A 56,985-nucleotide genomic window follows, 5' to 3' on the forward strand; every position below is an offset into this window, starting at 1 on the left:
TGGGGCACCCTGACCGAACAGCCGGACGGCACGCTCACCATCACCGCCACCCAGGCCAACAGCAGCCAGCTCTACTACACGCCCCCGTACTGGCTGGGGTGGCCGGTGCTGCCCGGCGTGCCGGTCTCGTTCACCACTCACCTGTCCCGCACCCTGGCGGGCGCGGTGTGCCGGTTGGAGTTCTGGGACGCGGGCGGGGTGTTCGTCGGCTCCGTCGAACCGGCCGCGCCGACCCTGACCGCCGTCCCGCCCGCCGGGGCGGCGTTCGTCCTGCCCAAGGTCGACCTGCCCGCCCTCACCACGACCACCCCGGTGGGCGGCGCCCTGCTGCGCCTCGGCGAACCCGTCACCGCCACCGAACCCATCCCGGTCGGCGACGGCTGCCCGGCCATGACCGTCACCGGCTACGCCGACCGCCCGCGGCTCCCGCACCGGGACCTGTCGCTGAACCTCGTGGAGGTGCGCCGTGCTGCAAGCTGACCCCGCACTGGTCGCCGCCCTCGGCGAAGCCGAACGGGTCCACACCAGCCTGACCCGCCTGGGCGGGCGGGACCTCACCGAGCAGGTAACCGCCTGGTCTTTGGACCGCGCCTACGACTCGGACCTGCCCGCCCCGATGCGCGCCACCAACGGCAGTGCCTCGGCAGAGCTGCGGATGACCCTGACCGGCACCGGGGAGCAGACCGCCGCCCAGCTCTACAGCCCCTACGCCGCGCACGCCACCGCCGACATCGCCCGACCCCGCCAATCGGTCCTGCACGGCTGGGGCCTGGCCGACGACGCACTACCGGCGTTCCGGGGCACGGTGCGCGACCGGGTAGCCGACTCCGCCACCGGACGGGTCGAGCTGTCGGCGCTGGACGGCGCGGAACGGCTGCGCGGCGCGGCACGCCTCCCGGCCGCCGTGTCGGTCAACACCGTGCCCATCGCCTCGGGCACCTGGGTGGTGGACAACCTGCTGCGCGACACGGGCATCCACACCGCCCCGCCGCCACGGGCGGAGTGCATCCTGTACGCCTCGATGCACGGCGGCATCGCCCCGGACATCGGGTTCTACCGCACCCACTCCGGCTCCATCGGCTACACCCGCACCCGCGCGCCGTGGGAAATGGCCGCGCTGCCCGGATCGACCACCACGAGCTTCAGCGTCCGCTGGGACCCGCGCACCCGCACCACCGTGCCCGGCCGGTCGCTGTTCGTGGAGCTGTGGGTGGACACCAGCAACATCGGCCCCGACACCGGGGCGGTTGCGCTGTCGTGCTTCTACCAGGCCAACGGCGCTACCAACGCCGTGGAGTTCGGCGTGGACTTCAAGGCCAACCCGCAGCGCGCGTCAGCCAGCTCGGACGGGTCGTTCGTCACCCAGTTGTTCCTCACGCCGCTGCCCGCCGGACGCTGGCACCTCGGGTGCTACTGGACGTTCAACGGCACTCAGCCCTCCGCGCGCATCTTCATGTCCGGGCCGGACGGCTACTACACCGAGTTCGACCCCGGCGCGTTGGGCGGGATGCCCGCCACCGGCACGCAGCTCAACTACATCGCCCTGACGTCCGGATTGCCGGTCGAAGCCGTGCAGGTCTCGCTGACCCTCACCCAGCCCACCCGCGCGGACTTCGAAGGACCGACCTGGCAGCGCGGCGCGGTGCTCGACAACATCACCAGCACCCTGACCGCGATCCCGCCCACCCAGGGCTCGGCGTGGGAGGTCATCAGCGCCGTGGCCAAGGCGGAGCAGGCCACCGCGAGCTTCGACGAACACGGCATCTTCCGCTACCGCAACAACACCCGCTTCACCTCGCCCGGAAGCCCGGTGCTCACCGCGACCAGCGCGCGGGAGATCGCGGGACTGCGGGTGTCGGAGGCGATCGACTCCATCCGCAACGTCATCGACGTGCCGTACTCCGTCTACACGATCGGCTCCACGCGGGAACGGTTCACCGAGACCACCCGACGCAGCATCCCGGCGTTCTCCACCTTGACCCTGACCTACGACTACGACGTCACCGAGTACGACTCCCCGCCCCCGATCGCTTACGTCGCCACCACCCCCGCCTCCACGTCGCGGGTGCGCTGGTCGACTTCCAGCGACGGCAGCGCGGGAATCCATGGGCGGGTGGAGTCCACCACCGAACGCGACGGCGCGACCCTGCGGGTGACCTTCCGCAACACCTCGGCGAGCACCGTCTACATGCTCACCTCGGCCAACGTCCCGTCGCTGTCGATCTACTCCGTCGAACTGGCCTCGAACGGCCCTTCGCGCCGACTGCTGCGGCGCACCGACACCACCAGCGTCACCCGCTACGGCGCGCAGGTCTACCAGGTGCCGCCCACTCCGTGGTTGCAGACCTCGGCTGCGGCCTCGTCGGTCGCGGCCTACCTGCTCGCCGTCGCCGCCTCCCCGCTGCCCGTGCTCGGCGACGTCGAGATCCTGCCCGACCCGCGCATCCAGCTCGGCGACCTCGTGCGCATCACCGACACCGTCGGCGCGGCCCTGACCACCCCCGCCTGGGTCGTCGGCATCCGCACCAGCGGCGACGACACCGGCCGCGTCCGCCAAGTCCTCACCCTGCGGGCCACGTTGAGCCCCGGACCGCCCACCGACGCCAGCCTGACTCCCGATCCGCCCCTGGACCCCGGCGCGCGTGCCGTCCTGCTGCGCGAAGGCATCCGCGTCCTGTAGCCGTTTGGGAACGGCGGGAATGCCACAGCATGTGGGATTAGGCGGACTTACGACCGTCGTCATCTCGCGTGAGCGAACGGCGGTTGTCTGCGACCAGCCATCCGACGGTTCCACCCTGGATCGCACGGATCATTTCCAAGTTATAGGCGTAGATTTGCGACCCGAGCGCCTCCAATTTTTGATCATTGATCCGTGGGCCAGGTGACCCCGTCCCACCGTCAAAACGCCTCCACATGGCCTCCACGTCCCGCCCCAACACGACGAAGATCGCCCCGATCCCGTTATCGAAACGCTGTCGGGCTGCGATGCCGAAGTACTGCTGGATGAGGGCGAGGTTTCGGTTGATGCTGTCGTTCCACTCACGCAGCACTTCCCGGTAGTCCTCCATCCGCTTCTCGGATTGTTCGGAGCGGGCGTCCTTGTCAGTGTTGAGGCTCCAGTAAAGGAGCCGAAGCCGGTACAGGCGTTTGTCAAGCAGTCTGCTGACTTCTTCGAACACCTGCACCGCGCGCTGCCACTCACGATCCCGGGTCTGGACGCGATGCTGATGCGCCCAAGTACGTCGTTGGAAGAAGAAGCCCAACAGACCACCCAGCACCGTGGTGAGCAGGAAACCAACCACAAGCGGAATCAGCTCTTTCACAAGACCTCTCCCTCGGTGTTCAGCGGAAACAACGCCCATAGACCCGCTTTCGGCACAGAGTGATCCATGCGAGCGGACCAGGACCAGGACCCCGAGGATCATGCTGTGCACGAGCCACGCCGCCAAGACGCCACTCCGGTGCCTTGATCGCGTCCAGCGCTCGGGAGACCTCGATCGCCGCAGACCCAAGACGTTGCTGGAGGTCGACAAGTGGACCTCTCCATGCTGCCCGGCCTCGGCGTCGCCGGCGCGCTCGTGGTGGTCGTGGGATATCTGCTCTCGGCCAACCACCGGCTGATGACGGCCAACCGGTCCGACCGCGCCGAGTACCTGGCGGCGTTGGCCGCGCGGGAGACCGCGCACGCCGCCGAGATCACCGCCATGCGCACCGCGCACACCGCCGAACTGGCCGCGATGCGCACCCGTATCTCCAAGCTCGAACGCCGCCTCGCCGGTCTTGAGAACGAGCTGGACGCCGAACGCGACCGCCGCCGCGCCGCCGAGGACGCAGCCGCCGCCGCACGACGCGGCGAACTCCCACCCGCCTGACCCACCCACCCGCGAGCCGACACCACCCCCCGGTGCTCGGCCGCTTCGCCATGCCCGAAAACCGGAAGGACCACGTGGACTACGGCATCGACATCAGCTCCTGGCAGGGCTCCGCGATCGACTGGAACGCCGTCAAGGGCAACAACATCTCGTTCGCCTCGGTGAAGGTCACCGAGGCCACCGGCTACGTCAACCCGCACGCCACCGCCCAGGTCGACGGCGCCCGAAGCGTCGGCATCCACGTCGGCGGCTACCACTACGCCCACCCCGGCGACGTCGCCGGACAGGTCGCGCACTTCGTCGCCCAGCTCAACGCCCGCGGGCTGCTCGGCTCCGGGTCGCTGTGGCCGATGCTCGACATGGAGCACCACACGTTCACCGGCGACCCCAACGGGTTCGTCGCGGAGTTCATCCGCGAGTACCGCGCCCGCTCCGGCCGCCGCGAACTCCTCGTCTACGCCAACCAGTACTGGTTCACCCGCCGCCTGCGCGCGGGCGAATGGGCCGACGACGGCGTGATCCTGTGGTGCGCCCAGTACAACGGCAACCCCGGCCACGTCGACTACAGCCACCCCCGGCTGGCGATCCACCAGCACAGCCAGGAAGGCATCGTTCCCGGCTTCACTGGGTTCGTGGACCGCAACGCCACCGTGGGCGGCTGGCGCGTGGGCTCGTTCGTCCTCGACGGCGCACCCGCCCCGGCACCGGCCCCGCAGCCCGCGCCCGCCCCGGCACCCTCGGGCTGGGTCTCCTACGTCATCCAGCCCGGCGACACCCTCTCCGGCATCGCCGCACGCACCGGCACCACCGTGGGCGAGCTGGCCTCCCGCAACGGCATCACCAACCCCAACCTCATCTACGCGGGCAACACCATCCAGGTCCCCGGCAGCGACGGGAGCGGCGGGGGCGAGCGCTACCAGATCCAGCCCGGCGACACCCTCTCGGCGCTGGCCGTGCGCTGGGGAACCACCGTCGCGGCCATCGCCGCGCGCAACGGCATCGCCGACCCGAACCGGATCTACGCCGGGAACTGGCTGATCCGCCCATGACCCACGAGTCGACCGCCGCCGGGCTCGAACCCGGCGACGGCTCGCTCGTGCTCTCCCTCGCCCTGCTGCTCTGGCTACTCGGCAAAGCCTCCTACCGCTTTGTCCGCTGGTTCGAGCGGCACGAGGGCAACCACCCCAACCCCACCCAGGAGGAACCCTTCGTGTCCGATCCCCGCCCCCGCCCGCTGCGCGTCGCGGGCTCCATCGTCGGCGGCCTCACCGCGCTGATCACCGGCCTAGTCGGCTCCGGCCTGCTCACCCCCGGCCAAGGCGACGGCATCACCGGCCTGATCACCGCCGTCCTCGTCCTGCTCGGCACCTTCGGTCTCGTCGTCACCACCGAGCACAAGGTGACCCCGCTGGTCGACCCACGCGACGCCGACGACTGCCCGCTCGTCCCCGCCGACACCGACTGACCGTCAGGAGCGCTCCACCACGACCACCAGGCGCAGGCCCGAACGGCTGATCACCCAGAACTCGGGCCTGCGCCGCTACGGCATCGACAACACCGAACTGACCCACGAGGCCCAAGCCGACAACGCCATCACCATGCCACCGCGCCATCACCGGTCAGGCACCCGCTCACATGGTGATCGCTAAAGTCGTCGTTCATGGACCCCAAGGAACTGATGTCGTCTTCCCAGCGCTGGATGAGGCAGGGACTGGCGGCGTTCACTCGCAACGACGGGTCCCAGGACTTTGCCGTCCATCACGTCGGCGTCGCCATGGAGCACCTGCTCAAGGCATACCTGGCTTCTCTTCACCCAGTCCACATCGTCGAAGAGAAGCACTGGGACTCGCTGCTGCACGCCACCGGTCATGCCGACCGCACGAAGACACCTCGTTCGCGGACCAAGACCATCGGCCTGAGTGTCGCCTTCGACCGGGTCAAACGACTGATCCCCAAGATCAGCGTCACGTCGCAGGAATTCGAACTGGTCCGGACCGCCCGCGACGGCGTTGCCCACGTTGGCTACCACGACCAAGGCGAAGTCCGGGCAGTGCTCACCACGGCCATCAGACTCGCCATCCCCGTCCTGGCCGAGATCGAACAACTGCACGACGTCGACAACTGGGCCTTGATCTACTGGAGCGACTACAGCCAACTCCGAGACGACCTCGTCAACGAGCACACGACGGAGCTGCGGCTCGCGGTCACAGCCAAGATCACTCGCGCGAGGAGCGCGTTCCGCGAACGCGTGGTCTGGACCGCAGCCGAACAGCGCAAAGCCATGATCGAAGCCATCGGCGCGCACAACCCCTACCCCTTCGCAGTGGAGCACGAGCAACGAGCCGACTCCTGTCCTGCGTGTGAGGGACGAGGATGGCTGCACGGGCCAGTCACTATCGACTGGCGGAACGATGATGGCGAAGGCGGCGGCCCCTTCGTCACCTTCTACCCCGACGGCTACGAGTGCGCGGTCTGCAGCCTTAGCCTCGGCTCCGAAGAGCTGGAAATCCTCCAACTCGACAGCCCTATAGAGCTGGTTGACGTGGACCCCACCGAATGGCTGGAGCCCGACGAGGACATCTACCGGGACCGCTGACTCAGCAACACCCGGCGGGCCGCTCACAACCGCGAATGGCAGGCGGCCCACACCGCCCGCACTCGCAACGCCTCGCGCACCACCGACCACCGCTGACCCATCCACCCGCCGGGAGCCCTCGCCCGGCAGGGCAAGGGCTCCCGGCGCGACACCTCGGGGGACGACCGTGAGCGCGACCGAACCGTGCACCGTCGCCTGGACCGTCGACCACATCGAGACCGAACCCCTGGCCGACGCCGACCGCGACGCGAGCGTGAACACTCTCGCAGCACTCATCAATTGCTGGAATGAAACACGACACAGCAAATAAAACCACACCCTTTCACCAGGTGCCGGAAATGGTAAATTGAAGGCATGTTGAAACCCATTTCCGGGCAGGGCAGAGCCTTGCCGCATTCCGCGTGCAATGAAGCTCGATTCAGCGACAACGGGGGAACATTCTCAATGGACGACGTCACACAGACCCGGCGAGGCGGCCTTGGGTAGACGATCGACGGCCGCGAAGGTCCGCAAGGCCGCGGCGCTGGAAGACCTCGACCTGGACACCGTGCGCGTGGGCGTGTACCTGCGGCGCAGCACCGACGACGAGAACCAGCCCTTCACCATCGAGGCCCAGGACGTCCGCCAGGAAGCCTACGTCGCCTCACAGCCGGGCTGGAAGATCGTCAAGAAGTTCACCGACGACGCGTCCGGCAAGGACACCAACCGGCCCGGTCTGAAGAAGGCCATGCACTGGGCCAAGTCCGGGCTGATCGACGTGCTGTTGGTGTACCGGGTCGACCGGTTCTCCCGGAACCTGCGCGACACGGTGACCCTGCTCGGCGAACTGGAGAAGGTGGGCGTGGCGTTCCGGTCGGCCACCGAGCCGTTCGACACCTCCACCCCGATGGGCCGGATGATGGTCCAACTCCTGGCGATGTTCGCCCAGTTCGAGCGGGACATGATCGTGGACCGCGTCACGGCGGGCATGGAACGCAAGGCCGAACGCGGACAGTGGAAGGGCGGCTACACACCACCCGGCTACAACAAGGACAAGGAGACCGAACACCTCTACGTCAACGAGGAGGAAGCCGCGATCGTCCGGTTGATCTTCGACCTCTACACCAAGGACCGGCTCGGGTCGCAGTCCATCGCCCACGAGTTGAACGAACGCGGGTACCGCACGCGCAAGGGCGGGCTGTGGGCGTTCAAGCGCATCCTGACCATCCTGGAGAACCGCGTCTACCTCGGGGAGATCCACTTCCGGGGCGTCGTCGCCGTGAACGCGCATCCGGGGATCATCGACCCGGAGCAGTTCGAGGAAGCCCAGCGCATCATGGACGAGCGGGGCGACAACCACTCCAACCGCGCCGCCAGCGGTTCGGACTACATCGCCACCGGCCGTCTGCCCTGCCCCAAGTGCGGAACGGCGATGCTGGGCACCAGGGCCACCGGCAAGACCAAGACCTACCGCTACTACACGTGCAACAAGCGGCTGAAGTACGGCACAGGCGTCTGCGACATGGACCGCATCAACGCAGACGCCCTCGACCAGGCGGTACTCGACGCCGTCGCCTCGTTCTACGGCAACCAGCACAGCCTCATCCGCGACGCGGTCGAGGCCGCCAAGAAGGTCTACGACTCCAGCCACGAGGCCGTGACCGCCGAACTCAAAGCCGTGCGCAGCCAGCTGACCCAGGTCACCGGGAAGATCGACCGATACCTCGACGCCTTCGAGGCCGACACCTTCGACGCCGACGACGACAACGTCAAAGCCCGACTACTCAAGCACCGGACCCAACAACGCCAACTCCGCGAACGGGAAGCCGACCTCCTCGAAGAACTGGAGAACGAGCCCACCATGCCCGACGCGGCCACACTGGACGAGGTCAACCAGCACATCACCGAAATCCTCCGCGCGGGCACCCAGAACCAACGCAAGGCGATCGTGGAGAACTTCGTCGTCAAGATCAAGTTAACCGGACCGGGCCGGATCGTGCCCGTCTTCCGAGTGCCCAACCTCACCGAGGCCACACACACCAAAGAGGCGGAAACCGACTTATCGGTTTCCGCCTCTGAAGGTGTTCGTGCACCTTGGTCTTTGGTGGAGCTGAGGGGACTCGAACCCCTGACCCTCACACTGCCAGTGTGATGCGCTACCAGCTGCGCCACAGCCCCGTGTCTGCACGTTTCCCGGCGGTTGGGGCGCCGTTCTCGTGTGGCAATACCGTACAACATCGGGCCCGTGTGGACGAAATCGGGGGGTGCCGCACGGCATCTGGGCTGCTTGGCGGGGGTGTGGGCCAGCTACTTGACCATGTTGGTCAGCCAGTCCTGGTCGTCCCACTCCACGATCTGGCCGTCCTTCATCACGGTGGGTGTGCCGGCGAAGTTGCCGGTGCCCTTGACCGCGTCCAGCTCGGCCTGCGCGTCCTTCTCGTGCGCACCGCTGTCCACGCACTGCTTGAACGTCTCACCGGTGATCCCGAGGTCCGTTCCCAGCTTCACCAACTCCTCCTTGGTGTACCCGGGACCGCCCTCCTCGGGCTGCTTGGCGAACAGCGTCTCGTGGTACTCCCAGAACTTGTTCTCGTCCGCCGCGCACAGGGCCGCGTTCGCGGAGTCCCGCGAGTAGCCCTCGGGCGTCGAGTACTTGATCAGGAACGGCAGGGCGTGGTACCTGACCTTGAGCGTGCCCGCCTCGATCTCCCGCTTGATCTGGTCGCCGTAGATCTTCTTGAAGTTGCCGCACGCCGGGCAGAGGAAGTCCTCGTAGAGGTCGATGGTGACCTTCGCGCTGTCCTTGCCCACCACGACCACACCGGCCTCGCGGACGATCGGCGCCGACACACCGGTGATGCCCTGCGGCACGGTCAGCGGTTCGTCCTCGCCGGACTTGGTCCAGATGACCCCGCCGATCACGACCAGCGCGAGCACCACGACGACCGCGATGCCGATGACGACCTTGGTCCGGTCGCCGGACGTCCCCCGTGCCGCGACCACCGCTTTGGCTGCCCGCTGCTCCTGCTTCTTCTTCCGAGCGTTGCGCTCCGCGCCACCCACGTCGCTCAATCCTTCCCGGTCAGCCTGGCCCGTCAGGCTACCGAGCGATGCTGAGTGGAAGCTGAGTGCTCACGCGTCAGGCTGACGCGGCCGTCCCGAGACGCGCTCGCCGAGGGGCACCTCGGGGCCCTCGTCCAGGCAACCGGACTCGCCGGCCACCTCGGACGCGACGTGCGTCTCCTCCGTCCGCGGCAGGGTTTCGGGCGCGAAGAGCCAGAACACCAGCGCCACCACGGACATCGCGCCCGTCAGGGTGAACGCGGCCTGGTACGAGAACTGGTCCACCAGCACGCCCGCGAGCAGTGGCCCGATGATGGCGCCGCAGTCGGCGACCATCTGGAACGCGGCCAGCACCGGCCCGCCCTTGGCCTTGGCGCCGATCACGTCGGCCACGACGGCGTTCTGCGGCGGGTTGAGCAGGCCGGCCCCGATGCCCGCCACCAGCGACGCCGCCATGAGCATCCACACGCCGCCGCTGAAGCCGAGCCAGACCGTGCCGATCGCGGACACCGCGAGACCGGCGATGGCCATGGGCTTGCGCCCGATGCTGTCGGACAGCTTCCCGGAGATCATCAGCACGGCGGCGTTGCCCGCCGCGAACACCGACAGCGAGATGCCCGCGATGGCGGGCGTGCTCTGCAGCGCCTCCACCACGAACAAGGGCACCAACGAGATCCGGATGCCGAACACCGCCCACCCGTTGGCGAACCCGGAGGCCAACGCCGCCCGGTACGCCGACAGCCGCACGGCCGCGCGCACCGGCATCGACGCCTGGTCGGTCGAGTTGTCCAGCGCGGCGAGCGTGGACCGCCGCAGGAACCACCAGACGAAGAACGCCGCCACCACCAGCATCACCGCGTAGGTGACGAACGGCACTTGGATGGAGATCTCCACGAGTGCCGCGCCGACGATCGGGCCGCCGATGTTGCCGAGCAGGAACCCGGTCGCCCACAGCCCGGACGCCCGGCCGCGCATGGGCGCGGGTGTGATCCGGATCAGCAGGCCGACCGCGGCCACGGTGAACATGGTGGAGCCGATGCCCGCGAACGACCGGAACACGATGAGCTGCCAGTACGCAGTGGCGAAGCCGCACGCGCCGGTGCCGAGCGCCACGATGAGGATGCCGACGAGGTAGACCCACGTCTCGCCGAACCGGTTCACCAGCCGCCCGCTCACCGGCGCGAACAGGAGCCTGACCAGGGCGAACGAGCTGACCACGGCGGACACGGCGAACGTGCCGACGTCGAAGCTCTTGGCGTACGCGGGCAGGACCGGCGCGACGAGGCCGAAGCCAAGGGCGATGATGAAACTCGCCACGACCAGGACCCACACCTCGCCGGGTAGCCGGGGCTTGGACTGCACGTCGGTCCCCAGCACTGTATGCCCCTTCCGATCTCTGTTAGCTATGCGAAGGATATGCGATACGGCAACTAATTTAGTCAATCGAGAAGCTCGTCAACTCTGCGCGCATAGGCCGTCACCGGATAGCCGACGTCGAACCCGCACGCCTCGACGAACCGCTCCCCGCCGCCGCCCTCGGCCACGTGCGAGGCCACCAGCAACGCACCTGCCTGCCGCAACGCCGTCACCACGCCGCCGACCAACGCCCCACCGAGCCCCCGACGACGCCGCGCCGGCCGCACAACCACGTGCTCGACCAGCCCGACCCGCCGCTCACCGAACCCGGACGCGAACCCGCCGAGCCGGTCACCGTCGTCCACCACGACGAACACGCACCGCGGGTCGTCCAGCCGCTGCCCGAGGTGCCGCAGCAGCCGCGTGCCACCGAGGCCCAAGTCGTCGGCCAGCAGTTCGGCGATGCCTTCGAGGTCCGTGTCACGCGCCGGCCGTACGAGCGGCGACGGCTTCACCTCACCGCGGTGCACCACGGCCAACGACTCCTCCACCGCGTGCCACCCGGTGTCGTCGGCGATGCCCTCGATCTCGGCCACCGTCGTCGGCGACGCGTACAGCACCGCCTCCGCACGCCCCACGTCGGCGAACGTCTGCTCCAACCGCATCAACGTGCCCGCGACCTCGGCCGACGACCCGTACACCGCGCATGCGTGGTTGCCGCCGGGCAGCGGGTTGTCCCGGTTCACCACGACCCGGGCCACCCCGACCCGGCCGACCTTGCCGTACCGGACCGCGCCGGAGGCCAGCCGGACGGCCTCCACCAGCCCGGCCAGGTCACGGGCCCGGTACGGGTCGAGCAGTTCGGGGTCGTCTGGGTCGCGCAGCGGGTCAACCACGATGTCAGCCTTGCATGTTCCGGTCCTCCCTCTTCGTGGTGCCGCACAGCGCCTGCCACACCGCCTCCGACGACAGCGCGCCGAATGTGGCATAGGCCACCGGCGCGAGCACGGCAGCGGACGTCGGCCGCCGGGTGTGCTTCAGGAAGCTCCGCTGGGCGACCGACTGGGCGAGCCACGCCACATCCCGAGCTTGAACTCGCGCAACGCCGTGACCACCGGCACGACCCGTACGCGGTGCGCGCGAGCCCCGTCGCCCCGAGCGAGAGGACCGCACCGGCCAGCCCGTTTCCATACATCGATATGCCCGGCGGACCTGGGTCTGCTCTGTTCAAGCAGCCGTCGCCTTGCGGTGGCGGCGTCGACCCGGCGCCGGGTGGGCCGCGTCTTCCGTAGCGGTACCCGCTGCCCTCGTAGTGCGGGTCTGACATGGGTTTCCACCGGGCTCGTTTCGTGTCGCCCCGCGACTCGGGGAGGACATGCCCTCCGCGACCTCGTCCACCACATGGGTGAGGTCGCAGGCGGCGTCGAGGTCGCGATCCGGCACCAGCGGGCACCGGTCGCAGCGGAAGGTCCGTTCGAATGGGCGCAGGTTGGTTTTCCCGGCGCCACAGGAGGAGCAGGGTTCGAGGACGGCTGCCGGCGGCCTTCGACGTGGACCACGATGATCCGCCGCCCGGCCGCGACGAGTGTGACTTCCAGTTGCTTGACATGGGCCAATTGTCGAACGAACGTTCGACAGAGGGCAAGATCACGTTCGAGTGAAAGCGATCAGCGTCCGGCCGTTCACGACCCGGACCCCGGACAGGACACACTGACCCCCGTGGAGCTGCCGAACCTGCCGATCCGACCGCTGCTCGGCGAGATCGCGGGCACGCTGGCCGCGCACGGCTCGGCGGTGCTCGTCGCGCCACCGGGCACGGGCAAGACGACATTGGTGCCGTTGGCGCTGGAAGGCCGCGTGGTGGTGGCCGAACCCCGCCGGCTCGCCGCCCGTGCCGCCGCCGCACGGATGGCCGGCCTGCTCGGCGAACCGGTCGGGCAGACCGTGGGCTATTCGGTGCGCGGCGACCGGAAGACGTCGAAGAACACCCGGATCGAAGTCGTCACCTCGGGCCTTCTGGTGCGGCGGCTGCAGCACGACCCGGAGCTGGCGGGCGTCGGCACGGTGCTGCTGGACGAGTGCCACGAACGGCACCTGGACGCCGACCTGCTGCTGGCGTTGCTGCTCGACGCACGCGCCGGGCTGCGGCCGGACCTCCGGCTGCTGGCCACGTCCGCGACCGTCGCGGCCGACCGGTTGGCGCAGCTCCTCGGTGACGCGCCGGTGATCCGGGTGGAGGCGCGGACGTTCCCGGTCGACCTGGTGCACACCCCGCCGGCACGCAATGAGCGGATCGAGACCACCGTCGCCCGTGCCACCCGCCAGGCCTTGTCCGAAGTGGACGGTGACGTGCTGGCGTTCCTGCCGGGCGTGGCGGAGATCCGGCGGTGCGCGGCGCTGCTCGGGAACGACGTGGACGTGCTGCCGTTGCACGGTCGGCTGGCGACGACCGCGCAGGACGACGCCTTGCGGCCCGGCACCAGGCGACGGGTCGTGCTGGCCACCGCGATCGCCGAGTCGAGCCTGACCGTGCCGGGCGTGCGCGCGGTGGTGGACTCGGGTTTGTCGCGCGTACCCCGCGTCGACCACCGGCGCGGGTTGTCCGGGCTCGCCACGGTCCGGGTCAGCGCGGCAGTCGCCGACCAGCGCGCGGGCCGGGCCGGACGCGAGGCGCCGGGCCGGGTCTACCGGTGCTGGCCCGCGCACGAGCACAGCACGCTGCCGCGTTACCCCGAGCCGGAGATCCGCACCGCCGACCTGACCCGGTTGGCGTTGGAACTGGCCTGCTGGGGCGTGCCGGACGGCGAGGGTCTCGGCTGGTGGGACCCGCCGCCGACGGGCGCGTTGGACGCGGGCCGGTCGGTGCTGCGGGCGTTGGGCGCGTTGGACGACCGCGGTGCCACCGACCGGGGGCGCCGGATGGCAGACCTCGGCCTGCACCCCCGGCTGGCACGGGCGTTGCTGGACGGCGCGGCGGCCGTCGGTGCGCGTAAAGCCGCATCGGTGGTGGCGCTGCTGGACGACGATCGCGCCAACCCCGGGGTCGAGTTGTCGACACGTGACGCCGACCCGCGCGAGGTGCGCCGACTGGCCGCGATGGTGCACGGCGACGGCGACGGCGACCCGGCGTTGGTAGTGGCCCTCGCGTACCCGGAACGGTTGGCGCGCAGGCGTTCCCCCGGTTCGCCGGTGTACCTGATGGCCGGCGGCACGGCGGTGGAGCTGCCACCCGGCAGCGGGTTGGCCGACGCCGAGTGGCTCGCGGTGGCGATCGCCGACCGGGAGCCGGGCCGCACGCACGGCCGGATCAGGTTGGCCGCGCGCGCGGACGAAGACCTGGCCGTGACAGCCGCTTCTTCCCTGCTCACCGACGAGGACGACGTCCGGTGGGACGGTGACGTGGTGGCGAACCGGCTGCGCAAGCTGGGCGCGATCACGTTGTCCAGCAAGCCGTTGCACGACCGCGAAGCGATCCGGCAGGCGTTGATGGACGGTCTGCGCACTGAGGGCATGGGTCTGTTGCGCTGGGACGCCGACGGCCTGCGCACACGTGAGCGAATGGCGTTCCTGCACCGCGTGATCGGCGATCCGTGGCCGGCAGTGGACGACGAGGCACTGCTCGCTGTGGTGGACGTCGGCGACGCACGGCGGAAGGCGGACCTGGCCCGCATCAGCGGTGAACACGTCGTGCGGCAGTTGCTGCCGTGGCCCGCCGCGGCCCGGTTCGACGAGCTGGCACCGGACCGCTTGGAGGTGCCTTCCGGTTCACGCATCCGGGTGGACTACTCGGCGGACGAACCAGCGCTGCCGGTGAAGGTGCAGGAAGTGTTCGGGTGGACCGACACGCCCCGTCTGGCCGACGGACGGGTGCCGGTGGTGCTGCACCTGCTGTCCCCCGCCGGCCGGCCGACCGCCGTGACCGGCGACCTGGCGTCGTTCTGGCGGACCGGATATCCGCAGGTCAGGTCGGAACTGCGGGGCCGCTACCCGAAGCACCGCTGGCCGGAGGACCCGATGACCGCGAGACCCGCGCGCCGGTAGCCACTTGACGCCAGCCGTCAAGTACTTGACTATAGCTGTCAAGGAGGTGCGCACGTGCTCGCAGAACAGATCGCCACGATCATCCGCACCCGGCTGCTCGACCCGTTGGAGATCCTTTTCGACGACGTCGGCGACCTACCGTCCCGTGCCGACGCCGTGGCCCGACAGATGGCCGCGACCATGCAGGGGGACGACGACTCGGCGGCCGTGTACGCCATCGCGCGGCTCATCGGCGCGCTCTACCCCGGTGACGCGCCGTTCGACCCGCCCGCCGACTGGTGGCGCACGCCGCTCGGCCAGGTCGTGGCGCGCCGGATGGGACACCCGATGGCGCAGGCCGTGTCGTACTCGGTGGCCGGCGCGATGCTCGGCATCACCAAGCAGGGCGTCCACGATTTGGTGCGACGCGGGAAGTTGGAACGCAACGCGGACGGCGGCGGCGTGACCGTCGCCTCGGTAAGAGAGAGGTTGACGACATGAAGATCCTGGCCCTACACGGTGCAGGTGGCTCACCCGCGGACTGGGACCCGATCGTCTCGGCGTTGGAAGGCGTGCACGAGATCGTCCCGCTCCCGTTATCCGCCCCCTGGGACTGGGAGTCGGTCCTGGACCGGCTGGAACCGCACGCGACGGACAACCCCGCCGTGCTCGGCATGTCGCTGGGCGGCATGGTCGCCGCCCTCTGGGGCAGACGACACCCCGAGTGCCCGGCGGTGATCAACATCGACGGCCACGGCGTGCCGACCCAACCGCAGCGCTACCCGGACCCGGCAGCGGTGGCCGACGAGATCAACGCACTGCGCGAAGCGTTCCGCGCTCACGGCCAACCGGAGTTGCAGCAGGCCGTGGAAGAACTCGACTGCTTCGAGGTCTTCCACGAGGTCCGCTGCCCCATGCTCCTGGCGCTGGCCACCAAACCCATGCCCGGCCAAGCCCTGTTCGAGCAGTACCAACGCGGCCTGGCCCGCGACCTGGCAACGCTGCCGTCCAACATCGAGGTCGTCCGCATGGACGCCTCCCACGCCGTCGCCTTCAACGACCCCGCCCAAGTCGCCGCCCTCGTGAAGGCCTACCTGGACGGCCGCTAGCCGCTACCCACCAGCCCTGATGACGCACGTGGCAGGTTGCTGCACGAGGGTCCCCCAACGGCCGCGCCATTGCGACACTTCGACGATGGGGTTGTCCTGGTGGCAGATCGTCTTGGCGCTCGTGGCGGCGTTCGTGGTGCTGCCCCTGTTGGCGCCTCTGCTCTTCAACCTCCTCGTCGTGCTCCCCCTGGAAATCGGTCTGTCCGTGCTGCGCCGGCTCTTCAACGCCGCGGAGGCTTCCCACGAGTCGGAGATGACCGGGACTCCCTCACGCTGGCACACGCGGGGACTGCATCGACCGCTGCGATGGTGGTGGCGCCGTTGCCAGTACTGCTTCGCCGAACACGAGGAGGAACGCCGCCGTCGCCGCCGACAGCAGCGTGAACACCGCGACCCCGACACATAACGGCCTTCCGCGACCGGGGTCACTCCAAGACGAAAGCGGCCCCTTCCCGTAGGAAGGGGCCGCTGTGGTGGAGGTGCCGGGAATCGAACCCGGGTCCTCTGCCGCATCATCAAGGCTTCTCCGTGCGCAGTCCGCTACATCTCTACTCGGCCCCGGTGATCACGCGGACAAGTCACCGTGATGAGCCCAGCCACTGTGGGTGTCCCGACCGTTCCCCGTGGCCGGGGACGGCGGTGAGCCTCCTAGCTGATGCCGGCGACCGGGGCGGAGGCGCCCCCGGGCCGACAGCGTAATCCCTAGCCTCAGGCGGCGAGGGCGTACGCGGCGCGGTCGTTAGACTCGGCGCTTATTGGTTTGCGATGACGCTTACGGTGGTCTCTCGCCTGCACCGGCACGCTTCCCTTGAATCAACGCACAAAGTCGAAACCGTTCACCCCCATGTCGTGGGTCTTGCTCCGCCCAGTATAACGCCCCGCGCCCCACCGATCATTCCCATTAGGTTGGTAGGGCTGTCCCCACCCCTCACCGACCGGCCGACCTGATGGTCCGGGCCACACGATCGGGCGATGCTGGTCGGGTACATCGGCTCGAAGGTGGGGGACATGACGACGCAGGTCAACCCGGGTATCGCCCGGATCAGCGGGTACTTCCTGCTCAACCTGGTCACCGGGATCTTCTGGTTCGTCCTGCTGGTGACGCTGGGCGCGGTCAGCCTGGGCACCGCGGTGATCTGGGTGGGCGTGCCGCTGGGCGTGCTGACCCTGGTCCTGGCGCGCAGCGCGGCGACGGCCGAACGGTCGTTGCTGCGGGTGGCGCTGGGTGTCGACATCCCGCGGCCGTACCGACCGCTGCCGGACTCCGCGACGGCCCGCGCGAAGGCGATCGCGACGGACCCGGCGACGTGGCGCGACCTGTCCTACTGGCTGCTCATGCTGCCGCTGGGCGCGGTCGAGTTCTCGCTCACGGTGGCGCTCTGGTCCGCGGTCGCGGGCACCGTGTTCCTGCCGTTCTACCAGCACTGGCTGCCCGCCACGTGGGAGGTCGACTTCGGCGCCGGCAACGTGTGGGTGATCGACTCGTTCGCCAAGGCGATCCCGGTGACCGTCATCGGTCTGGTGCTGGGCTTCATCTCGTACCGACTGCTCAAGGCCCTCGGCAAGGGGCACGCGCTGCTCGCCCAGGCCGTGCTGGGCCCGTCGCGGACCAGCGTGCTGTCCGCCGAGACGCAGCGGTTGTCGGCCAGTCGGGCACGGGGCGTGGAGGCGGCCGAGGCGGAGCGCAGGCGCATCGAACGGGATCTGCACGACGGCGCGCAGCAGCGGCTGGTGGCGGTGGCGATGGGCCTCGGCCGGGCGCGCACCAAGATGGAGTCCGACCCGGACGGCGCCCGCGAGCTGATCGCCGAGGCGCACGCCGACGCCAAGCTGGCCATCTCCGAACTGCGTGACCTGGCCCGCGGCATCTACCCGTCGGTGCTGGGCGACCGCGGTCTGGACCCGGCGCTGTCGTCGCTGGCCGCGCGGTGCCCGATCCCGGTGACCGTGGAGGTGGACGTCGAGCCGCGCCCGCCGACAGCGGTGGAGAGCGCCGCGTACTTCACCGTCGCCGAGTCGTTGACGAACGTCGCCAAGCACTCCGGCGCGACCCGGGCGCACGTGAGGGTGTCCCGCACGGAGAACTCCGTGGTGGTGGAGGTCACCGACAACGGCCACGGCGGCGCGGAGGTGCGTCCGGGTGGTGGCCTCGCGGGCCTGGCGGACCGGGCTGCGACGATTGACGGTGTGGTCGTCGTGGTGAGCCCGCTCGGTGGGCCGACTGTGATCCGGACGGAGTTGCCGTGCGCGTGGTGATCGCGGAGGACTCGGTCCTCCTGCGGGTGGGTGTGCAGCGCCTGCTGGCCGACGACGGCATCGAGACGGTCGCGGCGGTGGAGGACGGCGACGCCCTGCTCGCCGCGATCGAGGAGCACCGGCCGGACCTGGCCGTGGTGGACGTGCGGATGCCGCCGACGTTCACCGACGAGGGCCTGCGGGCGGCGATCGAGGCCCGCAAGCGCATCCCGAACCTGCCGGTGCTGGTGCTCTCGCAGTACGTCGAGGAGCGGTACGCGGTGGAGCTGCTGGCGGGCGGCGCGAACGGCGTCGGCTACCTGCTCAAGGAACGCGTGGCCGACGTGTCGGAGTTCGTGGCCGCGGTGCGCCGCGTCGCCGACGGCGGCACGAGCATCGACCACGAGGTCATCACGCAGCTCATGGCCCGGTCCAGGCAGAACCCGGTGGACTCGCTCACCCAGCGCGAACGGGAGGTGCTGGGTCTGATGGCGCAGGGCCTGTCGAACGGCGCCATCGCGGCGTCCATGGTCGTGTCGGACGGCGCGGTGGAGAAGCACGTGGGCAACATCTTCGCCAAGCTCGGCCTGGAGCCCAGCACCTCGGAACACCGCCGGGTGCGCGCCGTGCTGGCCTACCTCAACCTGGGCTGACTAGGGCCGGCGGAGGATGCCGTAGCCACCGCCGTTGGACTCGAACGCGTAGTACAACTGACCGTCCGGCTGCGTGGACAGCTCGATCACCGTGTCGATGCAGTTGAACTTGCCGTCCTTGATCTCCTCGCTCGACCGGATCATGTGCTCCCAGGCGCTCTGCAACCGCCACGAGCCACCGCACTCCAACGTCGGGTACTCGACCGAGGCGACGATGTCGTTCGACCCGCCCGGGCCGATGACCAGCTCCACGGGGTACGGGGACTTCGAGCTGCTCTCTTGATAGATCAGGCCATCCCACGAGCCGATGAACTCCGGGGGCACCTCCGGCCGCACCGCACCGCGCTCGTAGGGCTGCGGGAGGATGTCGGTGTCGGCGATCTTCGGCACGACCCGGACGCGCGGCGTGCCGGGCGCCTGCGGCGTCGACTGCCCCGCGGGCGGCTGCACCTGTTCGTCGCCGGTCACGGACAAGGTGTCACCGGCCTGGGCGTCACCGCTGACGAACTCCGCGATGGTGACCACGTTCGCCGCGAAGCCGATCATCGCGGCCACCACCGTGCACACCGCGACGACCGCCGCGATCACCTGTTTCCTGGACACGCCGACCTCCTCCCCCGGAGCGTCGTCACTGTGCCACGGGCTGTTACGACAACGCCAGCAGTCGCGCTCCGTTGTCGTGCAGCACGGCCCTCAGGAACGGCTCGCCCAGCCGGTCGTCGGCGGCGGCCCAGCTCTCGATCGCGTCGAGCTGCACCGAGTAGTCGTACGGGATGTTCGGGAAGTCCGAGCCGAGCACCACGCGGTCGCTCACGTCGACCAGCCGTGCCGCCCAGTCGCCCGGCAGCGCGGCCTGCGCCTCGGTGAACGGCACGCCGACCATGGTGGTGTCCAGGTGCACGCCGTCGTACCGGTTGACCAGGTCCAACGCGCCCAGGTAGTCCGGCATCCCGGCGTGCGCGATCACGGCCACCAGCGACGGGTGCCGGCGCAGCACGTCCTCGAACACGTCCAGCCCGGTGAACTCACCAGGTATCGGACCGTGCCCGCAGTGCACGACCACGGGCACCTGCGCCTCGGCCAACAAGCCGAACGCGCCGTCCAGCGAACGCGGGTCGTAACCACCGACCTGCACGTGCGCCTTGAAGCACCGCGCCCCCGCCGACAACGCCCGCGCCACGTACGCCTCGACACCCGGCTCCGGGTACAGCGTCCCCGTCGGCACGGCGCCGTCGACGCGCGAACCGAAGTCCAGCGCCCACTCCGTCAGCCACTCGCCCATGCCCGGCTTGTGCGGGTACACCAGCGGCGCGAAACCGACCACCCCGAACGACCGCAGCGTGGCCAGCCGTTCCGCTTCCGACAGCCGGTACCGGATCGACCAGTCCACCCCGTAGTTCCGCGATGCCTGGTCGAAGTACGCCCACACCTTGTCCAGCACGCGCTGCGGCATGAAGTGCACGTGCACGTCGACCAGGCGCGGGACGCCGTTCAGTAGCGCCCCTTCAACGCGCGGCCGTGCGCCTTCTGGATCTCCCGGTCCGCGTCCCGCTTGGCCAGGTCCTGCCGCTTGTCGTAGGACTTCTTGCCGCGCGCCAACGCGAGTTCGATCTTGACGTAGCCGTCCTTGAAGTACATCGACAACGGGATCAGCGACAGACCGCTCTCCTTGGTCTTGCCGATCAGCCGCTCGATCTCCGCGCGGTGCAGCAGCAGCTTGCGCTTGCGGCGCACCTCGTGGTTGGTCCAGGTACCCGCCACGTACTCCGGGATGTGCAGCGCGTGCAGCCAGATCTCGTTGTTGTCCACCTGGGCGAAGGCGTCCACAAGGGACGCCCGGCCCATCCGCAGGCTCTTCACCTCGGTGCCGACGAGCTGGACACCTGCTTCGAAGGTGTCGAGGATGGTGTAGTCGTGCCGAGCCTTGCGGTTCGACGCGATCACCTTCTGACCGCGTTCCTTGACCATGACCGAAACCTTACGTGAGCGCGCCAGCGGTTATAGGCGCACGTAGAGACGCAGCGTGACGTAGCCCGTCAACGCCGAGATCACGATCGACACACCCAGCAGGATGGGCGCGATGACCAGCACGTCCAACATCCCGATCTGCGGCAGGATTCCCGAGCTGAACAGGTCGCCGAACACCCGGTCGACCGCGGAGATCTGGGCCAGGATCAGGAACCCGACGCCCACGACGGCGCCGATGATGCCCGCGACCACGGCCTCGATGAGGAACGGCAGCTGGGTGTACCAGCGCGTCGCGCCCACCAGGCGCATGATGCCGACCTCCGTGCGCCTGGTGAACGCGGAGACCTGGATGGTGTTCGAGATCAGCAGCAGCGCCGCGAACGCCTGCACCAACGCCAGGCCGAGCACGCCGTCACGCACGCCGTTCAGCACGTCGAACAACCGGCTGAGGAACTCGCCCTGGTCGTTCACCGACTTCACGCCCGCCTTGTCGCTGAACGCCTGCACGATCACGTCGGCGCGTTCGGGATCCTCCAGGCTCACCCGGAACGTCGCCGGGATGGCTTCGGGACGGGCCAGCTTCACCAGCTCCGGCTGCGCCTCGAAGATCCGCTTGAACCGCTCGAAACCCTTCTCGCGGTTCTCGTAGACGACCGTCTTGACCCCGGACGTGGTCTCCAGCTGGCTGCGCAGCCCGGCGCACGGCTGCTGTGTGCAGTCCTTGTCGCTCGCGCTGACGTCGTTGGTCAGCAGGACCGAGACTTCGAGCTTGCCCTGGTAGTTGTCCTGCATCTTGTCGACCATCCGGACGGCCAGCAAGCCGAGGCCGAGCAGGAAGAGCGAGATCGCGGTCGTGAGGATCATCGCGATGGTCATCGTGACGTTCCGGCGCAGGCCGGTGACGACCTCGCTGAACACGAAGCTGGTACGCATCGGGGGGAACGTTCCTCAGGGTCGGGGGATGAGGGGGTCCGGCGGCCTCGGGCTCAGCGGCCCACGCCGTAAACACCCCGCGCGTCGTCGCGGATGATCTGGCCGTGGTCCAGCTCGACCACGCGACGGCGCATGGAGTCGACGATCGAGTGGTCGTGGGTGGCCATCAACACCGTCGTGCCGGTGCGGTTGATCCGCTCCAGCAGCAACATGATGTCCTGGCTCGTGTCGGGGTCCAGGTTTCCGGTCGGCTCGTCGGCGAGCAGCACCAGCGGCCGGTTGACGAACGCGCGGGCGATCGCCACCCGCTGCTGCTCACCACCGGAGAGCTCGTGCGGCATCCGGTCCGCCTTGCCGTCGAGGCCCACCAGCTGGAGCACCTCGGGCACCACCTTGACGATGGTGTTGCGCGGCTTGCCGATGACCTCCAACGCGAACGCGACGTTCTCCGCCACGGTCTTGTTGGACAGCAGCCGGAAGTCCTGGAACACGCAGCCGATGGACTGGCGCAGGCGGGGGACCCTGCGCCGGGACATCTTGGCCACGTCGAAGTTCGACACGTACACACGGCCCTTGCTGGGCACCTCTTCCCGCAGCAGGAGCCGCAGGAACGTGGACTTCCCGGAACCGGAAGGCCCGATGAGGAACACGAACTCACCCTTGTCCATCTCGACCGAGACGTTGTCGAGAGCGGGGCGCGCGGAGCTCTTGTAGACCTTGGACACGTGTTCGAGGCGAATCACGAGGGGCGAGTGTACTCGTGGCCTGGGTAAAGCCTCCGTCTAACCCTTCTTCCGGGGGCTTGACGCGGGCTTGAGGAGATCAGGACTGGTGCTGCTTGCGCCAGCGGATGCCCGCCTCCAGGAAGTCGTCGATCTCGCCGTCGAGCACCGCGGACGGGTTGCCGACCTCGTGCTCGGTGCGCAGGTCCTTGACCATCTGGTACGGGTGCAGCACGTAGGAGCGCATCTGGTTGCCCCAGCTCGACCCGGTGTCCTTGAGGGCGTCCATCTTGGCCTGCTCCTCCTGCCGCTGCCGCTCCAGCAGCTTCGCCTGGAGCACGGCCATCGCGGTGGCCTTGTTCTGCAGCTGGGAGCGCTCGTTCTGGCAGGACACCACGATGCCGGTCGGGATGTGCGTCAGGCGCACGGCCGAGTCGGTGGTGTTGACGCCCTGGCCGCCGGGGCCGGACGAGCGGTAGACGTCGACCCGCAGTTCCTTCTCGTCGATCTCGACGTGGTCGGTCTGCTCGACCACGGGCACCACCTCGACGCCCGCGAACGACGTCTGCCGGCGGCCCTGGTTGTCGAACGGCGAGATGCGCACCAAGCGGTGCGTGCCCTGCTCGACACTCAGCGTGCCGTAGGCGTACGGCGCGGTGACGCGGAAGGTCGCGGACTTGATGCCCGCCTCTTCGGCGTAGGACGTGTCGAACACGTCCACGGGGTAGTTGTGCCGCTCGGCCCAGCGCGAGTACATCCGCAGCAGCATCTCGGCGAAGTCCGCCGCGTCCACGCCGCCCGCCTCGGCCCGGATGGTGACCAGGGCGTTGCGCTCGTCGTACTCGCCGGACAGCAGCGTGCGGACCTCCAGGGAGGAGATCTCCTCACGCAGCTTCGCGCGCTCGGTGTCCGCCTCGGCCAGGCTGCCCGCGTCGTCCTCGTCCTCGGCCAGCTCGTACATGATGCCGAGGTCGTCGAGGCGGTCGCGCAGCGCGGTGACCCGGCGCAGCTCGCCCTGCTTGTGCGAGAGCTGGCTGTTGACCTGCTGCGCCTTCTCCTGGTCGTCCCAAAGGTCGGGCCGCGCCGCCTGCTGCTCCAGATCGGCGACCTGCGCGCGCAGCGAATCGAGGTCCATCACCGCCTCGATGCTCGCAAGGGTGGCGGAGAGGTCCTTGATGTCTGCTTCGACGTCGGGGTTCACGTCCAAAGATTACGCCGGCACCGGTCGCGGAGCGCGACCGGTGGGCGCGCTTCAGGCCGTGGGGATGGCGTCGAGCAGCTTGAGCACGGCCTTGGCGTGGGCCAGGCCGAATTCGGCGACTGCCTTGGCGTAGGCGTCCTCGGCGGTCTTGACGGCGGTCTTCGCGGCCTCCTGTTCGGCGCCGTAGCTCGCGCGGGCGGAGTCCACGAGCCCTTGCCGCTGTTTGGCGGTCAACGAGCCGGCGTGCACCAGCCGCAGGATCAGCGGGCTGCGCAGGTGGTCCGGTCCCGGCTCGGAGAGGAGCCAGTTCTTGAACGCCTTCTTGCCCGCCGCCGTGAGCACGTACTGCTGGCTGGAACGCGGGCCCTGCTTGCCGAGGCGCAGCAGGCCTGCGTCCGCCAACGCGGGCAGCTCGCGGTAGACCTGGCTGCGGGTGACGCTGAAGAACGCGCCGAAGCGCTCTCCGGCCTCAGCCACGAGCTGGCCACCGGTCTTGGGTCCGTCGTGCAGCAGCCCGAGCAGGGCAGCCGCCGTCGCATTCAGGTCCGACACCCCACCAACGGTGCCACGCTCACCGGTCGCTGTCCACAATGGTCAGCCGTTCTGTCCACTGTGGCTGATCACGGGCTAATGGAGTTGGGCCATGCGGAGCAACGAGAAGCATCGCTGCGTAACCGCCCGCTGATCAACGCCACGCGTTCAGCCCCTTGACCCCGTCTGTCCACGCGGGGTGGAAATCCATTGCCGGACAAGGGAAACCGCACTTTTGCGTTCACTCGAACGGCAGCGAAGGTCACGCGCCGCGTCCACCACGCCCCACCGGAGCCCTCGACCGATAGCACAACCCGGTGATACCGCAGCTCTCGACGTGGCAAACACGTCCGGTGGTGGGACCATTACCCCGGGTGTTCGTTCGACTGGGAGGTCAGCTGTGGGCATCAAATGGACAACGGGCAACAAGGTAGTCCGCAACGCCCGCGCGTGGGCGTCCGGCACGATCCCGGAGCAGGCGGGCAAGGACGAGTGCATGGTCTGCGGCAAGCAGATCCGCAGGCACCGCACGGTCAGCGGTGAAGGCCGCGTGTGCTCACTCACCTGCGCCCAGTACTGGGCCGAGAACATGACCTGAGCACCACACGCGAAAGGCCCTCGGAGTCAACCTCCGAGGGCCTTTCACTTTTGTAGCGGGGACAGGATTTGAACCTGCGACCTCTGGGTTATGAGCCCAGCGAGCTACCGAGCTGCTCCACCCCGCGCTGTAAGGACAACACTACACGACCCCAAAACCACTTTCCACCGGGGCCCCCAAACCAGCATTTCCCCAGCTCACCCGCCCCGCCACATCCCCACACCAGCAGGGCCAAGGTCAACGCCCCACCAACACACAGCGGCCGCCCAGGCTTCCAGCCACGAAATCCGAAACGAAATGCAAAAAGGCCCCGCCTGCGCAATCCGCAGACAGGGCCTTTCACTTTTGTAGCGGGGACAGGATTTGAACCTGCGACCTCTGGGTTATGAGCCCAGCGAGCTACCGAGCTGCTCCACCCCGCGCTGTAAGAACAACTATACACGCCCCCAAAACCACTTTTCACCCACCCCCCTCAACCACCGTTCCCCCAGGTCGCAACCCTACAAACGCAACCAAGCACGAACGGGGTCCAGGGGCAGCGCCCCTGGTGGGGGTGCAGGGGGGCGAAGCCCACCTGGCCGGGGTTTGGGGGTTGGACCCCCAATGTGAAATGCGGAAAAGCCCCGTCTGCGTTCTCCGCAGACGGGGCTCTCCTACTTTGTAGCGGGGACAGGATTTGAACCTGCGACCTCTGGGTTATGAGCCCAGCGAGCTACCGAGCTGCTCCACCCCGCGCTGCATTTAGAACTGTACGCCTGGGTTACCGGGATGTGCAAATCGGGTGGCCTGGACGTGTCCCAGGCCACCCGATCGCGATATCAGTGCAGGTCAGCTCGTCGGTGTCGGCGACGGCTGGACCGAGGACGGCGACTGGGTCGACGCCGTGCTGGCCGTGTTGAACCTCTTCGTCGCGTCGTCCAACGCCTTGTAGGCGTTGCCGAGCTCGACGAAGTCACCGCTGGCCTGCGCCGCCTTGATGCGGTCCAGCGCCGACCGGATGTCCCGGACGGCCTGCTCCAGCTCCGTCCCACCCTGCTGCCCGTCGCCGGGCGGCGTGGTGGTCGTCGGCGACGTGGGCGACGTCGGCGGCTGGCCGTTGTTGTTGTCCGGGTTCGGCACCTGCGCCGAGGAACCGGACAGGACCTCCTCCATCGCGTCGCTCAACGTGGCCGCGTAGCCCACCTTGTCGCCGAAGCTGACCAGCACCTTGAACAGCTGCGGGAACTGGGTGTTCTGGCTGGCGCGCTCGATGTAGATCGGCTCCACGTAGAGCAGGCCGCCGCCCACCGGCAGGGTGAGCAGGTTGCCGTAGACGACCTTGGTCTGCCGCTGGGTGAGCAGGTTCAGCTCACCGCTGACCTCGCCGTTGGTGAGGAACGTGGTCTGGATCTGCTGCGGACCCTTGGCCTCGTTGTTCAACGTCAGCACGCTGATCTTGCCGTAGTTGTCCGGGTCTGATCTGACCGTCACGTACGACGCCATGAACTCCCGGTTCAACCGCACGAGCGCGCTCGTCAGCTGGAAGCTCACCTTGTTCGCGTCACCGGTCGGGTCACCCGCCAGCACGTAGAACGGCGGCTGCCGGTCGCGCTGCTGCTGCACGCCCTGCTGCTGTGCCTCGACGGTGGTGGCGTTGTCGATGGTCGGGTCGGACGGCACGTCCCAGAACGAGACGCCGGAGTAGAAGTCACGCGGGTTGTCCACGTGGTACTCCGACAGCATCTCGCGCTGGACCTTGAACAGGTCCTCCGGGTAGCGCAGGTGCTCCTTCAGCGACTGCGACATCTCGCTGTTGGCCTTCACCGTGCCCGGGAAGACACCCATCCACGCCTTGAGCACGGGGTCCTGGGTGTCCATCTCGTACAGCGTCACCGAGCCGTCGTAGGCGTCCACAGTGGCCTTGACCGAGTTCCGGATGTAGCTGATCTCCCGGTTCGGCTGCTGCGCGACACCCGGCAGGGAGTCGTTCGTGGCGTCACCCAGCGCCGTGCGGCGCGCGTACGGGTAGTTGTCGAGCGTGGTGTAGCCGTCGACGATCCAGGTGATGCGCCCGTCCACCACGGCCGGGTACGGGTCGCCGTCCACGGTCAGCCACGGCGCCACGTTCTCCACGCGGTCGCGCGGGTTGCGGTTGAAGATGATCCGCGAGTCGTCGTCCACGGCCGAGTTGAACAGGATGTTCCGCTCGCCGTAGGCAGCGGCGAAGACGAGCTTGTTGAACAGCCCGCCGATGCGGACGCCGCCCTTGCCGTCGTAGGTGTAGGACGAGCCGTCGGTGTCGTACTCGCCGGGCGCGCCCTCGCCCCGGCCGCCGACGATGGCGTAGTCGGTCGGGCTGCCCAGCTCACCGAAGTAGGTGCGCGGTTGCTGCACGCCGAACGGGCCGGGCTTGACCTCGCCGTCCTGGCCGACCTCGGCCACCTGGAACACCGGGTAGCCGCCGTTGCCGCCCTCGTCCGCGGGCGAGTTCACCTTGCTGGCCTCGGCGAACACCATGCCGTTGCCGTGGGTGTAGATGAGGTGCTGGTTGATCCAGTCGCGCTGGCCCGCCGGGATGCCCCCGGTGTTCAGCTCGCGGACCGCGACGATGTAGTCCTGGAGCTGCTGGTCCACTGTGTACCGGTCGACGTCGAGCTTGTCCGGGAACCCGTAGAACGGCCGCAGCTGCTGGAACTGGGTGAACGTCTTGGAGATGACGGCCGGGTCGAGCAGCCGGACGTTGCCCACCGTCGCCTGGTCGTTCTTCAGCTCGTCCAGCGAGACGTTCTGCTTGCCCGCGTACGGCTTGCTCTCGACCTTGTCCTCGGTCAACCCGAAGGCTTGCTTGGTGGCCGCGATGCTGTGGCCGATCGGTTCGGCTTCCTTCTCGATGGCGTTCGGCTTCACCGAGAACTGCTCCAGCACGGCGGGCCACGCCGCGCCGACCAGGATGCTCGACAGCACCAGCAGCACGGTCGCGATGGCCGGCAGCTGGAGGTTGCGCAGCACCGCGCCCGCGAAGAACGCGATGGCGCAGAAGACCGCGATGAACAGCAGGATCAGCTTGGCGGGCAGCACCGCGTTGAGGTCGGTGTAGCTCGCGCCGTCGAACTTCTCGTGGTCCGAGAACAGCAGCGTGTACCGGTCGAAGAAGTACGCGACCGCCTTGAGCAGCACGAACACGCCGGCCACGATCGCCAGGTGGGTGCGCGCGGGCCCGGAGAGCTGCCCGCCGCGACCGGCCAGCCGGATGCCGCCGAACAGGTAGTGCGCCACCACCGCGCCGACGAACGCCACCGCCGTGGCGATGAACAGCCACGACAGGATCCAGGTGTAGAACGGCAGCTGGAAGGCGTAGAAGCCGATGTCGTGGCCGAACTCGGGGTCGGGCACGCCGAACGAGGTGGCGTTGAAGAACAGCTGGACGATCTGCCAGTCGCCCTGCGCCGAGGTGCCCGCGATCAGGCCGATCAGCACCGGCAGGCCGATCGCGAACAGCCTCATCCGCCTGCTGACGACCGCGCGGTAGCGGGCCACCGGGTCGTCGGGGCCGGACACCGGCACGAACACGGGCCGGGTGCGGTAGGCGATGATGAGGTTGATCGCGACGAGACCGCCCACCAGCAGGCCCACGGCGAAGAACAACCCGAACCGGGTCGCGAGCACCGTGCCGTAGACGCTGCGGAAGCCGACCTCCCCGAACCACAGCCAGTTGACGTAGGTGCCGAGCAGCCTTGAGCCGGTGATCAGACCGACCAGGACCACCGCACCGACGATGAGCAATATCCGGCTGCGACGGGACAGCCTGGGCAGTCCGACCGGGGGCCGTGTGGCCACGGGGCACGCTCCTGGATCGCGGGTAGTGGCGTTCGTACGTTCTGTCCAACTCTACGGAGGCCGCCCAGGGTTCCCCGTTCGGTCTTCCGTTCGGGTCTGATTGTCGACCCGGCCCGGGGTGATGCGACCATGGCGGGCGTGTCAGCCAGTGAAACGCCGCCCGTGGTGCTGCCCGCTGTCGCCCGCGAGGTCGAGGAATTCGTGTCCACCGCCGGGTGGAACCAGCCGACTCAGCTGTTCGCGCTGGTCCCGACCTCGGAGCTGCTGGCGCAGCAGCCGGAACTCGCGGGCCAGCTCGATCCGGAGGCCTCGCCGCTGACGCCGATCGCGCAGGACTCGCTGCCCGACGACGAGCTGGACCGGGCGTTGGCCGGGATCGTCTGGCCGGACGTGGTGCACGGCTGCGCGTTGGCGCAGGAGATCGTGGTGCTGCCGCCGGACGCCGAGGCCCAGCTGACCGAGCAGGAGCTGGGTGACGAGGAGGCGCGCCGGTTCGCCGCCGAGCACCCCCAGCGCCGGGAGGCCCGGCTGGTGGCGGCGGTGCTGCGGGACGGCTCGGCGGCGTGCGTGCTGCGGCTGCGGGGCAGCGTCGAGGTGCCCGAGGAGGTCGTGGCGCACCCCGAACTGGCCCCGAACCTGACCCGCGCGCTGCTGGAAACCCTCCGGCCGTGACATGGCCGCTGCTCCGCAGACGGCAGGCGGTGGTCCGGTAGCGGGGTGGGGTGTCAGCAGCTTGGGGCGTCGCCACCGTTCCTGAGTGACTCCAGTGACTGCACGGCGTCGTCCAGCTTGTCGACCTTGACCAATTGCAGGCCCTCCGGGGCGTGTTGCTTGGCCTCGTCGCAGTTGCCCGCGGGCACGAGGAACACGGTGGCGCCGCCTTCGCGGGCGGCGACCATCTTGAACCCGATGCCGCCGATGCGGCCGACCTCGCCCTTGTCGTTGATCTCGCCGGTGCCCGCGACCGACTGGCCGCCGTTGAGCTCCTCCGGGGTGAGCTTGTCGACGATCGCCAACGCGAACATCAGGCCCGCGGACGGTCCGCCGACGTCGGTCAGGCTGATCTTGATCTCGAACGGCACCTCCGCCCGGTCCACCGGCAGCACGCCGAGGAAGCCGGTCTCACGGCCCTCGGTCCGACCGAGGGTGACGGTGGCGGTCTTGCGCTCGGACCCGCGCTCGAAGGTCAGCGTGATCTGGTCGCCCGGCTTGGTGGTCTCCAACGCGGTCCGCACGTCCTCGGCGACGACGATCGCCTTGCCGTGCACCTCCAGCAGCCGGTCGTTGGGCTCCAGCACGGTGGCCGCGGCGGTGCCGTTGGTGATCTCGGCGGCGACGACCTTCATGTCGGACTTCAGGTAGCGCAGCGCGGCCACCTCGGCGCTGGTCTGCGAGTCCTGGAACGCCTTCACGTTCTGGTCGCGGACCTCCTGCTCGGACTCGCCGGGCCGGAAGAACTCCTCCCGCGGCGCGAGCGCGTACCGGCCGCTGATCCACAGGCCGAGCGCGCCGAACAGCGACACGTCGTCGGTGAGCGACACGGTGGTCATGGTGAGCGTGCCGCCGGTCGGGAACGTGTCCTGCCCGTCGACCGATACCACGTCAGTGCCGTTGACCTGGCCCAGCGTGTCGTAGGTCGGACCGGGGCCCAGCGCCACGTAAGGCACGCGGGCGAACCCGCCGAGCAGCCCGAGCCCCAGCACGACCACGAGGCTGACCACGAGGGTCCACGTCCGCCGGGTCAGGCCGCGCCGTGGCGCGTGCGGTGGGGTTGGTGCCTGGTCCACGACGGTGTCGGTGCCTTCGGTCACGCGCGCAAGCCTACGACCACACCGTCACGCTGCCGGCGAACCGGTCCCGCACGGCACCTTCGTCCCGCGTACCGTGGAGCCATGAGTGACCTGCCCTTCGGGTTCAGCCCGCAGGACCCCGACGACCGCAACCGCAAACCCGGAGACCCAGGGGACAACCCCTTCGACTTCAACCAGCTCGGCGCGATGCTGAGCCAGCTCGGTGCGATGTTCAGCAACGCGGGCACGTCGTCCGGGCCGGTCAACTACGACCTCGCGAAGCAGATCGCACTCCAGCAGCTGGCCGGCAAGGGCGGCACGACCACCGGGTTCGGGCCGGACCAGAACAGCGCCGTGGCCGACGCGGTGCACCTGGCGGAGATGTGGCTGGACCCGGTGACGGCACTGCCCGCCGGTGCCCGCACGTCCCAGAGTTGGACCCCGCGCGATTGGGTGGAGCGCACGCTGCCGACGTGGCAGCGGCTGTGCGACCCGGTGGCGCAGCGCGTGTCCGGCGCGTGGGTCGACGCGATGCCCGCCGAGGCCAAGGAGGCCGCCGGTCCGCTGCTGTCCATGCTGGGGCAGATGGGCGGCATGGCGTTCGGCTCGCAGCTGGGCGGCGCGTTGGCGCAGCTGGGCGCGGAGGTGCTGACGTCGACCGAGGTCGGGTTGCCGCTCGGACCGGAGGGCACGGCCGCGCTGCTGCCCGAGAACATCGAGAAGTTCACCGAGGGCCTGGAGCGGCCCGCCAGCGAGGTCATGGTGTTCCTGGCCGCCCGCGAGGCGGCGCACCAGCGGCTGTTCAGCCACGTGCCGTGGCTGCGGCAGCGGCTGATGGACACGGTGGAGGAGTTCGCCCGCGGCATCACGGTCGACACGTCGGCGCTGGAGCAGATGGCCGGTCAGATCGACCCGGCGAACCCGGCGAGCATCGAAGAGGCGATGAAGTCAGGGATGCTCGAACCCCAGACCACGCCCGAGCAGAAGGCCGCGCTGACCCGCCTGGAGACGTTGCTGGCCCTGGTCGAGGGCTGGGTGGACGTCGTGGTGAACGAGGCGGTCGGCGAGCGGCTGCCCGGCGCCGAGGCGCTGCGGGAGACGCTGCGCAGGCGGCGCGCGTCCGGCGGTCCGGCGGAGCAGACGTTCGCCACGCTGGTCGGCCTGGAGCTGCGGCCGCGCCGGCACCGGTCGGCGGCGGCGCTGTGGAAGCTGCTCGGCGACCAGCACGGCATGGAGCAGCGCGACAGCGTCTGGGACCACCCCGATCTGGTGCCCACGGCGGAGGACCTGGACGACCCGATGGAGTTCGCCGAGCGGTTCGGCCAGACGCGCAAGGCGCTGGAGGACCCGATGGCCGAGCTGGAGCGCACCCTCCGCGAAAAGAGCGAGGACCCCGACAAGGGCGACACCGAGTAGCGAGTCCTCCGCTCGGACACGCTGAACCCTCCACCCGGGTGTGCCCCCCGGTGGAGGGTTTTCAGTCCTCCTCGGTGATGCCCAGGCCCGCGGCGGCCGAGATGCCCTCCAGGTAGCCGATGGCCCGCTCGGACTTCGGGTACCGGTGCACGAGGTGCCAGAACTCCTTGCCGTGGCCGGGCACCTTCAGGTGCGCCAGCTCGTGCACCAGCACGTAGTCGAGCACCCACGCGGGCACGTCACGCAGCCGTTCACTGATCCGGATCGTGCCCTCGCTCGGCGTGCACGACGCCCACCTCGTGCGCATCGGCGGCACCCACCGCACGCTGCTCGGCTGCACGCCGTCCAGGTACCTGTCGGCCAGCTCCTCGCACCGGGCCAGCAGCGCGGCGTCGGACGTGCGCGTGGGCGAACGCCTGCGGGTCTCGCTGCGCTGGAGGCGGCTGAGCATCTCCGCCACCCAGTGCTTCTCCTCGCTCTTGCTCATGCGGGCCGGCAGCAGGACCACGACCGTGTCCCCCTCGCGGTACGCGCTCACCATGCGACGGCGCCGGGCGCTGCGCCGCACCTCCACCTGCGGTTCGGGCATGGCGTTCACGGTAAGGCCAGAGACCGACAATCCGCGGCGGCCAAGCGGCGGTCTGTGGAGGGACGGACGAGCAGGTTCCACCGAAAGGCGGCTGGACACGCTCGACGCGGCGTGCAGCGGAGCGGGGTTTACGGAGGTAGCGTGCTGCGCAACCCCCGAGTGTGGCGCAGATCGCTCCGCACTCTCGAAACAAGGGAGGAAGCCGTGGCCGAGACCTACAACGGCTACTGCGTCAAGTGCCGTGAGAAGCGGGACTTCACGGGCGAGGTGCACGAGAGCAACAACCGCAGGATGGCCAAGGGCAAGTGTCCGGTCTGCGGGACCACGGTGACCCGGATCCTCGGCAAGGCGAAGGTCTGACCCCCGGGCGGGTGGCCGGGCCATCGGGTACCCGGCCGCCCGTCAAGGCCCCTCGGGCCTTCTGTGGACAACCCGTAGACCTGTGGACAGGCGTTTTGCCATGTCGGCCGCCTTGGGCAGGCTGCCGGTGTGGATCTTCCCAACCGACCCAGGGTCCTGCCCGGCCTGCCGCTGCTGCGCCGCCGGGACGACGTGGTGCAGATCGGCACCGACCCGCGGCACGCCATGCTCGTCGAGGACGTGCCGGAGCCCATGGCGTCCGTCCTGCTCGACCTCACCGGCCGCCACACCCTCACTGACCTGCGGGAACGACTCGCCGGCCACGGTGACCAAGCGGCCGAGTTCGCCGGCGTCCTGCACGGCCTGACGCGGGCCGGGCTGGTCGAGGAGACCGTGCCCGCGCCGCACCCCCGATTGGCCGCCGAGGTGACCGGGTGCGCGCTGCGGACCCGGCGTTCCGCGGTCGAGCTGCCCGCCGCTCGTGCCGCCCGGTCCGTCGTCGTGCACGGCGAGGGGCGGCTCGCGGTCACCGTCGCCGCCCTCCTGGCCGCCTCCGGCGTGACACACGTCCGGGTGATCGCGCGGGGGCGGGTGGGGCCGGAAGACACCGGATCGGGTTACGTCGAATCGGACGTCGGCCGTCCGCGCGCCGAGGCCGCCCAGGACGCGGTGCGGCGGGCGTGCGCGACCGTGCGGCCGTCTGCGCGGGGCGCGGACCTGGTGGTGCTGGCCGACGCGCTGGTGCCCGCCCCGGAGCTGCTGCACCAACTCGTCTCGGACGGCACGGCGCACCTGGCCGTGCGGGTCCGGGAGGGCCTGGGCGTGGTGGGGCCGCTGGTCGTGCCCGGTCGGAGCAGCTGCCTGAGGTGCGCGGACCGGCACCAGGCGGACGCGGACCCGGAGTGGCCGCTGATCGCCGCACAGCTGGTCGACCAGGCACAACACGCCGATCTGGCCACCGTCACGGCGACCGCCGGTGTCGCGGTCGCTCAGGCCCTGTTGGCGCTGGACCGCTGCGACGCGACCGGGACCAGGCCGCCGACCTGGGACGCGACGCTGGAGGTCGACGCGTTCGCCGGGGTGGTCGAGCACCGGATCGCGCCGGTGCACCCGCGCTGCGAGTGCCGCTCCTCGACGTGATCCACCCTCAGGTAGGCCTGTGTAGGTTTTGCGGGAGAGGCGTGAACCACTGCGACCACCTTCAACGGCCGGGAGGAGAATCACCGGGTGAGCGAGATCCCGCGCAAGGCCGTGCAGCGCACCGCCAAACTGGCCAGCCTCCCGCTCGGGGTGGCGGGCCGTGTGGTGGGCGGCTGGGGCAAGCGCCTGGCCGGCCGCAGCTCCGAGGAGGTCAGCGCCGAGGTGTCGGCGAAGACCGCGGAGCAGGTGTTCGCGGTGCTCGGGCAGCTCAAGGGCGGCGCGATGAAGTTCGGCCAGGCCCTGAGCGTGTTCGAGGCGGCGGTGCCGGACGAGCTGGCCGAGCCGTACCGCGAGGCGCTGACCAAGCTCCAGACGGCCGCGCCGCCGATGCCCGCGCGCACCGTGCACCGGGTGCTGGCCGAGCAGCTGGGCGCGGGGTGGGCGAAGCGGTTCGCGTCGTTCGACGACTCGCCCGCCGCGTCGGCGAGCATCGGGCAGGTGCACCAGGCGGTGTGGCACGACGGCCGCGACGTGGCGGTGAAGGTGCAGTACCCCGGCGCGGACGAGGCGTTGGAGACCGACCTGAAGCAGCTGCTGCGGTTCAGCCGGGTGTTGCAGGCGGTCATGCCGGGCACCGAGGTCAAGCCACTGCTGGAGGAGCTGCGGGACCGGTACCTGGAGGAGTTGGACTACCGGACCGAGGCGGACAACCAACGAGTGTTCGCCAAGGCCTTCGACGGCGACGAGCGGGTGTTAGTGCCGCGCGTGGTGGCCAGTTCGCCGAAGGTGATGGTGACCGAGTGGACCGACGGGACACCGCTGTCGCAGATCATCCGATCCGGTGAGCCGGCCGAGCGGGACCTGGCCGGGCAGCTGCTGTCGGAGTTCCACTTCTCCGCGCCGAGCCGGTCCGGGCTGCTGCACGCCGACCCGCACCCGGGCAACTTCATGCTGGGTGCGGACGGCCGGTTGCGGGTGCTCGACTTCGGCGCGGTGGCCCGGCTGCCCGACGGGCTGCCCAAGACGCTCGGCCTGATGACCAGGCTGGCGTTGGACGGCCGGTCGGACGACCTGGTGGAGCTGTTGCGGTCGGAGCGGTTCATCCGGCCGGGGACGGAGCTGTACGCCGAGGACGTGCTGAACTACCTGGCGCCGTTCGTGGAGCCGCTGCGGACCGAGACGTTCCGCTTCACCCGGCGGTGGTTGCAGAAGCAGGCCGAGCGCGTCGGCGACCTCCGCAGCCCCGATTCGCAAACGGGAAGGTCGCTGAACCTCCCGCCGCAGTACCTACTTATCCACAGGGTGACGCTGGGTGCGACCGGCATTCTCTGCCAGCTGGACGCGAACGTGCAGGCCAGAGCCATCGTCGCGCGGTGGCAACCCGGCTTCGACGACTGAGTTGTCCACAGCCCGTCCAGTTATCCACAGATCGCCGACACCCCGTGGCCCGATCCCCGGAACCCCCGGAGGATCGACCCCATGGAACAAGTGATCAAGACCGCGGACCTCAAAGCCGCCGGCGTGCCCGGCTACGTCATCGACCTCAAGTGCCGCCCCGGCGGGCCGTGGCAGCGCATCCTGCCGGGCGTGCTGTTGTTGAGCGCCGGCCCGCCCACCCGCGCTCAGCGGCTCCGTGCGGCCGTCGCCTACGCGGGCCCGAGCGCCGTGGTCACCGGCGTGGACGCGCTGCACGCCCACGGCCTCCAGGCCCTACCGCCCCCGACCCGCATACACCTGCTGCAACCGGCGACCACGCGCCGTTCGTGCCCCGACCACGTGATGTTGGAGCGCACCACGCGCCCACCCGAGGTGGTCGTCCGCGCGGGCCTGCCGTTGGCCGAACCGAACAGAGCCGTGCTCGACGCCGTGCGCCACGAACCGGACGCGCTGCGCCAACACCACATGCTGGCGACGGCCGTGCGCTCGGGCTTGTGCACGGTCGCGGGCCTGACCGCGGAGCTGGACGCGGGCAGCAAACGAGGCACCGCCACCCCGAGATCGGCCTTACGCCTGCTATCCGCCCTGCTCCGCTGACCGACCAGCCGGGCAGCCGGTCAGGGGGCCCAGTAGTCGGCCGGCAGCTTGCCTTCGATATCCCGGACATGAGCCCGGGCGCACACGTGGCACAGCCACTGGTCGATCCCGCGTTCGCGCTCCCGGACCCAGGCCAGCAACTCGGCCGGGTCCGTGACGGATGCCCGCGTCCGCCCGCAGCGGGCACAGGCGTCGGTCACGGCTTGCGGCCCAGGTGGACGGTGTTGGCGATCAGCAGGAACACGTCGTCGCGCAGTCCGAGGAAGGCGGGGTCCTGCGGGTCGAGCAGTTGCTCGACGGTGCGGCGGTCGGCGGGGTGGAGCAGATCGCCGGCTACGTCCGCGAGCCACTTGAGCCGGTTCACCGCCCAGTCGCGCACGGCCTGTTTGGGCGGTGCCGGGTGGTCGATGAGGTAGGTGAAGGCGGTGACGTCGACCAGGCCGGCGTCGGCGAGCACCACGTTCCAGCCGCCGTGCATGCGGACCGAGCCGTCGGTGTTCTCGCGCATCCGCAGGAACCACTGGGCGCGTGCGGCGGCCAGCCGGTCCTGCAAGCCGGGCTCACCGATGCCCAGGTCGAACGGGAGGAACTTGCCTTCCAGGCCGCCCTCGGCCAGCGCCAACCACCCACCGGGCGCCACGGCCTCGATCAACCCCAGCACAGCCGCGCGCTGATCAGGGAGGTGATGCACGACGTTCGACGCCCACACCAGCTCCGCGGGGCCGGCGAGTTCGACCGGCCGTTCGGTGGCCAGGTCGGCGAGCACCGGCCGGACCCGCACGGTCGCCGTGGTCGTGTCGGTCTCGTAGGTCGCCGCGGACCGCGCCGCGTTCGTGGCGGCGTCCAGCAGCTCGGGCACCGCGTCGACCAGCACCACCGTGCCCCCACCACGAGCGGAAAGGGCCTCGACCAACGCCACACTCATCCCACCGGCACCACTACCGACATCCAGCACCGTCGGCTTGTCTGGCAGCGAGCGCACGAGTCTCCGCGCGACCACGCGCTGGGCCTCGGCGTCCAGCTCATCGGCCTGCCGCAGCGAGTTCAGCCGAGACGACCAATCGATTCCGTCATGGGTGCGGGCATGGTTGTGAGAGTGAGCGGCCACACGTGGAACGGTACCCACGACGGGCCGAACACTCCCACCGAAAACCTCGGATACGACGCGGCCCGCCCTGCCCGTCGTCGGGACGGGCAGGGCGGGCCAAGGCGTGCATCAGATCGCGTGGGCCTTCATGGCAGCCCTGCGCTGGGCCCAGCCGGCCAGCCGGCGCCACCTGCGGGCGACGACGAGCCGGTGGGCCAGCCGATGCTGTCGCGCGAATATCTCCGCGTCATGCATTCGGGATCTGGCTAGATTTTCTTCGAGGAGCATGGGGTTCCCCTTGGGATTGACTTCGATGAGCATCGCTTCGTCACTGGTGGATCGGTACGTGGTCACGCGGCGGCCTCCTGGTCGTTAGCCCCCCGGACAACGGTCGCGGCAGGTGCCGCGGGTACAACAGGTGCTGCGTCCTTGCGCGGGCGCCCACGGGGACGCTTGCGCGCGATCACCGCACCGCGCTCGAAGATCTCGCCGCCCCAGACCCCCCAGGGCTCGTGGCGGGCAAGCGCGCCGGCCAGGCACTCGGCGATGACGGGGCAGGTGGCGCAGAACCGCTTCGCCTCCTCCAACTCCGCCGGCGCGTCGGCGAACCAGAGGTCAGGGTTGTTGGTACGGCAAGGAAGTTCCAAGCCGGCGCCGGGCGCGGTGTCGATCAGGGAAGCGACTCCCGCTCCGGCGAACTCCGGCTCGGTGGACAACGTCCCGTTTATGGGGACGGTCGCGGTCGACATCAGGTGGACTCCTGTCAAGGGTGGCGCATGGGGTTTTGTCGTGCGAGTTGTGTTCGGCAAAACGCGTTTGAACAGCACGAAGGCCGCGGATCCGGTTACGGGTCCGCGGCCTTCGTGAGCTGGTGGCCTGACTACTGGGTCAGGTACTTCGCTCTTGCGCGGACGGCGCAACGTTCTGAGTCGGGACAACGGTCGGCGCGTACGGCGCCGGCACCTGGATCAGCTGAACTCGCTCAGCACCCCACTTGAGGGCGTGGCGATCGCGGGCAGACTTCTCCCCCGCGACATGAGTAGCGCCTGGCACGAGGACGACCCCGGTCATCAGGTAACCGGGCGTCTCGAAGCACTGAATGCTGTTCACGACCGGCCACCTCCTCGGGTGTCTCGTTCCGACTACTACTCTTGAATCCCCAGCGGGCACTCCGTGCCCGGCCTAAGCAGGTTATGACCATGCGCACGCGGCGTGCAACCGGTTTTTACAAATACCTGTCGATCGGGTGAGATTTCCGCGTTTGCCCTGGACAGAGCGCTGGGCACAACCACCCATACGGACGACACCGCGCACACCTGCCGGATCGACCCCGCTCGGCTTGCGCGGGAACCGATCAACGCCCGCCGCGCACGAGGGACAGCACGTCGTCGCCGAAGCGGTCGAGTTTGGCCGCGCCGATGCCGGAGATCGACACGAGTCCGGCGACGTCCTCGGGCCGCTGTTCGGCGATCGCGACCAGCGTCGCGTCGGTGAACACCACGTACGCGGGCACCTTCAGCTCACGCGCCCGGTCCGCCCGCCACGCCCGCAGCCGGGTCAGCAGTTCCTCGTCCAGGTCCGACGGGCACGAGGCGCAGCGGCTCAGCTTGATCGCCCGCGCGTCGACCAACGCCGACCCGCACACCCGGCACTGCGGCTTGGCCTTGCGCTGCATCGGCTCGCGCTTGGCCGTGCGCGACGCCGGGTGGTCCTCCGGCACCAAGCCGTAGAGGAACCGGCTGCGCCGCCGATAACGCCGCCCGCCCGCGGCGCGCGCCAACGCCCACGACAACCACAGGTGCACCCGAGCGCGCGTCACGCCGACGTACAGCAGCCGGCGTTCTTCCTCGATCGCCACCTCGTCGTTGTCCGCGTACTGGATCGGCAACGTGCCCTCGACCAGCCCGATCAGGAACACCGCGTCCCACTCCAGGCCCTTCGCCGCGTGCAGGGACGCGAGTGTCACGCCCTCCACGGTCGGCGGGTGCTGCGCCTCGGCCCGCTGGTCCAGTTCGGTGACGAACGTCGGCAGGTCCGCCCCGTCCACGGTGGTGACCAACTCCTCGGCCAGTTCGACCAGCGCGAGCAGCGACTCCCACTTCTCCCGCGCCGTCCCGCCGGCGGGTGGCTCGTCGGTCAGACCGATCCCGGCCAGCACCTCGCGCACCACCTTCGGCAGCTCGCCGGTCGGCTCGTGCGACGCAGCCGAACGCAGCGCGACCATCGCCTGCCGCACCTCGGTCCGCTGGAAGAACCGCTCACCGCCGCGCACCTGGTACGGCACGCCGAGTTCGGCCAACGCCTGCTCGAACACCTCGGACTGGGCGTTGACCCGGTAGAGGATGGCGATCTCGCTGGCCGACACACCCTCGTCCAGCAGCGCCTTCACCCGCTGCGCGACGGCCGCGGCCTCCAGCGACTCGTCGTCGAACTCGGTGAACGTCGGCTGAGGCCCGTCCGGGCGCTGCCCGATCAGCCGCAGCCGCGACCCGGCGGGACGGCCGCGGGCCGACTTGATCACGTCGTTGGCCAGGGTCACGACCTGCGGCGTCGACCGGTAGTCCCGTTCCAGCCGCACCACCACGGCCTCGGGGAACCGGCGCGGGAAGTCCAGCAGCGGGCGCGGCGAGGCGCCCGCGAACGAGTAGATGGTCTGGTTCGCGTCGCCGACCACGGTGAGGTCGTCGCGCGCGCCCACCCACGCGTCGAGCACGCGCTGCTGCAACGGCGTGACGTCCTGGTACTCGTCCACCACGAAGCACCGGTACCGGTCGCGGAACTCCTCGGCGACCTCGCCGTGTTCCTCCAAAGCCGCCGCGGTGTGCAGCAGGAGGTCGTCGAAGTCGAGCAGTTGCGCCTGGTTCTTCAGCTCTTCGTAGGTCCGGTAGACCTGCACGACCTGTTCGGCGGGCGCGGGCGTGTCGCGACTCGTGCGGCCGGCCGCCGCCGGGTAGTCCTCGGGCGCGATCAGCGACGCCTTGGCCCACTCGATCTCGCCCGCGAGATCGCGCAACGAATCGGACTCGGTGGACAGGCCCGCCCGGTTCGCGGCCTGCGCGATCAACCGCAGCTTGTTGCGGTCGATCAGCTGCCACTGCTCGCCGCCGACCACGCGCGGCCAGAAGTACCGCAGCTGGCGCAGTGCGGCGGCGTGGAACGTGCGGGCCTGCGCGCCGTGCACGCCGAGCGCCCGCAAGCGGGTCCGCATCTCACCCGCGGCACGGGCGGTGAACGTGACGGCGAGGACTTGACCAGCGGAGACGTGCCCGCGTTGGACCAAGTAGGCGATCCTGTGCGTGATCGTGCGGGTCTTGCCGGTGCCGGCGCCCGCGAGCACGCAGACCGGGCCGCGCGGAGCCTCCACGGCGGCACGCTGTTCCGGGTCCAGTCCCTCCAGCAGCCGGTCCATGCGCTGCATCCTCGCAGAGCACAGCGAGTACTCCCGTCATGGGGCGATACGGCGCGCCGTATCCTGGTGGGTATGGCTGGTAAGCAGGACAAGGCGGCTGCCAAGGCGGCCTCCAAGGAAGCGGCGAAGGCTCGGCGCGCGGCATCGAAGGCGAAGCGCAGCCAGATCTTCGAGGCGTTCAAGATGCAGCGCCGCGAGGACAAGGCGCTCGTGCCGTTGATGCTGGCGTGCGTGCTCGGCGCGACGGCCGCGGCGTTCCTGATCGGCCTCATCTGGGACATGCAGTGGGTGCTGCTGCCCATGGGCATCGCGGTGGGCGCGCTGCTCGCGGTCATCGTGTTCGGCCGCCGGGTGCAGCGCACCGTGTACGCGAAGGCCGACGGCCAGCCCGGCGCGGCGGCGTGGGCGCTGGACAACCTGCGCGGGAAGTGGCGGGTGACCCAGGCGGTGGCGGGCACGACGAGCGGCGACATGGTGCACCGGGTGCTCGGCCGGCCGGGCGTGGTGCTGGTCGCCGAGGGCGCGCCGCACCGGGTCAAGGGCCTGCTCGCGCAGGAGAAGAAGCGGGTGGCGCGGGTCGTCGGCGAGACGCCGATCTACGACGTCATCGTGGGCACCGAGGATGGCCAGGTGTCGCTGCGCAAGTTGCAGAGCCACCTGATGAAGCTGCCGCGCAACATCTCGACCGCCCAGGTCGACACGATCGACAACCGGCTGGCCGCGCTGGCCAGCCGTGGCGCGGCACTGCCCAAGGGCCCGATGCCCCAGGGCGCCAAGATGCGCAACGTCCAGCGCGCCATGCGCCGCCGCTGACGCCTTACGCACGCGAGGCCCCAGCGCCCGCGAGTCGTCCACTCCGGCACCGTGAACCGCATCCCGCGGCACGGTGCCGGAGTCGTTTCCGCACCATTTCCGCCGCTCAGCGCGCCTGCGGACTCAGCGGACCCGGATGACGACCGTGCCCGCGGCCTTGTCGTGCAGGCCTCTGCCGTCGGCGTCCCAGACCACGGCCGGGATGATGGGGAAGATCAACGCCGTCCGCAGCGCGGCTCGGGGGACGCCGACGATCCCCGCGCCGTCCAGCCGGGCGACCCGCAGCCCGAACAGCGCGTGACCAGGGGTGAAGCCGAAGAAGCCGACCGCGATGACGGTGATGGCGAACCAGGCCAGCAGGCTCCAGTTCTTCGGCAGGTCGGGCATGGTGAACAGCCCCGCCACCCCCGCCGAGAGCAGGAAGTCCACCAGGATGGCGATCGCCCGCCGCCCGGTCGACGCGACCGAGCCGGGTCCGGACTGGGGCAGGCCTAGGCGTTCGCCTCGCCACCGCTGCCCGGTACCGTCACCGGAGTCGGCGCCGGGCTCCAGCGCCGAACGAGGTCCAGACAGCCACGAACCGGTCCACTTGCTCACTCCACCAGAGTAAAGGCCGTGCTCAGCGGGTGAGGAGCGACGGTCGGGTTGCCCTACCTGGGCGGCCCGTTAACACTGGCGAAACATCAGGGTGATGGCCGGGCAACACCGCAGTCATAGTTTCGCCACGATGGCAGGCCGCAGCACGCAGCCGCGTACAACCACGCCCCCAGCGCAGCAGAGGAGTCGACGAGGGTGTTCAAGAATCCCGACGAGGTCCTGAAGTTCATTTCGGACGAGGGCGTCAAGTTCGTCGACGTCCGCTTCAGCGACCTGCCCGGCGTGATGCAGCACTTCACGCTCCCCGCCGCCGCGTTCGACGCCGACGCCATCGCCGAGGGCCTCGCGTTCGACGGCTCGTCGGTGCGCGGGTTCCAGTCGATCCACGAGTCGGACATGCTGCTGCTGCCCGACCTGTACACCGCGCGTCTCGACCCGTTCCGGATCGAGAAGACGCTGATCGTGAACTTCTTCGTGCACGACCCGTTCACTCGCGAGGCCTACAGCCGCGACCCGCGCAACATCGCGCGCAAGGCCGAGCAGTACATCGCCGAGTCGGGCATCGCCGACACCGCGTACTTCGGCGCCGAGGCGGAGTTCTACATCTTCGACTCGATCCGCTTCGACACGACGGCGAACGCGTCCTTCCACGAGATCGACTCGATCTCCGGCTGGTGGAACTCCGGCCGTGAGGAAGAGGGCGGCAACCGCGGCTACAAGGTCAAGTACAAGGGCGGCTACTTCCCCGTCACGCCGACCGACCACTACGCGGACCTGCGCGACAAGATGGTGCTCAACATGGAGGCCAACGGCTTCTCCGTGGAGCGCGCGCACCACGAGGTCGGCACCGCCGGTCAGTCCGAGATCAACTACAAGTTCAACACGCTGCTGCACGCCGCGGACGACTTGATGCTGTTCAAGTACATCATCAAGAACACCGCCTGGCAGGCCGGCAAGACCGTGACGTTCATGCCGAAGCCGCTGTTCGGCGACAACGGCTCGGGCATGCACACCCACCAGTCGCTGTGGAAGGACGGCCAGCCGCTGTTCCACGACGAGTCCGGCTACGCGGGCCTGTCCGACACGGCGCGCCACTACATCGGCGGCATCCTGCACCACGCGCCGTCGCTGCTGGCGTTCACCAACCCGACGGTGAACTCCTACCACCGCCTGGTGCCGGGCTACGAGGCCCCGGTCTCGCTGGTCTACTCCCAGCGCAACCGCTCGGCGTGCGTGCGCATCCCGATCACGGGCAACAACCCGAAGGCCAAGCGCATCGAGTTCCGCTGCCCCGACTCGTCGGGCAACCCGTACCTGGCCTTCTCGGCCATGGTGATGGCGGGCCTCGACGGCGTGAAGAACAAGATCGAGCCGCCGGCCCCGATCGACAAGGACCTCTACGAGCTCCCGCCCGAGGAGGCCCGCGACGTCAAGCAGGTCCCGGCGTCCCTGGACGCGGTGCTGGACAACCTCGAAGCGGACCACGAGTTCCTCCTCGAGGGCGGTGTCTTCACGCCGGACGTCATCGACACCTGGATCTCGTTCAAGCGCGAGCAGGAGATCGACCCCCTCCGCCTGCGCCCGAACCCCTACGAGTTCGCCCTGTACTACGACGTGTGATCCACGCGGGGCTTTGACCAGCAGCTCCACCGGTCGAAGCCCCACGTAGGCCGCCTCCAGGCCGTCAGTGCTGGAGAGGCCGCCCAGCTCAACGGCCGAGGGTCGGGTGACTACCACAGTCACCCGACCCTCGGCCGTTGTGTCGCTCCATCTCCTCGGCGGAGCTGCGCCTACCGTCCTCACATGAACCTGTGGACTGCCGTCATCGGTGCGGCCGGGGCGTTCCTCGGTGTGCTTGTCGCCCAGGCGTGGACCAGCAGCCGTGAGAAGCGCCAGTGGGAGCGAGAACGTCAACGTGACGCCGAACTCTGGAAGCGTGAAGATCAGTACCGCTTCACAGAGCACAAACGGGAGCTGTACTCCGACTTCCTCGGACAGGTACATGAGTGGGTACGGGAGGCCCAACAGGTCGTCATCTTCTCCCTCCCCAGCGAGCACCTGACTCCGGAGTGGCTGTATCTCCCGGTCAACAACAGGCGAAAGCAACTCGCCTTTGCCCAAGATCGACTTCAACTTGTTTCTCAGTCTGTCTGGCAGGCCACCACTCCGATTACACATAAATTGGACAGCATCAGTGTCGACCTCCACAACGGTCACCAACCAAAAGAGATGAAATGGCTATCGAGCGGATTTCACTGCGAGGAACTGATCAAAGTCATGCGCAAAGACCTTGGAGTCGTCGAGCACCACTGATGCTTCAAATTCTATGAAGCCTTACTGAACACCTTGTCCACAGCTGCTCGCGTTCGCTCGTGACTGGCGGGCATCAGGTGCGTGTAGACCCGGAGCGTGAACGCCGGGTCCGCGTGGCCCAGGTACTCCGCGAGCGCCCGGATGCTGACGCCTTCCTCCAAGAGCGACGAGGCGTAGAAGTGCCTCAGCGCGTGGAAGCCCTCGGCGCGGCCCGGCGTCTCGACCCCGGCATCCCTGAGCGCCGCTTTCCAGACGTGGTGGTTGAACGAGTGCCGATGGAGCTGCTTCGACTCACGCGTATATATAAGGAGCGGTACCGTCACGAGCTTGCCGTCAGGAGTGCCCCACGGAAGCGTGACGGGCAGCGGTTCGTACTTCTTCACGTGAGCTTTGATCGCAGCCGCCACACTCGCGGCCAACGGCACATCACGACTCTTGCCGTGCTTCGGCGCACCGAAGACCATCTTCCCGCGCACGATCTTGATCTGCCTCAGTACGTGGATGACGCCCTCCGACTCGTCCACGTCATCCGGTGAGAACCCGAACACCTCACCCTGCCGCAGGCCACACCCAGCGCCGAGGTTGATGCCGATTCGGTACCGCTCCCCCAGCGCCTCGCGAACCGTGTGGACGCGCTTCTCCTCCCACGGGATGATCTTCGGATACTCGCCCCGAGGCTTGATGACCGACTTTCCGTTGCACGGGTTCTTGCGCAGCCGCTCATCGTCGATCGCAGCGGTGAAGACTGCTGAAACGTTGGCGAAGATGCTCCGCCGGTACGTCTCGGCCAGGCCCTTCTGCTGGAGCTTCCGCTCCCACGCCTGGATCGTGGACGGCTGGATGAGCCGCAGCTCCGTGTCACCGAAGTACGGGTACACGTGCAGCTTGAGCCGGAACTCCACCCCCTCCCGCGTGGACTCGTCGAACGTCCGCGCCTCGATCCAGTGCTTCTCCGTATAGTCGCGGAACGTGATCTTGCCTGCGTCAGGGTCCAGGTACGTCCCCTTGTTCTTGTCGTTCTCCATCTCGTGCAGGAACGCGTCAGCCGTACCCTTCTGCCGGTCCGGGAACATCTTCGAGCGCTCCCGACCATCCGGACCGGGGAAGCGGACCTTGTACCGCATTCCCTTGCCGAACTGCGGAGTCTTCTCCCGCTTTCCGTCCTTGACGGTCCACCAGCGATCTTGCACGTGGCCCATGACAGACTTCTCCCCTGAGTCGAATTGCCGAAAGTTCTAGGCCGCGTCCTGGTCGAGGCCGTGAAACCACTCACGAACCTTTGCCGGGTCCCACCGCAGGTGTTTGCCGACCTTCCGCGCCGGAGGTCCGTAGTTCTTGCTGCGCCAGCCTCGAATGGTGTGCACCGGCACCCCGAGGAACGCCGAGAGATCGTCAACGCCCCACAGCGGTTCGATATCTGCCATGACTCCCCTCTCGTCAGGCCGCTACCGGTCGAGTTGCTGAAACATCCGGCCCCGGTGGTCGCAGGTGGACGAGGGCGGCTTGTGCCTGCTGGTACTCGGCCTGCCACGCCAGACGCTGGGCGATCATGTGCATGAGCAGTTCGGTTCGTGAGGGTGCGTGCGGGTCACCGGGCCGGACCGGTCCCCACTGGAGGCGGGTCCGGTCGGTGTCCGGCTTGGCGATGCCAGCGGCGGCCAGGGCTTCCCGGACGAACGCGGCCCGGTCCGACTTGTGTTCGGCGAGCGTCTTGCCCGACCACCGACGCGAGACCAGGACCCGACGACCGGGCAGGCCGAGGGTGTCTCGGCGGTGCGCCTTGCCCTTGCAGTGGCCCGGAGTCGTCTTGGACGTGACGCCCTTGGGCTGGACGCCGTAGAGCAGCCAGACCGCGCACCGCTCGGAACACGGCGTGACGGCCAGCTCTGCCGCCAATCGGTCGGCGTGGTCAGCCAGGCGTGGTGAGGCGTCCGACTCGACCACTTCGGTAATGGACTTGGTGAGGTACTTGGTCAGGTAGCCGATGTGTCGTCCGGACTCCTCCGTGCCGCCGAGGATGCCCTTGGAGTGCACCTGGCGGCCGAACTCGGCGACGTGGGCCGGTGCGTCCAGCTCAGCCACGGCATCGGCCCACGTAGACAAGGGCTGTTCGGTGTCCGGGTCCACGAATCCCTTGGTGCGCATGTCCCACACCGGCAGCCGGTCGCCGCCGTACTTGAGGTGGTCGTGGTCGGGCCACCAGACCTGGAGGTAGGTCGCGGCTGTCACCTGGCGGATGACCTTGTGCGGGATCGAGCCGCGTACGGCGAAGTGCGCGTGTGGGGTGATGCGGCGTTGCGGCTCGACCGTGCCGAAGTACTGGGCGTCGAAGCCGACGACCCGCCGCAGGTTCTGCCACCAGCGGTCGACCAGGGAGGCGAAGTGCACCGCGTCCCGAGCCGCGCGCCGGTAGTCGTAGGTGTCCGGGTCGACCGGTGACCCGTCCGACGTGACCTTGCCGTAGGTGTCCAGCGTGAGCGTGACGAACGTGGACGGCCGGTACTTGCCCGCGAACTCCCGTCCCACCGTGCGCTTGGCGACCTTGCGACGAGGCAGGTTCGGCGCGTCCTGACGCCGACGCGTGGACCGTTGCGGCGCCGCTTTTCCTGGCCGTTCGACGGCGGGGAGGTTCCCGCGGACTCCCTCCCGCTTGAGGTCGGCGTCCGTCTCCCGGATGCCTTCCCGCAGGTCCTCGATCTGGTCTTCCGCTCCCTCCAGTTGGGCACGGCGGTACTCGGCGGTCAGGTCGGCCCGGTAGGTCACCAGCCCGATCTGATCGACCGTGGGCGCGTGCCGTTCCGCGATGGGTTCGTGGTCGAGGTGCCAACCCTCGCGGCACTGCGCCATGCGTGAGCGGCGGTTGCGTTCGGCGCAGGCCGGGCACTTGGACGCCTGGGTCGAGTTGCAGCGGATGCCGACGATCCGCACTTCACCGGTGTCCAGGTCCACGACTTCCCGCAGCACCGGCCGGGTGCACACGCCGTGCTGTTCGGCTGCCGCCTTGACCACGTCGAGGCTCAGCGGCAGCCGGGCACGTTCGGCCGAGGTCATGCCCGCCACGTCCAGAGGCACGGCAGGCACCACCGGGGTGGTGTTGGTGGTCGGTTCGGTCATGCCGCAGCACCCCCAGTCACGTCGCCATCGGGTCGGGTCCGGAACTCGTGAACGGTCGCGTCGGCGAGGTAGACACCCAGCTCGACCAGATCCGCATCGGTGACGTGGAAGGCCCGGACCCGCTCCGGCTGTCCCTTGCCGTCCGTCTTCACCCACGCCACGCCGGGTGTCTGCTCGCTGATCTCGTGAGCCACAGCACCACGGGCACGGGCACCGTCACCCAGGACCATGTCCACCTGCGCCGTCTCGTCCAGCCGCAACGCCACCTTGGTCCCGAACAGGTGCCGGAACCCCACGACCTCCTTACGCGGGTCCTGCACCAGGCCCAGCACGCAGAACCCCGGTGCACGCCCCTGCGAGGTGATGGTCTGGATCGCACGAGCGGCACGGTCACGCAGGCCCTTGTCAGCCTGGTAGGCGATCAGGTCCGCCAGCTCGTCGACCACCAGCACGGTGAACGGCTCACCGTTGGACCGAGCCCACAGACGGCGGACGCCCCGGTACCGCGTAGCGCGTTCCTTGACCTCTGCCGCCAGCTCCTCCAGCAGCTCGACCGCCTCACGGCCGTTGTCGAACACCAGCCGGGCGAACGCGTCCGGGCACTGCCCCAGCTCCATACCGCCCTTGGGGTCGATGCCCACCAGGCGCACGAGACCGGCCCGCACAGCCGGGGCGAGATGCCAGATGATCGACCACAACACCGAGCCCTTGCCCGCCCCTTGGACACCGACGCCTAGAATCTGGTTGCCCTGCAAGCGAATCCGCCACGGCTTACCGGTCTCCGTGCGTCCGACCACCACCCGCTTGAGGTCCACCGCGTCCGCATCGTCAGACAGCGCCGGCACCGACAGCGACCGGGCCAACGGGTCGTTGTGGACGAAGTCGAGTTCGATCACCTTCGGCCGCAGCACCCGCACTCGGCACGACTGCGCACCGAACGAGTGGGCCAGGCCGTCACGACGCAGCTCCCACGCCTCCGGTGCCTGCGCCGGAATCATCCGCACGCGGACCCGGTCCCGCCATCCCTCAGACCGCACCCGCCGCAGCTTCGGCCGGTACTCGCGCCCACGACTGTCCTTGGCCAGCTCCGACAGCCGCATCACGGTCCGCCAACGCGGCACGTACACCGTCGCCCGCCGATACTCGGTGACCAGCCGAAACCACACGTGCCGCAGGAACGACGCCCGATCCAGACCAGCCCAGAGCGTCAGCGCCGCCGTCAGGCTCAGCAGCGACAGGACCAGCGGCGACAGCCCGAACCGCCACCAGCACCAGGCCGCCAACGCCGGCACCAACGTGACCACCGGATAGCGGATGACGACGAGCACCAGGCGCACGACGCCGACCAGCGCTAGCCACACCAGAGCCACCACGAAGGCCAACCACTTCAGCTTGCCCGGCACCAACACCCACCACGGCACCCGAGGCCGAGCACCCTCGAACGGAGCCGGATCAACCCACCGCGCCATCAGGCCACACCCCCGACCGGGAGCGACCCGAGCACCGGCACCACGATCAACACCACAACGGCGAAGATCAGCGGCAACCAACCCAGACAGGCACAGCACGCGAGCTGACCGGGCGCATACACGCCGAACCGCTTGCACCGCTGGCACTTCGAACCGTTGGACAACTTCCACCCGGACGGGACGACGGCTCGACTTGACGCACGTCCCCCACGACGAGATACCCTTGACATGACTGGAATCCCTTGTGTGTCAACAAAAATGCATGGCGAAGCCAGTCAGGTGAGTCGCAGGGAGACAGCCGGAGCCCGCCAAGACTTGGACTGTCTCCCCGCGACCCACGCCAACCGGCGAAGGATCGTTCAGTTGTCACGCGCCCACAGCGCGGTCACTACTCCTCCACAACCTCGAACAGGTCCTCGAACTGCACCGCCAACGGCGCGAACGCAACCAACGCCCCCGCGATGAACGCGGCACCCGGACGGATCTCACCGGTCAACACCCGCGACACCGTCGAGCGGTGAACACCCATCGCGGGTGCCAACACGTAGTCGGAGGACAACGCCGACCGACGCGCCGCCCGCTGGAACTCGGCCACACGCAACACCACGGTGTACCGACTGCCCCGCCCATCGGCACCGGCACGAGCACCCATCGCCAGGGGGTTGGGCCGCCCTGTCACCGGCCGCTCCCGTCATCCCCAGCCGACCCGGAAGCCAGAGCCCGCGCGATCTCCTCGCCCTTCTCCCGCTCCCGCTTGGCCCAGTACAACGCCTCGTGGTGATGCCCACGATCGATCTCCGCGACCCGCCCGTACACCTCGGCCGACCGCAGGTAGAAGTCCCGCCACTGCTCCCGAGCCGCATCCGGCGCGGGCATCACCGGCACCAACGCCGAATGCGCGTCATTGAGCGTCCGCACCGCCCGAGCAGCCGCCCACGGATCAGAACTCTTCCGCTGTGCCATCCCGCCGCCCGCCTCCTACGCCGCAGCCGCTGGCGAGTCCGGCTTGCCCGACGACCGGCGTCCCTTCGCTGCCTCCTGCGGCGACACCATCTCCTCGGCCCAGACCGTCCAGTTCACCCAGCCGTCGCGGACATACGGCGACACCCTCAACCCCGTGAACACCGCCGGCCGGAACGGCGTACCGGGCAACACCTCTGGCGGAACCGGCTGGTACTCCGACGCGATCTTCACCACCGCCCCGGTGTTCTTGCCTCGCGCCGAGGGGTCCGTGCCCTGCACCGTCCACACCGGCAGCCCCGACACCTTGTCGATCGCCGGACGAGGCGCCTTCCCTTCGTTGAACTCCTGCGCCCGCTCCACCTTCAGCACGAAGAACCCTTGCGGGAACAGCTCGTCGAAGGTGATCGGAAACCTGTGACCAGCAGGAATAGCCATCGTTGAAAACCCTTCTCGATCTTCCGGAGGGCTCCTTCGTCGGAGCCAATCAGCTCACCTAGTCCTCTAGACAAGTTCACCGTACCTAGTCGTCTAGAGGAGTTCAACCAGTCCGCCATTCTCTTCGCTTTTGCAATCACATCACTGTGCCGGGACGTCGTACTCCAGCACGAACGACGTGGCCACCTTGACCGTGTCACAGACCTCGACCGGCGTGCCGCTGGTGTCGAAGGCCGTGCGAACCAGCGTCAGCACCGGCGACCCAGACCCGATCTCCAACGCCTTACGCTCGTCGGGTGACGGCATCCGGGCCGATACTTCCTCGGTGAAGTGCGCCAGCTCGTGACCGGCATCCTCGATCCGGGCGTAGATGCCACCAGGCCCGGTGTTGACCTCCGCGATGGGCGTGCCCTTGGCGATCGACTCGGGGATGTAGGACGTGGCGATCTCCACCGGCCGTCCGTCCGCCAGGTACCGCCGAGAGCGCACGATCACCCGCTCCCGAGGCTTCAACCCCAACCGCTCCGCCACCTCAACCGACGCGGCCTCATTGGTCACCCGGATCTGATCAACCCCCGGCACATGCCCAGCCGCCTCAGCCTCGGCCAGGAACGCCGACTTCCCCTCCTTCCGATGCCGCCGAGCGAACCGGTCCGACGCCAACCGACGCACAGGCGGAGCCGACCGCACGAACACACCCTTGCCATGCTGCGCCACCACCAGACCCTCGGTCCGCAGCTCCTTGATCGCTTCACGAACCGTCATCCGAGCCACGCCGTAGTGCTCGATCAACACCGCCTCGGACGGCAACTGCTCACCAGGAGCGAGACGACCACGCTCGATGTGCCGACGCAGGATGTCGGCAATCTGCCGATACGGCGGACGGTCCACCGACCTGTCTATAGTTCCTAGATCGAGCATGGCCACCTACTCCTACAGACGACTAGACGTGTTCATGCTCCCACAGGTCCACTCAGCGACGAAAGCGGGAGAATGGCCGACACGCCGCGTCATTCGGTCAGCGTCGCCGGAATCGTGGTCAACGATTCGGGGCAAGTACTGGTCATCCGCCGCAGGGACAACGGCCACTGGGAGCCGCCCGGCGGAGTGCTGGAGATGCCCGAGACGTTCGAAGATGGCGTCAGGCGAGAAGTCCTTGAGGAGACCGGCATCTCCGTACAGGTCGAACGCCTGACCGGCGTCTACAAGAACATGCAGCGCGGCATCGTCGCCCTGGTCTACCGCTGCAGCCCGCTGGACGAGCCCGACCAGGCCACCGCCGAGGCGACCGAGATCCGTTGGATGACGCTGGACGAAGTCCGCGCAGCAATGTCACCCGCTTACGCAGTACGCGTCACCGATGCGTTCGAGTCCGAACTTCACACTCGCGCCCACGACGGCGTAAACCTTCTCCCGTAGTCGCTGCTGAATTCCGCTTTATGGGATCAAGGCGCGCCGCCTGCGGCGACGCGCGGCCGGTCCCGCCTCACGTTTGCACCGACTCCCCGCATCGCGGCACGCCGGGCTCCCGCTCTGCTCCGCCCGTCGGCCGCGCGCGGAGTCGGTGTACATGGCCGGGAAAGCGGCGCGCCATGCAGACGCGAGCTGCCACCAAGCCACTTCCAGCCACCAAGGCCGGGACGATCGCGCGGTCACACGGCTGCCAGCGCTGGGCACGGCGATCGACTGCCGCGACGGCTCCGCCGCCTTGCCGACGCTTAAATGATCGAAGACAAGTGAAGGTAGCATTTAAGGTTATTCGACGACAGCATGTGCCGTCACAAGAATCGCTCGACCCTGCCCCGAAAAGCGGCTGACGACTCACTTACAATTGGCCAAATTTGCCACGTTCGATAGCTTTTAGAGCTATTTCCCTTACGATCACGAAAGCCGTTGAGGTACCGCACGGAAACCCAGCGACCAACGCCTACCACCAGCGCCGGATGCCATCTTTTCTTTTCCCACACCCAGATTGGATCGCCTACTTCGTAGTAGGATCCATCAGGATATATCCCACGATCACGATGCACGTCAGCGCCGACATACGGCTCGATGGCGAACGGATCCCAGTTCGGATCGTGCGCATCGAGCCTAACATCTTCCGCCTCAAAGTCATCATACAGAGGCATTCCCTTATGAAAGAACCGAACCCGCCAAACTATGACATCATTGAACGGGCTATTGAATGCAACCCTAATTGCACATCCGCGAGATTCGCCCGGTGGCGCAATAGTGAGACCCGGAATGACATTCTCACCACACCGGTCAAATAAACACTTTTACCTTTCATGTCTCCCGGACTCGACGCACGCAATTACACGTCCTGCAATCCAGACGTCATTCCAGCGGACACTAACGATGTCTCCGAGATTGAAATAATCGGGGTCAAGAACGATCATTTCTGCCTACTCCAGTGGGCCTGCAATGCTCTGCAGCAAGACTGCCTTAAGCCTGCTGCCTGCCAAGAGAGACAGTGACGTTTTCTCAGCGAAATGGTCTGGGACGAGTCACCAATTGGATGGTGAGGCGCTGACCTGCGGAAGGACGTGAGCCCCTGGTAGGACAGATCTGCCGAGATCATGTCCCGTCAACCAGAGGCTCACGATGGTCGACTATTCTGCCACGCTCGACGTCCCCTGCCACCTGGTGGAGTTCCTGGCCCGCCTGTTGTCCGCCCACCGCCGGACGATCGGCACTCCGTCGGGCAGTCGCTCGTTGGGGCCGTTCCGCCAGGCCGTGCTGGTGCTGCGCTGGTTCCGCGATCGCGGTCGGGTGCACCGCCTGGCCCTCGATGCCGGGATCTCGCAGGCCACCGGCTACCGCTACCTGCACGAGGGCATCGACGTCCTCGCCGGGCAGGCGCCCGAGTTGCACGAGGTGCTCGCCCACCACCGCGGCGACGGGCTGTCCCACGTCGTGCTCGACGGCACTCTCGTGGCCTGCGACCGCGTGGCCGGCGTGACCGAGAACGGCAATGACCTGTGGTACTCGGGCAAAGGCCGCCGCTTCGCCGGGAACATCCAGTTCGTGGCCGCACCGGACGGCACCCCGCTGTGGGTGTCGGAGGTGGAGCCCGGCTCGTTCCACGACCTGCGCGTTGCACGTGCCCACGCACTGCCGGCGTTGTACAAAGCCGCCCACGACGGGCTGCCCACCCTGGCCGACGAGGGCTACACCGGAGCCGGAGCGGGCGTGCACACCCCGATCCGGCCGCACCCCGACATCGCCAGTCCGCTCCACGTCGACAACCGCGCCCACAACAAGCTGTTGCGCAGCATCCGTGCCCTGGGCGAACGCGCCGCCGCCGAACTAAAACAACGGTGGCACGCCCTGCAGTACGTGACCATCAGCCCGAGTCGTATCGGCGCCATCGCCCGAGCAGCCCTCGTCCTCAACAACGCCTGGCGCTGACTTTCGTTGAGAAAACGTCAGTAACCCCAGCTTTACCTTACACCCTACTGTCAGGTGTTCAAACACCCGACGGCTCAGCCAGCCTGTGGGCAATACGACCACTGGTCATGCCCTCCCCGAACCATGCGATTAGCGTGCGACTCGCCCAGCTCAACAAGGGGCAGTAGCGTCACTCAGGACCAAACCGGGCACAGGTCAGAGGCGGCGAGCTGCCGTTGGCTCCGCACCTCCAGGCTGGTCAGTAGCTCAAGCATGATCAGGCCGTCTACAGGCCGTCAGACGTGGATCAGCGTTGGTCAACGATGGTGAACGTCGAGACGAAACCAGCAGGTCAGGCATGGTGCTGTAGGGCGAACCGCAGGTAGTCGCCGGCCACTGACAGTCCTACGACGTGTGATCGCTGACGTCGAACGGCGAACGGCCCGCCAGTCCTCGGACTGGCGGGCCGTTCGTTTTGGTCGGTGTCGCGGGGTCAGGCGTTGACGTAGGCCAGGACGGCGAGGACGCGGCGGTGGCCGCTGTCGGTGGTGGGGAGGCCTAGTTTGCGGAAGATGTTGCCGATGTGTTTGGTGACGGCGCGTTCGGTGACGACTAGTAGGCGGGCGATGGCCAGGTTGTCGTGGCCTTGTGCCATCAGGTGGAGGACTTCGCGTTCGCGCGCTGTGAGGGTGTCCAGGGGGTCGTGGCGGGTCATCAGTTGGGTCACCACCTCGGGGTCCAGGGCGGTGCCGCCGGCCGCTACCCGGTCCAGGGCGTCCAGGAATTCCTCTACTCGGCCCACTCGGTCCTTGAGCAGGTAGCCGGTTCCTGCCGCGCCGGTCGCCAGGAGTTCGGTGGCGTAGGCCTGCTCCACGTATTGCGACAGGACCAGGACGGGCAGGTTGGGCAGGTGTTCGCGGGCCTCGATGGCGGCTCGCAGGCCTTCGTCGCGGAAGGTCGGGGGCATTCGGACGTCGAGGACGGCGATGTCGGGGCGGTGTTCGAGGAGGGTGGGGACGATTTCGGGGCCGTTGACGGCGATGCCTACGATCTCGTGACCCGCGCTCTTGGCCAGCAGCGCGATGCCTTCCCGCAGCAGGGCGTTGTCCTCGGCCAGGACTATCCGCATGGCAGCAGCACCTCGATCGTTGTTCCTCCGTCGACGGGGCTGTCGATGCGGGCACTGCCGTCCAACGCCGCCACTCGGCGCTGGATGCCCAGCAGGCCGCTCCCGCCGGCCGAGGAAGCGCCGCCTTGGCCGTTGTCGCGCACGATGATCCGCAGGTGCGTGCCGTCTCCGTCGACTACGACCTCGGCGTGCTGGGCTGTGCTGTGCTTGGTGACGTTGGTCAGCGACTCCGCAACGACGAAGTACGCCGCGGCTTCGATGGGAGCCGGGGGGCGGGGGAGGTTGTCGGAGATGCTCACGGACACGGGAATGCGCTGTCCTCCGGCTAGGGCTTGGACCGCACCGCCCAAGCCTCGGTCGGCGAGGATGGGTGGGTAGATGCCGCGGATGACGCCGCGGAGGTTGGCCAGTGAGTCCTCGATGCCGGTTCGGGCGTCGCGCACCAGCGACAGCGCCGTTGTTTGCTCGGTGGCGGCGGTGGCGGCAGTGGTGGACAGGGCGCGTTCGGTGAGTCCTAGGCGGACCGCGACGGCCACCAGTTGTGCTTGGACGCCGTCGTGCAGGTCGCGTTCGATGCGACGCAGTTCGGCCCCGTGCGACTCCAGCGCCTCGGTCCGGGTCTCGGTGAGCCGTTCGACCTGCTGGGCCAGCAGTGCGCGGTCGGTCGGGCCGAGCAGCGACTGGGCGAGCCGGGTCTGACCGCGGGCGATCACCGGCACGAGCCGGTACAGGGCGGCGGAGTAGAGCACGGCCTGGACGAACGGCAGGGTCAGGGCCTGCGGCCAGGTCCGGAGTTCGACCAGCGCGGCGGTCATGGTGGCGGGCGGGAACAGCCACCAGTACAGCGGCGTCGTCAGGCTGAACACGATCGCCGGCCACAACGCCACCGCGGTCACGCCGAGGAACGTGCCGCCGGCTCCGTGCGCGAACAGCCAGCCGAGGTCCCGGCGGGTGGCCGGGTCGCGCACGACGGTGCGGAAACGCTGCCACCGGTCGCCGTCGAGGCGGAGGTAGGGCTCAGGGATGTCGTGGCCGAGGACGCGGCCGACGCGGGAACGCTCCATGCCCGCCAGCGAGCGCAAAGGTCTGATCACCTCGGGCGCGAAAGGCAGCACGAGCACCAGGACCGGCACCGCTAACAGGCCGATCAAAGCCGGCAGAGCGGTCGGCAGGCCGGACAACAGCACCGCGGTCGCGTCGGCGCTGCGTCTGATCGCTGTTCTCATTCGGCTCCTGAGGCTTCCGACGTGAACTGCTGACCTGCGGCGACGTCGTCGCACTCTACTGCGGCCCACCACGGGGGTGTAGCCCGCTACACCCCCGGTTCGGTACTGGGGGCCAGTGTGTCGCAGCCGGTCCGCTCATAGCGTCGAGATCGTGAAAAGGACCGGGGAGGAATCACGATGACGACCGTCACGGACAGCCGCACGTGTGCGGTGCGAATGGATTCCGTAAGCAAGACCTACGGCAGCGGCGACACCGCGGTGCGTGCGTTGGACGACGTGACGATCGCGTTGCGGCGCGGCAGTTTCACCGCGGTGATGGGGCCGTCCGGTTCCGGCAAGAGCACTTTCCTGCACTGCGCGGCCGGTTTGGACCGGCCGACGTCGGGGCGCGTGGTGCTGGGCGACACGGATTTGACCGGTCAGCGGGAGGCGAAACTGACCGAGCTGCGCCGGGAACGGGTCGGTTTCGTGTTCCAGGCGTACAACCTGCTCGACGCGCTGACCGTCGAGCAGAACATCGTGCTGCCGCTGCGGCTGGGCAACCGGCCGTTCGAGCCGGAGTTCCTGGCCGAGGTGGTGCGCTCGGTCGAGCTGGACGTGCCCTTGGACCGCCGGCCCAGCAAGCTTTCCGGCGGACAGCAGCAGCGGGTCGCGATCGCCCGTGCGCTGGTCACCCGGCCTGAAGTGATGTTCCTGGACGAACCGACCGGCGCGCTCGACACCCGCACCGCGCGACAGGTGCTGCAAACCCTGCGCAACGCCGTGGACCGGTGGGGGCAGACCGCGGTGATGGTCACGCACGACCCGGTCGCGGCCTCGTACGCGGATTCGGTGGTGTTCCTGGCCGACGGCCGTCTCGCGGGTGAGCTGGCACGTCCCGCGCCGGAGCTGATCGCCGAACGCATGACGCACCTCGGGGACTGGTGACCGGCATGTTCTCCTTGGCCTGGCAGACGATTCGCGCTCGGCGCGCGTCCTTCGCCGCCGCGTTCGTCGCGGTGTTCCTGGGTTCCGCTCTCATCACCGCGAGCGGTGTCCTGCTGGATTCGGGTGTGCGCG

General features: G+C 68.7%; 57 protein-coding genes, 4 tRNA genes, 1 other RNA gene and 1 pseudogene (1 of these 63 only partly in view). 27 read left to right on the forward strand and 36 right to left on the reverse strand.

The window, feature by feature from the left end; translation table 11 throughout:
- Together ALI22I_RS50365 and ALI22I_RS03820 are read left to right on the forward strand one after the other, a co-directional pair.
- The coding region (locus tag ALI22I_RS50365; protein WP_179118085.1) for a hypothetical protein at positions 1–480 on the forward strand (480 nt) is incomplete at its 5' end.
- Positions 467–2,680: a hypothetical protein gene (locus ALI22I_RS03820; RefSeq protein ID WP_077004160.1), complete on the forward strand. Its 2,214-nt coding sequence runs from the start codon at positions 467–469 to the stop codon at positions 2,678–2,680. The genes ALI22I_RS50365 and ALI22I_RS03820, both read left to right, overlap by 14 nt.
- A 37-nt stretch (positions 2,681–2,717) precedes the next feature.
- Here ALI22I_RS03820 and ALI22I_RS03825 read toward each other — a convergent pair whose 3' ends face one another.
- The gene (locus ALI22I_RS03825; RefSeq protein ID WP_077004161.1) at positions 2,718–3,323 is read right to left on the reverse strand and encodes a hypothetical protein; all 606 of its coding nucleotides are present in this window, start codon (positions 3,321–3,323) and stop codon (positions 2,718–2,720) included.
- Positions 3,324–3,533: 210 nt separating this feature from the next.
- On the opposite strand from ALI22I_RS03825, the gene ALI22I_RS03830 reads away from it, so the two are divergent.
- The 5 genes and pseudogenes from ALI22I_RS03830 to ALI22I_RS52965 form a co-directional block, all read left to right on the forward strand.
- On the forward strand, positions 3,534–3,872 hold the full coding sequence (locus ALI22I_RS03830) for a hypothetical protein (protein WP_077004162.1): 339 nt from the start codon (positions 3,534–3,536) through the stop codon (positions 3,870–3,872).
- 32 nt (positions 3,873–3,904) lie between these two features.
- The gene (locus ALI22I_RS03835) at positions 3,905–4,921 is read left to right on the forward strand and encodes a GH25 family lysozyme (RefSeq protein WP_077004163.1); all 1,017 of its coding nucleotides are present in this window, start codon (positions 3,905–3,907) and stop codon (positions 4,919–4,921) included.
- The gene (locus ALI22I_RS52960; protein ID WP_238598069.1) at positions 4,918–5,337 is read left to right on the forward strand and encodes a hypothetical protein; all 420 of its coding nucleotides are present in this window, start codon (positions 4,918–4,920) and stop codon (positions 5,335–5,337) included. The genes ALI22I_RS03835 and ALI22I_RS52960 overlap by 4 nt, the downstream gene beginning before the upstream one ends.
- A gap of 195 nt (positions 5,338–5,532) precedes the next feature.
- Positions 5,533–6,468 (forward strand): hypothetical protein, encoded by a 936-nt coding sequence (locus tag ALI22I_RS03845; protein ID WP_077004164.1) that lies wholly within the window; start codon positions 5,533–5,535, stop codon positions 6,466–6,468.
- Positions 6,469–6,874: 406 nt separating this feature from the next.
- A pseudogene (locus ALI22I_RS52965) lies at positions 6,875–8,008 on the forward strand (recombinase family protein); the annotation flags it as partial.
- A 541-nt stretch (positions 8,009–8,549) separates the two neighbouring features.
- Here ALI22I_RS52965 and ALI22I_RS03855 read toward each other — a convergent pair.
- The 5 genes from ALI22I_RS03855 to ALI22I_RS50370 form a co-directional block, all read right to left on the reverse strand.
- A tRNA-Ala gene (locus tag ALI22I_RS03855) sits at positions 8,550–8,625 on the reverse strand.
- A 129-nt stretch (positions 8,626–8,754) separates the two neighbouring features.
- Entirely contained in the window at positions 8,755–9,510 is a 756-nt protein-coding gene (locus ALI22I_RS03860) for a DsbA family protein (protein ID WP_077004165.1), read from the reverse strand.
- 69 nt (positions 9,511–9,579) lie between these two features.
- Positions 9,580–10,887, reverse strand: coding sequence for an MFS transporter (locus ALI22I_RS03865; protein WP_077004166.1), 1,308 nt, complete (start codon positions 10,885–10,887; stop codon positions 9,580–9,582).
- 62 nt (positions 10,888–10,949) lie between these two features.
- Positions 10,950–11,762, reverse strand: coding sequence for a GNAT family N-acetyltransferase (locus ALI22I_RS03870; protein ID WP_077004167.1), 813 nt, complete (start codon positions 11,760–11,762; stop codon positions 10,950–10,952).
- Positions 11,763–11,766: 4 nt separating this feature from the next.
- Positions 11,767–11,946, reverse strand: coding sequence for a hypothetical protein (locus tag ALI22I_RS50370; RefSeq protein WP_077004168.1), 180 nt, complete (start codon positions 11,944–11,946; stop codon positions 11,767–11,769).
- A 639-nt stretch (positions 11,947–12,585) separates the two neighbouring features.
- Between ALI22I_RS50370 and hrpB the strand changes: the two genes are divergently transcribed.
- The 4 genes from hrpB to ALI22I_RS03895 all read left to right on the forward strand — a co-directional run bounded on the left by hrpB (position 12,586) and on the right by ALI22I_RS03895 (position 16,401).
- Positions 12,586–14,907: an ATP-dependent helicase HrpB gene (gene hrpB, locus ALI22I_RS03880; protein ID WP_077004169.1), complete on the forward strand. Its 2,322-nt coding sequence runs from the start codon at positions 12,586–12,588 to the stop codon at positions 14,905–14,907.
- A gap of 54 nt (positions 14,908–14,961) precedes the next feature.
- Positions 14,962–15,387 carry a hypothetical protein gene (locus tag ALI22I_RS03885; protein WP_077004170.1) on the forward strand — a complete coding sequence of 142 codons (426 nt, stop codon included), beginning with the start codon at positions 14,962–14,964 and terminating at the stop codon, positions 15,385–15,387.
- Positions 15,384–15,995, forward strand: coding sequence for an alpha/beta fold hydrolase (locus ALI22I_RS03890; RefSeq protein WP_077004171.1), 612 nt, complete (start codon positions 15,384–15,386; stop codon positions 15,993–15,995). Before ALI22I_RS03885 ends, ALI22I_RS03890 begins: the two co-directional genes overlap by 4 nt.
- 85 nt (positions 15,996–16,080) lie before the next feature.
- A complete protein-coding gene (locus ALI22I_RS03895; protein WP_143531945.1) occupies positions 16,081–16,401 on the forward strand; it encodes a hypothetical protein in 321 nt (106 codons plus the stop codon).
- A gap of 65 nt (positions 16,402–16,466) precedes the next feature.
- Here ALI22I_RS03895 and ssrA read toward each other — a convergent pair.
- Positions 16,467–16,839, reverse strand: a transfer-messenger RNA (tmRNA) gene (gene ssrA, locus ALI22I_RS03900).
- Positions 16,840–16,967: 128 nt separating this feature from the next.
- Here ssrA and ALI22I_RS03905 point away from each other — a divergent pair.
- Both ALI22I_RS03905 and ALI22I_RS03910 read left to right on the forward strand, forming a co-directional pair.
- Positions 16,968–18,251: a sensor histidine kinase gene (locus ALI22I_RS03905; protein WP_238598071.1), complete on the forward strand. Its 1,284-nt coding sequence runs from the start codon at positions 16,968–16,970 to the stop codon at positions 18,249–18,251.
- Complete coding sequence (locus tag ALI22I_RS03910) at positions 18,239–18,883, forward strand: response regulator transcription factor (RefSeq protein WP_077004173.1); 645 nt, start codon at positions 18,239–18,241, stop codon at positions 18,881–18,883. Before ALI22I_RS03905 ends, ALI22I_RS03910 begins: the two co-directional genes overlap by 13 nt.
- Here ALI22I_RS03910 and ALI22I_RS03915 read toward each other — a convergent pair whose 3' ends face one another.
- The 7 genes from ALI22I_RS03915 to ALI22I_RS03945 all read right to left on the reverse strand — a co-directional run bounded on the left by ALI22I_RS03915 (position 18,884) and on the right by ALI22I_RS03945 (position 24,259).
- Complete coding sequence (locus ALI22I_RS03915) at positions 18,884–19,486, reverse strand: hypothetical protein (RefSeq protein WP_077004174.1); 603 nt, start codon at positions 19,484–19,486, stop codon at positions 18,884–18,886.
- 43 nt (positions 19,487–19,529) lie between these two features.
- Positions 19,530–20,351: an amidohydrolase family protein gene (locus ALI22I_RS03920; RefSeq protein WP_443216887.1), complete on the reverse strand. Its 822-nt coding sequence runs from the start codon at positions 20,349–20,351 to the stop codon at positions 19,530–19,532.
- Positions 20,352–20,374: 23 nt separating this feature from the next.
- Positions 20,375–20,851 carry an SsrA-binding protein SmpB gene (gene smpB, locus ALI22I_RS03925; protein WP_077004176.1) on the reverse strand — a complete coding sequence of 159 codons (477 nt, stop codon included), beginning with the start codon at positions 20,849–20,851 and terminating at the stop codon, positions 20,375–20,377.
- A 30-nt stretch (positions 20,852–20,881) separates the two neighbouring features.
- Positions 20,882–21,784 carry a permease-like cell division protein FtsX gene (ftsX, locus tag ALI22I_RS03930; protein ID WP_077004177.1) on the reverse strand — a complete coding sequence of 301 codons (903 nt, stop codon included), beginning with the start codon at positions 21,782–21,784 and terminating at the stop codon, positions 20,882–20,884.
- 53 nt (positions 21,785–21,837) lie between these two features.
- Positions 21,838–22,527, reverse strand: coding sequence for a cell division ATP-binding protein FtsE (gene ftsE / locus ALI22I_RS03935; RefSeq protein ID WP_077004178.1), 690 nt, complete (start codon positions 22,525–22,527; stop codon positions 21,838–21,840).
- Between the two features lie 79 nt (positions 22,528–22,606).
- Complete coding sequence (prfB, locus tag ALI22I_RS03940) at positions 22,607–23,707, reverse strand: peptide chain release factor 2 (protein ID WP_077004222.1); 1,101 nt, start codon at positions 23,705–23,707, stop codon at positions 22,607–22,609.
- A gap of 51 nt (positions 23,708–23,758) precedes the next feature.
- Entirely contained in the window at positions 23,759–24,259 is a 501-nt protein-coding gene (locus ALI22I_RS03945) for a PadR family transcriptional regulator (RefSeq protein WP_077004179.1), read from the reverse strand.
- A gap of 379 nt (positions 24,260–24,638) precedes the next feature.
- On the opposite strand from ALI22I_RS03945, the gene ALI22I_RS03950 reads away from it, so the two are divergent.
- Positions 24,639–24,836, forward strand: coding sequence for a hypothetical protein (locus ALI22I_RS03950; RefSeq protein WP_077004180.1), 198 nt, complete (start codon positions 24,639–24,641; stop codon positions 24,834–24,836).
- Positions 24,837–24,889: 53 nt separating this feature from the next.
- On the opposite strand, the gene ALI22I_RS03955 is transcribed toward ALI22I_RS03950, so the two are convergent.
- From ALI22I_RS03955 to ALI22I_RS03970, 4 genes are all read right to left on the reverse strand, one after another.
- Positions 24,890–24,963 (reverse strand) — tRNA-Met (locus ALI22I_RS03955).
- Between the two features lie 221 nt (positions 24,964–25,184).
- A tRNA-Met gene (locus tag ALI22I_RS03960) sits at positions 25,185–25,258 on the reverse strand.
- Positions 25,259–25,497: 239 nt separating this feature from the next.
- Positions 25,498–25,571: transfer RNA gene (locus ALI22I_RS03965), tRNA-Met, on the reverse strand.
- 93 nt (positions 25,572–25,664) lie between these two features.
- A complete protein-coding gene (locus ALI22I_RS03970) occupies positions 25,665–28,652 on the reverse strand; it encodes a UPF0182 family protein (RefSeq protein WP_077004181.1) in 2,988 nt (995 codons plus the stop codon).
- 129 nt (positions 28,653–28,781) lie between these two features.
- Between ALI22I_RS03970 and ALI22I_RS03975 the strand changes: the two genes are divergently transcribed.
- Positions 28,782–29,324, forward strand: a complete 543-nt coding sequence (locus ALI22I_RS03975) for a PPA1309 family protein (RefSeq protein WP_077004182.1) — start codon at positions 28,782–28,784, stop codon at positions 29,322–29,324.
- Between the two features lie 53 nt (positions 29,325–29,377).
- On the opposite strand, the gene ALI22I_RS03980 is transcribed toward ALI22I_RS03975, so the two are convergent.
- Positions 29,378–30,463 carry a YlbL family protein gene (locus ALI22I_RS03980; RefSeq protein WP_083751401.1) on the reverse strand — a complete coding sequence of 362 codons (1,086 nt, stop codon included), beginning with the start codon at positions 30,461–30,463 and terminating at the stop codon, positions 29,378–29,380.
- Positions 30,464–30,544: 81 nt separating this feature from the next.
- Between ALI22I_RS03980 and ALI22I_RS03985 the strand changes: the two genes are divergently transcribed.
- Entirely contained in the window at positions 30,545–31,858 is a 1,314-nt protein-coding gene (locus ALI22I_RS03985) for a zinc-dependent metalloprotease (RefSeq protein WP_077004183.1), read from the forward strand.
- Between the two features lie 61 nt (positions 31,859–31,919).
- Here ALI22I_RS03985 and ALI22I_RS03990 read toward each other — a convergent pair whose 3' ends face one another.
- The gene (locus ALI22I_RS03990; RefSeq protein WP_077004224.1) at positions 31,920–32,447 is read right to left on the reverse strand and encodes a M48 metallopeptidase family protein; all 528 of its coding nucleotides are present in this window, start codon (positions 32,445–32,447) and stop codon (positions 31,920–31,922) included.
- Between the two features lie 204 nt (positions 32,448–32,651).
- Between ALI22I_RS03990 and ALI22I_RS50375 the strand changes: the two genes are divergently transcribed.
- From ALI22I_RS50375 to ALI22I_RS04005, 4 genes are all read left to right on the forward strand, one after another.
- Complete coding sequence (locus ALI22I_RS50375) at positions 32,652–32,807, forward strand: DUF5679 domain-containing protein (protein WP_015098458.1); 156 nt, start codon at positions 32,652–32,654, stop codon at positions 32,805–32,807.
- Between the two features lie 129 nt (positions 32,808–32,936).
- Positions 32,937–33,947, forward strand: a complete 1,011-nt coding sequence (locus ALI22I_RS03995; RefSeq protein ID WP_077004184.1) for a ThiF family adenylyltransferase — start codon at positions 32,937–32,939, stop codon at positions 33,945–33,947.
- 87 nt (positions 33,948–34,034) lie between these two features.
- The gene (locus ALI22I_RS04000; RefSeq protein WP_077004185.1) at positions 34,035–35,345 is read left to right on the forward strand and encodes an ABC1 kinase family protein; all 1,311 of its coding nucleotides are present in this window, start codon (positions 34,035–34,037) and stop codon (positions 35,343–35,345) included.
- A gap of 81 nt (positions 35,346–35,426) precedes the next feature.
- Complete coding sequence (locus tag ALI22I_RS04005) at positions 35,427–35,981, forward strand: hypothetical protein (protein ID WP_077004186.1); 555 nt, start codon at positions 35,427–35,429, stop codon at positions 35,979–35,981.
- Between the two features lie 20 nt (positions 35,982–36,001).
- Here ALI22I_RS04005 and ALI22I_RS04010 read toward each other — a convergent pair whose 3' ends face one another.
- The 5 genes from ALI22I_RS04010 to ALI22I_RS04035 all read right to left on the reverse strand — a co-directional run bounded on the left by ALI22I_RS04010 (position 36,002) and on the right by ALI22I_RS04035 (position 40,486).
- On the reverse strand, positions 36,002–36,181 hold the full coding sequence (locus ALI22I_RS04010; protein WP_077004187.1) for a hypothetical protein: 180 nt from the start codon (positions 36,179–36,181) through the stop codon (positions 36,002–36,004).
- Entirely contained in the window at positions 36,178–37,089 is a 912-nt protein-coding gene (locus ALI22I_RS04015; RefSeq protein ID WP_077004188.1) for a class I SAM-dependent methyltransferase, read from the reverse strand. Before ALI22I_RS04015 ends, ALI22I_RS04010 begins: the two co-directional genes overlap by 4 nt.
- A gap of 108 nt (positions 37,090–37,197) precedes the next feature.
- Positions 37,198–37,422 carry a hypothetical protein gene (locus ALI22I_RS04020; protein ID WP_077004189.1) on the reverse strand — a complete coding sequence of 75 codons (225 nt, stop codon included), beginning with the start codon at positions 37,420–37,422 and terminating at the stop codon, positions 37,198–37,200.
- A complete protein-coding gene (locus tag ALI22I_RS04025) occupies positions 37,419–37,817 on the reverse strand; it encodes a WhiB family transcriptional regulator (RefSeq protein WP_077004190.1) in 399 nt (132 codons plus the stop codon). The genes ALI22I_RS04020 and ALI22I_RS04025 overlap by 4 nt, the downstream gene beginning before the upstream one ends.
- Before the next feature lie 605 nt (positions 37,818–38,422).
- Complete coding sequence (locus tag ALI22I_RS04035; protein WP_443216888.1) at positions 38,423–40,486, reverse strand: ATP-dependent DNA helicase UvrD2; 2,064 nt, start codon at positions 40,484–40,486, stop codon at positions 38,423–38,425.
- Positions 40,487–40,549: 63 nt separating this feature from the next.
- Between ALI22I_RS04035 and ALI22I_RS04040 the strand changes: the two genes are divergently transcribed.
- The gene (locus ALI22I_RS04040; RefSeq protein ID WP_077004193.1) at positions 40,550–41,290 is read left to right on the forward strand and encodes a DUF4191 domain-containing protein; all 741 of its coding nucleotides are present in this window, start codon (positions 40,550–40,552) and stop codon (positions 41,288–41,290) included.
- Positions 41,291–41,413: 123 nt separating this feature from the next.
- On the opposite strand, the gene ALI22I_RS04045 is transcribed toward ALI22I_RS04040, so the two are convergent.
- A complete protein-coding gene (locus ALI22I_RS04045) occupies positions 41,414–41,887 on the reverse strand; it encodes an RDD family protein (RefSeq protein WP_077004194.1) in 474 nt (157 codons plus the stop codon).
- A gap of 195 nt (positions 41,888–42,082) precedes the next feature.
- Here ALI22I_RS04045 and glnA point away from each other — a divergent pair, with 195 nt between their 5' ends.
- Both glnA and ALI22I_RS04055 read left to right on the forward strand, forming a co-directional pair.
- The gene (gene glnA / locus ALI22I_RS04050; RefSeq protein ID WP_077004195.1) at positions 42,083–43,507 is read left to right on the forward strand and encodes a type I glutamate--ammonia ligase; all 1,425 of its coding nucleotides are present in this window, start codon (positions 42,083–42,085) and stop codon (positions 43,505–43,507) included.
- Positions 43,508–43,690: 183 nt separating this feature from the next.
- Positions 43,691–44,200, forward strand: a complete 510-nt coding sequence (locus ALI22I_RS04055; RefSeq protein ID WP_077004196.1) for a hypothetical protein — start codon at positions 43,691–43,693, stop codon at positions 44,198–44,200.
- A gap of 11 nt (positions 44,201–44,211) precedes the next feature.
- Here the strand turns inward: ALI22I_RS04055 and ALI22I_RS04060 are convergent, their stop codons facing one another.
- The 8 genes from ALI22I_RS04060 to ALI22I_RS04095 all read right to left on the reverse strand — a co-directional run bounded on the left by ALI22I_RS04060 (position 44,212) and on the right by ALI22I_RS04095 (position 51,102).
- Positions 44,212–45,399, reverse strand: a complete 1,188-nt coding sequence (locus ALI22I_RS04060) for a tyrosine-type recombinase/integrase (RefSeq protein WP_077004197.1) — start codon at positions 45,397–45,399, stop codon at positions 44,212–44,214.
- Positions 45,400–45,435: 36 nt separating this feature from the next.
- Positions 45,436–45,624 carry a helix-turn-helix transcriptional regulator gene (locus ALI22I_RS04065; RefSeq protein ID WP_077004198.1) on the reverse strand — a complete coding sequence of 63 codons (189 nt, stop codon included), beginning with the start codon at positions 45,622–45,624 and terminating at the stop codon, positions 45,436–45,438.
- A gap of 13 nt (positions 45,625–45,637) precedes the next feature.
- Positions 45,638–47,251 (reverse strand): replication initiator, encoded by a 1,614-nt coding sequence (locus tag ALI22I_RS04070; protein ID WP_077004225.1) that lies wholly within the window; start codon positions 47,249–47,251, stop codon positions 45,638–45,640.
- A gap of 59 nt (positions 47,252–47,310) precedes the next feature.
- Positions 47,311–48,783 (reverse strand): FtsK/SpoIIIE domain-containing protein, encoded by a 1,473-nt coding sequence (locus tag ALI22I_RS04075; protein ID WP_077004199.1) that lies wholly within the window; start codon positions 48,781–48,783, stop codon positions 47,311–47,313.
- Between the two features lie 388 nt (positions 48,784–49,171).
- Positions 49,172–49,378 (reverse strand): transcriptional regulator, encoded by a 207-nt coding sequence (locus ALI22I_RS04080; RefSeq protein WP_238598073.1) that lies wholly within the window; start codon positions 49,376–49,378, stop codon positions 49,172–49,174.
- An 80-nt stretch (positions 49,379–49,458) separates the two neighbouring features.
- Positions 49,459–49,746: an AMED_5909 family protein gene (locus ALI22I_RS04085; protein ID WP_077004200.1), complete on the reverse strand. Its 288-nt coding sequence runs from the start codon at positions 49,744–49,746 to the stop codon at positions 49,459–49,461.
- Positions 49,747–49,761: 15 nt separating this feature from the next.
- A complete protein-coding gene (locus tag ALI22I_RS04090) occupies positions 49,762–50,181 on the reverse strand; it encodes a hypothetical protein (protein WP_077004201.1) in 420 nt (139 codons plus the stop codon).
- A gap of 141 nt (positions 50,182–50,322) precedes the next feature.
- Positions 50,323–51,102 carry a GntR family transcriptional regulator gene (locus ALI22I_RS04095; RefSeq protein WP_077004227.1) on the reverse strand — a complete coding sequence of 260 codons (780 nt, stop codon included), beginning with the start codon at positions 51,100–51,102 and terminating at the stop codon, positions 50,323–50,325.
- 72 nt (positions 51,103–51,174) lie between these two features.
- Here ALI22I_RS04095 and ALI22I_RS04100 point away from each other — a divergent pair, with 72 nt between their 5' ends.
- Positions 51,175–51,600, forward strand: coding sequence for an NUDIX hydrolase (locus tag ALI22I_RS04100; protein WP_077004202.1), 426 nt, complete (start codon positions 51,175–51,177; stop codon positions 51,598–51,600).
- A gap of 1,185 nt (positions 51,601–52,785) precedes the next feature.
- Positions 52,786–53,592: a transposase family protein gene (locus tag ALI22I_RS04105; protein ID WP_077004203.1), complete on the forward strand. Its 807-nt coding sequence runs from the start codon at positions 52,786–52,788 to the stop codon at positions 53,590–53,592.
- A 472-nt stretch (positions 53,593–54,064) separates the two neighbouring features.
- Here ALI22I_RS04105 and ALI22I_RS04110 read toward each other — a convergent pair whose 3' ends face one another.
- Both ALI22I_RS04110 and ALI22I_RS04115 read right to left on the reverse strand, forming a co-directional pair.
- Positions 54,065–54,700, reverse strand: a complete 636-nt coding sequence (locus ALI22I_RS04110; RefSeq protein WP_077004204.1) for a response regulator transcription factor — start codon at positions 54,698–54,700, stop codon at positions 54,065–54,067.
- Positions 54,691–55,926: a sensor histidine kinase gene (locus tag ALI22I_RS04115; RefSeq protein ID WP_077004205.1), complete on the reverse strand. Its 1,236-nt coding sequence runs from the start codon at positions 55,924–55,926 to the stop codon at positions 54,691–54,693. Before ALI22I_RS04115 ends, ALI22I_RS04110 begins: the two co-directional genes overlap by 10 nt.
- A 177-nt stretch (positions 55,927–56,103) precedes the next feature.
- Here ALI22I_RS04115 and ALI22I_RS04120 point away from each other — a divergent pair, with 177 nt between their 5' ends.
- On the forward strand, positions 56,104–56,853 hold the full coding sequence (locus ALI22I_RS04120; protein WP_077004206.1) for an ABC transporter ATP-binding protein: 750 nt from the start codon (positions 56,104–56,106) through the stop codon (positions 56,851–56,853).
- A gap of 5 nt (positions 56,854–56,858) precedes the next feature.
- Positions 56,859–56,985, forward strand: the beginning of a protein-coding gene (locus tag ALI22I_RS04125; protein WP_077004228.1) for an ABC transporter permease. The gene runs 2,360 nt beyond the window's last position; only the first 127 of its 2,487 coding nucleotides appear in the window; the start codon lies at positions 56,859–56,861; the stop codon falls past the right edge of the window.

This window comes from Saccharothrix sp. ALI-22-I (genome assembly GCF_001984175.1).
Taxonomy (GTDB): domain Bacteria; phylum Actinomycetota; class Actinomycetes; order Mycobacteriales; family Pseudonocardiaceae; genus Actinosynnema.

Coding starts and splice junctions, on each gene's coding strand:
- ALI22I_RS52960 (WP_238598069.1), top strand. CDS start 4,918: ATGACCCACGAGTCGACCGCCGCCGGGCTCGAACCCGGCGACGGCTCG.
- ALI22I_RS03845 (WP_077004164.1), top strand. CDS start 5,533: ATGGACCCCAAGGAACTGATGTCGTCTTCCCAGCGCTGGATGAGGCAG.
- ALI22I_RS03890 (WP_077004171.1), top strand. CDS start 15,384: ATGAAGATCCTGGCCCTACACGGTGCAGGTGGCTCACCCGCGGACTGG.
- ALI22I_RS03895 (WP_143531945.1), top strand. CDS start 16,081: ATGGGGTTGTCCTGGTGGCAGATCGTCTTGGCGCTCGTGGCGGCGTTC.
- ALI22I_RS03905 (WP_238598071.1), top strand. CDS start 16,968: ATGCTGGTCGGGTACATCGGCTCGAAGGTGGGGGACATGACGACGCAG.
- smpB (WP_077004176.1), bottom strand. CDS start 20,851: ATGGTCAAGGAACGCGGTCAGAAGGTGATCGCGTCGAACCGCAAGGCT.
- ftsX (WP_077004177.1), bottom strand. CDS start 21,784: ATGCGTACCAGCTTCGTGTTCAGCGAGGTCGTCACCGGCCTGCGCCGG.
- ALI22I_RS03975 (WP_077004182.1), top strand. CDS start 28,782: ATGGCGGGCGTGTCAGCCAGTGAAACGCCGCCCGTGGTGCTGCCCGCT.
- ALI22I_RS03985 (WP_077004183.1), top strand. CDS start 30,545: ATGAGTGACCTGCCCTTCGGGTTCAGCCCGCAGGACCCCGACGACCGC.
- ALI22I_RS03990 (WP_077004224.1), bottom strand. CDS start 32,447: ATGCCCGAACCGCAGGTGGAGGTGCGGCGCAGCGCCCGGCGCCGTCGC.
- ALI22I_RS04005 (WP_077004186.1), top strand. CDS start 35,427: ATGGAACAAGTGATCAAGACCGCGGACCTCAAAGCCGCCGGCGTGCCC.
- ALI22I_RS04025 (WP_077004190.1), bottom strand. CDS start 37,817: ATGTCGACCGCGACCGTCCCCATAAACGGGACGTTGTCCACCGAGCCG.
- ALI22I_RS04035 (WP_443216888.1), bottom strand. CDS start 40,486: ATGCAGCGCATGGACCGGCTGCTGGAGGGACTGGACCCGGAACAGCGT.
- ALI22I_RS04040 (WP_077004193.1), top strand. CDS start 40,550: ATGGCTGGTAAGCAGGACAAGGCGGCTGCCAAGGCGGCCTCCAAGGAA.
- ALI22I_RS04055 (WP_077004196.1), top strand. CDS start 43,691: ATGAACCTGTGGACTGCCGTCATCGGTGCGGCCGGGGCGTTCCTCGGT.
- ALI22I_RS04060 (WP_077004197.1), bottom strand. CDS start 45,399: ATGGGCCACGTGCAAGATCGCTGGTGGACCGTCAAGGACGGAAAGCGG.
- ALI22I_RS04065 (WP_077004198.1), bottom strand. CDS start 45,624: ATGGCAGATATCGAACCGCTGTGGGGCGTTGACGATCTCTCGGCGTTC.
- ALI22I_RS04070 (WP_077004225.1), bottom strand. CDS start 47,251: ATGACCTCGGCCGAACGTGCCCGGCTGCCGCTGAGCCTCGACGTGGTC.
- ALI22I_RS04075 (WP_077004199.1), bottom strand. CDS start 48,783: ATGGCGCGGTGGGTTGATCCGGCTCCGTTCGAGGGTGCTCGGCCTCGG.
- ALI22I_RS04085 (WP_077004200.1), bottom strand. CDS start 49,746: ATGGCACAGCGGAAGAGTTCTGATCCGTGGGCGGCTGCTCGGGCGGTG.
- ALI22I_RS04090 (WP_077004201.1), bottom strand. CDS start 50,181: ATGGCTATTCCTGCTGGTCACAGGTTTCCGATCACCTTCGACGAGCTG.
- ALI22I_RS04095 (WP_077004227.1), bottom strand. CDS start 51,102: ATGCTCGATCTAGGAACTATAGACAGGTCGGTGGACCGTCCGCCGTAT.
- ALI22I_RS04100 (WP_077004202.1), top strand. CDS start 51,175: ATGGCCGACACGCCGCGTCATTCGGTCAGCGTCGCCGGAATCGTGGTC.
- ALI22I_RS04105 (WP_077004203.1), top strand. CDS start 52,786: ATGGTCGACTATTCTGCCACGCTCGACGTCCCCTGCCACCTGGTGGAG.
- ALI22I_RS04110 (WP_077004204.1), bottom strand. CDS start 54,700: ATGCGGATAGTCCTGGCCGAGGACAACGCCCTGCTGCGGGAAGGCATC.
- ALI22I_RS04115 (WP_077004205.1), bottom strand. CDS start 55,926: ATGAGAACAGCGATCAGACGCAGCGCCGACGCGACCGCGGTGCTGTTG.
- ALI22I_RS04120 (WP_077004206.1), top strand. CDS start 56,104: ATGACGACCGTCACGGACAGCCGCACGTGTGCGGTGCGAATGGATTCC.